We start from the raw sequence: 56,701 nt of genomic DNA on the forward strand, positions 1-56,701 counted from the left end.
CCGCGGAGGTCGCCGCGCACGATCGAGTCGCCCGAGTGCGCCGGGTCGCCGTCGTCGGGCTCGGCCGACACGTCGACCAGCGGGTACTCCCCCAGGTCGATGCCGGCGGGCACCGTGAAGCGCCCGGTGGCGCCATCGAGCAGGCCGATGCTCACCAGGCCCGAGGCGTCGCCGCGGATGAGCCACACCTCGAGCAGGTCGTCCGGGTCCTCGACGCCGGCCAGGTCGACCACGACCTCGCGCGTGCCGTCGGGCAGTTCCTCGACCACCGCGACGCCGCTCGCGCCGGGCCAGTCCGGGAAGCCCTCGAGGTCGGCCTCGGCGAGCACGGTCGGATCGGGCTCGCGCGAGTTCCACCAGATGCCACCGCCGATGCCCGCCACGAGCCCCAGCACCGCGGCCGCGGCCAGCAGCGGGGCCCAGAAGCGCGCACCGCGGGCGCGGCGGCGCTCGGCGAGATCGACCGGCGCGGGCGGCACGTCGGCGGGCGGCGCGACCGTGGCAGGCGCAGCGGGTGCGGCGTCGGCCTCGGAGGCATCCGCCGGTGTCGCCCTGAGCTCCTCGGCGAGGCCGAGCTCGGCGTGGATGCCGGCCCAGACCGATGCGGGCGGAGTCTCGAGCGGAGCGCCCGCGGCCTCTCGTGCGAGGTCGGATGCCGCGCGGAGCGCATCGAGTTCCCCGGTGCAGCGCAGGCACCCGTCGAGGTGGTCGCGCTCCTCGAGCGTCGGCTCGCGGTCGCCCAGGGCGATCACGGCGAGTTCGTCGTCGTCACAGTGCAGCATCATCCACCTCCAATCGGGCTCGCATGCGGGTGAGACTTCGTCTGACGTGGCTCTTCACGGTGCCGAGCGGCATGCCGGTGCGTTCGGCGATCTGCCCGTGCGTGAGCCCCTCGTAGTAGGCCAGATGCATGATCCGGCGCGGTTCGGGCGGCAGGTGCGAGAGCTCGTCGGCGACGAGCACGCGCTCCTCCATGCGGGGATCGACCGTCTGGGTGACCGCGAGCTCGCCCGCGGCCGCCTCGGCAAGGCGCCGCTCGCGCGACCTCGCCTCGTGCATGTCGGCGACTGCGTAGCGGGTGATGCCCGTGAGCCACGCCGACAGCGACCGCTCGGGGTCGAACCGCTCGCGCGAGCGCCACGCCTTCACGAAGACCTGCTGGGTCACGTCCTCGGCGTCCTGGCTGTTGCCGAGCGAGCGCACGGCGATCGTGAACACGAGTCTCGACCACCTTCCGTACGCGGCCGCCACGGCCCATTCCTCGCCGTTCCGGAACGCCTCGGCGAGCCGTCGGTCGTCGTTCGCGGGATCCTCCACGTGCCTCCGCTGCCTCCTCGCGGTCGTCGTGTCCTCGACCACGAGCGGTTCCGGCGCACCGGGCGCCGTCGCCGCGATCGTGTCCACCAGCATAGTGATCGCCGCCTCACCCGACGGGCTCCGTGAGCACCACGACCGAGTCGAGATACGTGCGGCGCTCCCAGTCGAACTCGCCGCCGCAGGTGATGATCGCCAGCCGGCGCGGGCCGGACCGGTCGAACACCGCGTCCCAGTCGACCGAGCCCTTCCGGGCCGCGTCGCGCGCGGTGATCGTGAAGCGTTCCGTCGTGCCCTCGGCCGAGGTCAGCACGACCTCGGTGCCGGCAGGCGCATCCGCGAACGCGGCGAACGGTCCCAGGCCGTAGTCGAGCGAGTCGACGTGCGCGGCGACGACCACGGTGCCCGCCTCATCGCCGATGCCCGGACCGTAGCGGTACCAGCCCGCCACGTTCGGGTTCTCGGGCAGCTCCATGACGTCGCCGTCGACCACGCCGACGCGCACGACCTCCACGTCGACCCCGATGCCCGGGGCGCGCAGCCGCACGGGCGCCTCGGTCGGATCGGCGGGCTGGTCCTCGAGCGCGGCGCTGCGGACGGGCACGGATGGCACGCTCGCGGTCGCGGCATCGGAGGGCTCGACGGATGCCACGGAGGGCACCGGCACGGATGCGTCGATCACCGGGATCGGCGCCGGCTCCGCGGCATCCGTCGAACCCACCGCTCCCCACGCCACGGCGCCCGCGGCCAGCAGCGCCGCGAGAGCGGCCCCCGCGCAGCACGCCGCTGCGACGGAGGCCGCCCTCGTCCGGTTCATGGCGCTCAGCGCCGGCTCCGGACCGGGCTGCGACGGTCGGCCACGCCGATCGCCACGGCCGCACCCAGCAGCAGCACGGCGGCGGAGGCACCGAGCCACCACACCGCTGCATCGACGGGCGCGTTCGTCGCGGCGAGACCCGCCTCACCCGCGGGCACGTCGCCCGGGGAGGAGTGGAGTCCGCCGACGGTCTGGACGGCGAGGGCGAGGTTCTCGTCCTCGAGGCTGCCCCAGGCGTAGGCGATCGTGAGCTCGCCCTCGGCGACGGTCACGTCGGCCGGCCCGAGCACCGGGTCGGTCGTGCCCGCGGCGGCGACCGATGCGGAGATCGTGCCCGCCGGCAGGTCGAGCGATGCCTCGTCGGGGTTGGCGAGGTCGGTGATCACGGCGTCGCCGCCCGCGAGCACGTCGACCGCGGGAGCCGCGGCGATGTGGCGCACGGTCAGCCGGCCCTCGCCCGCAGCCGACGACGACGTGTCGTTCGTGAACAGCGACGCGGTCGGCGAACCGTCGGCGTCGAGGTGCGCGGCCGCGGTGTAGTTCATGCCGGCCTCGAGCGGGAGGTCGACCGGGCCGATCGCGGCGTCCTCGGAGTCGGCCGCGTTGATCTGCACCGTGTAGGTGCCGGCGGGCAGTTCGAGCGGTCCGGCCAGGTCGCCGGGCTCGAAGTCCTCGAGCGTGAGGTCGTCGTTGACGTACACATCGACCGTCAGGCCGGGCACGCCGTGGAGCACGCTCAGCATCGCGCTGTCGCCCTCCTCCGCGGATGCGGGTGCGACGGCGCCGAGCGCGAGTGCCGCGCCCGCGACGATGCCGGCTGCTGCGCCGGCGGCGGTTCTGGTGCGCATGGGATCTTCCTCCTCATCTGGCCCCGATCGGCGGGGCGGAGAACTGCTGTCACCCATGTCTTCCGGTCGACACGGGCGAACGGATGCAGCGGAGTACGATCCATTCCATGGACGTCACCGTGTCGCGCAGCGGCGGGTTCGCGGGGCTGTCCCTGCGCTGGCGAGTGCACGTCGAGGACCAGCCCGACGCGGAGCAGTGGTACCTGCTCATCGCGTCCATCCCATGGGACGACGTGCCCGAGGCCGAGCCGCGGCCCGACCGGTTCACCTACCGCATCGAGTGCCGCCCGCACGAGGCGGAGCTGGCCGACCGGCAGCTCGACGGCCCGTGGCGCGAGCTGGTCGATCGCGTGCAGGAGCGCGGCGAGCGCGAGCGGGCCTGAGACGGCGAACGGCCCGGCGCGATGCGCCGGGCCGTTCGGTACCTGCGATGCTCAGCTCACGCCGAGCAGGTCGATCACGAAGATGAGCGTCTTGCCCGAGAGCTGGTGTCCGCCGCCCGCGGGGCCGTAGGCCTGGTGAGGCGGGACGGTCAGCTTGCGGCGACCGCCGACCTTCATGCCGGGGATGCCCTCCTGCCAGCCGGTGATGAGGGCGGCGAGCGGGAAGTTGATGGACTGGCCACGGCTCCACGAGGAGTCGAACTCCGCACCGGAGTCGTACTCGACGCCGAGGTAGTGCACGTCGACGGTCGACCCGGGCGTCGCCTCGGGGCCGTCGCCGACGACGATGTCCTCGATCACGAGCTCGACGGGCGCGGGGCCCTCCGGTGCGTCGACCTCGGGCTTGCTGTTGGTGTCTGTCATGCCCTCCATCCAATCGGATGCCCCCGGCTCCGGCAATGCGCACGCGGGACACGTGTCCCTCTTCTGCTTGCGCGAGGTGGGGCTCGGATGCATCCTGAAATCCACGAACTCGTCGCCCGAGAAGCGTTGTCGGCAGTGCCACACCACCGGGCGACGAGTTTCTGCGTGGGGCCGTTCCCCTGGGCCCTCCGCAGGCAGGCGACTCGTCGCCCGGTGGGGTGTCTCGGGTGCCGGTCAGGCCTCCATCAACCGCGATCGGATGAGGAAGCGGACGCCCTCCGGGGCCTCGAGCGAGAACCCGCTCCCCCGACCCGGGACGACGTCGACCGACAGGTACGTGTGCCGCCAGAGCGCGAACTGCTCCGCCGACATCCAGAACGGCACGGAGCGGTCCTCGTCGAGCACGAGGTCGCCGAGCAGCATGTCGGCCTCCCCCGTGACGAAGTCCCCGGCCGGGTAGCACATGGGCGCGCTGCCGTCGCAGCATCCGCCCGACTGGTGGAACATGAGCGGACCGTGGGCCGACCACAGCCGGTCGATGAGCTCCGCCGCCTTCGGGGTGAGTTCCACCCGCGGCGACGCGTCACCGGCGACCGTGATCGACCCGACGATCGTGCGCGTGAGCGATTCGAGCGACATCGGCCTAGAAGAACCCCAGCGGGCTCTCGTTGTAGCTCACCAGCAGGTTCTTGGTCTGCTGGTAGTGGTCGAGCGCCTGGACGTTGTTCTCGCGGCCGATGCCCGACGACTTGTAGCCGCCGAACGCCGCTCCCGCCGGGTAGGCGTGGTAGTTGTTCACCCACACCCGGCCGGCCTGGATGTCGCGGCCGGCCCGGTACGCCTCGTTGCCGTTGCGCGACCAGACGCCCGCGCCGAGCCCGTAGAGGGTGTCGTTCGCGATCGAGATGGCGTCCTCGTAGTCGGTGAAGCTCGTGACCGCGACCACCGGCCCGAAGATCTCCTCCTGGAACAGCCGCATGCGGTTCTGCCCCTCGAAGATCGTCGGCGCGACGTAGTAGCCGTCGCTCAGGTCGCCGCCGAGGTCGACCCGCTCGCCGCCGAGCAGCAGCTTCGCGCCCTCCTGCTGGCCGATGTCGATGTAGCTCAGGATCTTCTCGAGCTGGTCGTTCGACGCCTGCGCGCCGACCTGGGTCTCGGTGTCGAGCGGGTTGCCCTGCTTGGCCTGCTTCGTGCGCTCGATCGCGTCGTTCAGGAACGAGTCGTAGATCGACTTCTGGATGAGCGAACGGCTCGGGCAGGTGCACACCTCGCCCTGGTTGAACGCGAACAGGCTGAAGCCCTCGAGCGCCTTCGAGTAGAAGTCGTCGTCGCGGTCGGCGACCGACTCGAACACGATGTTGGGGCTCTTGCCGCCCAGCTCGACCGTGGTCGGGATGATGTTGTTCGCCGCGTACTGCAGGATGAGCCGGCCCGTGGTCGTCTCGCCGGTGAAGGCGATCTTGCGGATGCGGCTGGACGACGCGAGCGGCTTGCCGGCCTCCACCCCGAACCCGTTGACCACGTTCACCACGCCCGCGGGCAGCACGTCGGCGATGAGGCTCATCAGCACGAGGATCGACGACGGCGTCTGCTCGGCGGGCTTCAGCACGATGCAGTTGCCCGCGGCGAGCGCCGGTGCGAGCTTCCAGACCGCCATCAGCAGCGGGAAGTTCCACGGGATGATCTGGCCGACCACGCCGAGCGGCTCGTGGAAGTGGTACGCGACCGTGTCGTTGTCGAGCTGCGTGAAGCTGCCCTCCTGCGCGCGGATGAGCGCCGCGTAGTAGCGGAAGTGGTCGCTCGCGAGCGGCAGGTCGGCGTTCAGCGGCTCGCGGATGGACTTGCCGTTGTCCCACGTCTCCGCGACGGCGAGCAGCTCGAGGTTGGCGTCGATGATGTCGGCGATGCGGTTCAGCACCGCGGCGCGCTCGGCCGCGCTCGTGCGACCCCACGCGGGGGCCGCCTTGTGCGCCGCGTCGAGCGCGAGCTCGATGTCCTCGGCCGTGCCGCGCGCGACCTCGGTGAACGGCTTGCCGTTCACCGGCGAGATGTTCTCGAAGTAGCCGCCCTTGACCGGCTTGACCCATTCCCCGCCGATGAAGTGCTCGTACCGGGGTGCGAAATCGATGAGTGCGCCCTGGGTGCCGGGCGCTGCGTAGACCGTCATCGGTCCTCCTGTTTCCTGACTCCGTTGTCAGTGCCCTCGCTGGGCACGTGACTGCACGGTAGGGCGCGGGAGGTTGCAGCAACGTTGCAGGGCCGTTGCAGGGCCGGGCGGATGCCGCGGGCTCAGCCGAGCTCGGACTCGATGGCCTCGATGCGGGCGACGACGCGGGCGCGCTTCGGCGAGCGCGACGGCAGCAGCTGCAGGCATGCGCGCTGCACCTCGAGGTCGTCGCGCGCGGCCTCGGTGTCGGCGTAGCGGGCGAGGTGCTCCACGGCGGCGTCGGCGAGCATCGCCTCGCGCAGGCGCGAGGCGACCTCGGTGCGGATGCGCACGATGCCCGGCGCCGTGGACTCGGGCAGCACGGCGCCCGTGCAGCGCTCGAGCGCCTGCAGGTGCGAGCCGCGGTCGAGCAGGTCGAGCACGGCGCGCGCGTCGGTCTCGAGCGGCTCGGCGAGGCGGTACGGGCGGGAGGCCGGCACCGGGAGCCCGGCGCCCTCGAGCACGCGGCGCAGGCGCACGAGCTCGGCGCGGAGCGTCACCGACGAGGCGTCCGTCTCGTAGAGCAGGCCCGCGAGGCGCTCGGCCGACAGGCCTTCGGGGTGCCAGGCGAGCAGCAGCAGGATCTCTGCGTGCCGGAGGCTGAGGCGCAGCCCGCCGATGCGGGGCGGGTCGCCGCCGAGCACGTGCAGCGACCGGTCGGGCAGGGCGCGACGCATGCGCGAGCGGCGGATCGTGGCCTGCACGTCGGTCTGGAGCCGCTGGATGCGCAGCTCCGACTCGACCGCGGCGACCGTCGCCGAGACGAGGGCGAGCGTGTGCGGGGCGACCGCCTGGTCGTCGCCGGTGATGTCGATGACGCCGAGGATCGCGCCCGAGACGGGGTCGTGCACCGGGGCCGCCGTGCAGCTCCACGGGTGCACGATGGAGTGGAAGTGCTCGGCGCCGCGGATCTGCACGGCACGGTCGAGCGCGAGCGAGGTACCGGGCGCGCTGGTGCCGATGCGCTCCTCCGACCAGTCGGCGCCCTCCACGAAGCGCATGTCCTCGGCGCGACGGCGGAGCGCCCGGTCGCCCTCGACCCAGAGCAGCCGGCCGCGCGCGTCGCCGACCGCGACCAGCAGGCCGTTCTCGTCGGCGTCGTCGGCGAGCAGGCGACGGATGACCGGCAGCGCGCCCGTCAGCTCGTGCTGCGCGCGGTACTCGCGGAACTCGGCGTCGGACGCCGTGATGCCCGGCAGCGAGCGCTCGGGGTCGACGGCGTGCGACAGGGCGCGCCGCCACGCCTCGTGCACGAGCGGGCGGAGGCTGAGCCCGGGCCCCGGCTCGTCACCCGCGGCGACGCGCTCGCGCGCGGCGAGCAGCGCGTCGCGCCACGCGATGGGAGTCTCCTCGCGCATCGCGTCGTCGGCTGCGTGCATGCGTGGGCTCCGATCGGCGTCGTCCGGGTGGGGCCAGCATAGCGGCGCGCCGGTGTCACCCGGCCCGAATCGCGAGTCAGGCGAGGAGCGCCGCGCGCCGGGCGACGATCGAGGCGAGCAGCTCGCGCTCATCGGCGGCCGCGTGCGCCGCTCCGTCGCGGCCGATGCCGGCGCGCCCGGTCGCGATGCGCTCGCGGGTGAACGCGAGGTGCGTGGTGTCGCGGATGAGGGCGTCCATGGTGCGCCGCGCGGCGGCTCCGCGTGCCGCCGCGTTCACCCGCGCACGCCTGCGGCCCTCGGGGGTCGTGAACATCTCGAGCTCGCCCGCGCTGAACCAGCCGACCGCCGCGTACTCCGCCAGGCGCCGCCGGAGGACGCGCCGCTCGAGCTGCCGCAGCCAGACCGTGACGACGATCGCGAACACGAACAGCGGCACCTGCACGAGCAGGTAGTACCCGAAGAAGTCGTCGACCACGAAGAGCGCGCCGTTCCAGAGGGCGTGCAGGCCGATCGCGGGCACCAGGCCGACGAGGGCGCCGAACAGGGCGCTGCGGCCGCGCGCGACGGCGAGCCCGATGCCGATGCCCGTGCACGCGGTGAACATGACGTGCGCGAACGGCGACATGACGCCCCGCACGAAGAACACCGCGCCGAGCCCGTCGGGGCCGTCCTCGAGCAGCGCGACGCCGAAGTAGAGCACGTTCTCGGTGAAGGCGAAGCCCGCCGCGATCGTCGCGGCGTAGACCAGTCCGTCGACCGGGCCGTCGAGGTGGGCGCGAGCGGCCGCGGCGAGGAGGAGCAGGCCCGCCGCCTTCGCGAGCTCCTCGACGATCGGCGCCTGCACGACCGCGCCGGCGACGTCGTCGTCGATGCCGCCGAGCACGCCGAGCGCCAGGTCGACGATGAGCGCGAGGGCGACCGAGACGGTCGCGCCCCAGAGGAACGCGAACCACAGCGCACCGCGCGGCTCGGGCTCCCAGCGGTCGATCCAGCGCACGGCCCAGAGCACGGCCGCGAGCGGCACGAGCGCGAGCACGGCGCCCGCAGCGGCGGCCCCCGTGCCGAGCGCCGAGACGAGGTAGGCGGCCACGCCCAGCCCCACGAGGGAGGCGAGCACGATGCCGACGGCGGCCAGGCCGACGCCGCGCGAGCGCGAGGTGCGCGGCTCGGGAACGCGCAGGTGCGGCTGGGGGCCGGCGGGGCCGGCCGGCGACGGCCCGGTCACGCGACCGGCTCGAACATCGCGGCGGGGTTGAGGATCCCCGCGGGGTCGAACGCGGCCTTGATGCGGCGCTGGAGCGCCTCCTGCGCGTCGCCGAGCTCGTCGCGGAGCCAGCGGCGCTTGAGCACGCCGACGCCGTGCTCGCCGGTGAGCGTGCCGCCGAGCGCGACGGCCGTGCGGAACAGCTCGTCGGCGGCGGCCCAGACCCGCTCGGGCACCTCGTCTCCCGAGTACACGAAGTTCGGGTGCAGGTTGCCGTCGCCCGCGTGCGCCACGGTGGGGATCTCGAGGTCGTGCGCGTCGGCGATGCGCGCGATCTCGCGGAACATGGCCGGCATCTGCGAGCGCGGCACCGAGACGTCCTCGATGAGCACCTCGCCCGAGGCCGCGAGCGCGCCGTGGAAGGAGCGCCGGATCGCGAGCAGCCGCTCCCCCTCCGCCGCGTCGGCCGCCAGCGCCACGCTGCCGCCCGCGCTCGCGAGCGCGGCGGCGACCTCGGCGGCCTCGGCGGCGGCCTCCGGCCCGTCGGACTGGGCGATGAGGAAGGCCGCCCCGTCGGGCGCGGCACCGGCGGCCAGCGGCGTGCCGGCGAGCGCCGCGTCGCCGAGGAAGGAGCGGATGCGGGCGAGCCCGCCGGGTTCGAGCAGCTCGAGCATCGCGGGGCGCAGGTGGGCGCGCACGACCGCGGCGGCGCCCTCCGCGGCCGATTCCACGTCGGGGTACGCGGCGGCGATCGTCACCGGCTCGTGGCGCGGTGCGGGCCGCAGCCGCAGCGTCGCCTCGACGATCACGCCGAGGGTGCCCTCCGAGCCGGTGAGCAGCGCGGTGAGGTCGTAGCCCGTGACGCCCTTGACCGTGCGGTGCCCGGTGCGCAGCAGCGAGCCGTCGGCGAGCACGACGACGAGGCCGAGCACGGCCTCGCGCGTCACCCCGTACTTCGCGCAGAGCAGGCCGCCCGCGCCCGTGGCGATGTTGCCGCCGATCGTCGAGATCGCCTTGCTCGCCGGGTCGGGCGAGTACCAGAGCCCGTGCGGCGCGAGCGCGCGGTTGAGGTCGTCGTTGATCACGCCCGGCTCGACGACCGCGAGCTCGTTCGCCTGGTCGATCTCGAGCACCCGGTCCATGCGGGTCGTGTCGAGCACGATCTGCCCGCGGCATCCGTTCGCCCCGCCCGCCAGGCCCGTGCCCGCGCCCCGCGTCACGACGGGCGTTCCGCTGGCCGAGGCGATCCGCAGCACGGCCTGCACGTCGGCGACGGATGCCGCGTGCACGACCGCGTCGGGCGGGCTGTCGGTGCGCCACCCGGAGGCGTCGCCGCGTGCGGCCTCGCGCACGCCGTCGTCGGTGGAGACCGCATCCCCCAGTGCGCGGCGCAGTTCGTCGATGAGGTCGGATCCCATGCGATCACCCTATGGCGGCGCGGTGGCGCGGGTCGCCCGGCGTCGGTCGAGCGATGTCCGATTTCCGCTACCGATCCCGCCGGCCGGGTGCGAGGCTGGAGGCATGCAGGCCTCCGATCGCATGCTCGACCCCGACTTCCGGGAGCGCTACCGCGCCATGAGCTCGCGCGACGCGCGCTTCGACGGGCAGTTCATCACGGGCGTGCACTCGACCGGCATCTACTGCCGGCCGAGCTGCCCCGCGACCACGCCGAAGCCCGAGCACGTGCGCTTCTACCTCACCGCGGCGGCCGCGCACGAGGCCGGCCTGCGCGCCTGCAAGCGCTGCCTGCCCGACGCCGTGCCCGGGTCGCCGCGCTGGGATCTCGACGACGACCTCGCCTCGCGCGCGATGCGCCTCATCGGCGACGGCGTCGTCGAGCGCGAGGGCGTGCCGGGCCTGGCAGGCCGGCTCGGCTACACGCCGCGGCACCTCGGGCGCATCCTCACGGCCGAGCTCGGCGCCGGCCCGCTCGCCCTCGCCCGCGCGCACCGGGCGCAGACGGCGCGCGCGCTGCTCGTCGGCAGCGACCTCCCCGTGGCCGACATCGCGTTCGCGGCCGGGTTCGGCAGCGTGCGCCAGTGCAACGACACGGTGCGCGCGGTCTACGAGCGCACGCCCAGCGAGCTGCGCGAGATCGCACGGAGCCGACGCGGCGCGCCCGAGCACGGCGACGCAGGGCAGCTGGTGCTGCGCCTGCCCGCCCGCGCCCCGTTCGACGCCGCGGGCGTGCTCGACTGGCTCGACGCCCGCGCCGTGGACGGCATGGAGCGCGCCGACGACGGCACCTTCACGCGCGCGCTCCGCCTGCCGGGCGGCCCCGCGCTCGTGCGGCTCGAGGCCGACCCCGACGACCCCGGGGTGCGGGTGACCGCGCACCTCGCGTCGCTCGCCGACCTGCCGCCGCTCGTGGCGCGCGTGCGCCGGCTGTTCGACCTCGACGCCGACGCGGAAGCCATCTCCGCGGCCCTCGGCGCGGACCCCGCGCTGGCCGCGTCGGTCGCGGCCGAGCCGGGAATGCGGGTGCCCGGGTGCCTCGACCCGCACGAGCTGCTGTTCCGCGCGATGCTCGGCCAGCAGGTGTCGGTCGCGTCGGCACGCACCGCGCTCGGCCGGCTGGTCGCCGCGCTCGGCGACGAGGCGGAGCTCGCCGGAGCGACGTGGCGGCTCTTCCCCGACGCGGCGACGATCGCCGAGCGGGGTGGCGAGGTGCTGCGCGGGCCCGCCGCGCGCGTCGCCGCGATCGTGGGCGCGGCCGAGGCACTCGCGGCCGGGGACCTCCGGGTCGACGTCGACGTGCCGCGCGACGAGCTGCGGGCGGCGCTGCTGGCGATGCCGGGAATCGGGCCCTGGACCGCCGGCTACGTCGCCATGCGCGTCACCGGCGACCCCGACGTGCTGCTGACGGGCGACGCCGCTCTGCGCGCCGGCGCCGCGGCGCTCGGCCTGCCCTCGGTCGCGCGCGAGCTCGAGCGGCGCGGCGCGACGTGGGCACCGTGGCGCAGCTACGCGTCGATGCACCTGTGGCGCGCAGCATCCGCTCACACTGCCGGTCCCGTCTCGTCCACCGGAACGACGGTGGAATCCATTGCAGGACCTGCACGATCTGTTGTCTCCGGTCGACAAGTCGCGTCCGCTGCCGCTCGATAGCCTGTAGAGGTGAGATTCGCGCACCTGAGAGTCGACGGCCAACGGACCCCCCGACTCGCGGTGGTGGAGGGCGACCGTGCACTCTTCCTCGACGAGGTGGTCGACGACCCGCCGCGCGACCTGCAGGACCTCATCGAGCGCGGCCCCGAGGGCCTCGCGCACGTGCGCGGGCTCGCCGACGCGGCGATCGCCGCCGATGCGCCGACGCACGCCGTCGCCGACCTGCGGCACGCCTCCGCCGTGCTGCGCCCGCCGCACATCCTCGCGATCGGCGCGAACTACGCGGCCCACGCCTCGGAGCTCAAGCTGCGCTCCGAGACCGCCATGACGGTCTTCTCGCTCTGGCCGAACTCGCTCGCGGGGCACGGCGGCACCACGACGTGGCCCGACGAGCTCTCGCAGGAGGTCGACTACGAGGCCGAGCTCGGCGTCATCATCGGCCGGCCCGCCCGCGGCGTGCGCGTGCAGGACGCGCTCGACTACGTCTGGGGTTACACCGTCGTGAACGACATCACGGCCCGGAACATCCAGTTCTCCGAGGCGCAGTGGTCCAGGTGCAAGTCGTTCGACGGGTTCACGCCGACCGGCCCGGTGGTCGTCACCGCCGACGAGGTGCCCGACCCGCAGGACGTCTGGCTCACGACGAACGTCGACGGCCGCATCCTGCAGGACGCGTCGAGCGCCGAGATGGTGCGCTCGGTCGCGGAGATCATCTCGTACCTGTCGCGCTCGGCGACCATCCCGCCGGGCACGCTCATCTCGACGGGCAGCCCCGGCGGCGCGGGCTACTCGCGCAAGCCCCCGGTGTTCCTCGCCGACGGGGCGACCGTCACGGTGTCGATCGACCGCATCGGCGCGCTCACGACGCACTGCCGCGTGGTCTGACGGCGGGCGCCGCCCCGGGCGGTCAGTCCGACGGCTCCGCCTTCAGCTGCACCACGGGGATCGCGCTCGTGATCGGCTCCATGCCCGACAGCCGGTTCGGCGAGAGCTGGTGGGTCACGGCCTCGCGGGTCATGAGCCCGGCCTCGACGACCAGGTCGGCGACGGGCCGGCCCGTGCGCAGCGCCTCCTTGGCGAGCTCGGCCGCCTGCTGGTAGCCGATGAACGGGATGAGCGCGGTGATGACGCCGACGCTCGAGGCGACCATGTCGCCGAGGCGCTCGGTGTTCGCGGTGATGCCGTCGATGCAGTTGACGCGCAGCGTCCAGCAGGCCTGGCGCATCCACGTGATCGACTGCAGCAGCGAGTGCGCGATGACCGGCTCGAACGCGTTGAGCTGCAGCTGGCCGGCCTCGGCCGCCATGGTGACGGTGACGTCGGTGCCGGCGACCTGGAACGCGACCTGGCTGACGGCCTCCGGGATGACCGGGTTCACCTTGCCCGGCATGATGGACGAGCCCGCCTGCTTGGGCGGGAGGTTGATCTCGCCGAGGCCGGTCTGCGGGCCCGACGAGAGCAGTCGCAGGTCGTTGCAGATCTTCGAGAGCTTGATCGCGCTGCGCTTGAGCGACCCCGAGAACGACATGAACACGCCCGTGTCACTCGTCGACTCGATCAGGTCGGGCGCGGTCTCGAGGCCCAGGCCGGTGATCTCGTTGAGGTGCCGCACGGCCGCGGAGGCGTAGCCCGGGTCGGCCGTGATGCCGGTGCCGATCGCCGTCGCGCCGAGGTTGATCTCGGCGAGCAGCCAGCAGGTCTCCTCGAGCCGGGCCTTGTCCTCGCCGAGGGTGGTGGCGTACCCGTGGAACTCCTGGCCGAGCGTCATCGGCACGGCGTCCTGCAGCTGCGTGCGGCCGACCTTGAGGATCTCGCGGAACTCCATCGCCTTGCGGTGGAACGACAGCCGCAGCTCCTCGAGCTCGTCGAGCAGCGTGCGCAGCGAGAGCGACAGGGCGATCTTCAGCGCCGTCGGGTAGGTGTCGTTGGTCGACTGGCTGCGGTTGACGTCGTCGATCGGGTGGATGACGTCGTAGCGGCCCTTCTCGTAACCGGCGAGCTCGAGCGCGACGTTCGCGATCACCTCGTTGGCGTTCATGTTCGTCGACGTGCCGGCGCCGCCCTGGATCACGCCGACCACGAACTGCTCGTGGAAGTCGCCGTCGATGATCCGCTGGCAGGCGGCGTCGATGCGGTCGGCGGTCTCGGGCCGGAGCGCGCCGACCTGCTTGTTGGCGCGCGCCGCGGCCTGCTTGACGGAAGCGAGCGCGACGATCAGCTCGGGGTAGACCGAGATCGGGCGCTTGGAGATGGGGAAGTTGTCGAGTGCGCGACGCGTGTGCACGCCCCAGTAGGCGTCGGCCGGAACCTCGACCCGGCCGAGCGAGTCCGACTCGGTGCGCGTCGGCTCGTCGTGTGTTCGTCCCTCCCCTTCGATGTCGGAATGGTGCTCGAGGGGGTGCAGGATCATGGGTTCTCCATCGCCATCGGTGGTGATGCGCCGGTGGGTCGCCGGCACCCTCCGAGCCTACCGCCGCGGGCCGCCCGGCGACACCGGGACGGCCCGCGATCCGCGCGACGGCGGGTGGCTCAGAGGATGGCGAACGGCAGCGCGAACAGCGCGACGGCGATGGTGCCGAGCGCGGCCAGCGCGGCGATGCCGAGCACGACGGCGTTCAGCACGATTCCCCAGATCGCCATGGTGCGGTTGCCCGGCTCGCGCGAGAGCGAGACGATGCCGAGCGCGAGGCCGGCGATGGGCCCGACGACGGCCCCGCCGCCGGTGAGGATCGAGACGATGCCGAGCACGAGGCTCGCGATGCCGAGCCCGCGGGGCTCGGCGCGGACGGCGCTCGGGCCGTAGTCGACGGTCGGAGCGGTGCTGGTGGGTGCGGTGGTGGTCATGGCATCCACGCTACGGATGCGGCCGGCAGCGCGACATCCGGCGAACCCCCGCATTCCGGCGGTGGCGCTCCGTCACGCGGCGGGCGGTTCCTCCTCGGCGTCGACGCTCGCGAGGTCCTCGGCGAACCGGAACGCCCGGCGCACGCGGCCGCCCGCGAGCACGCCGGGCAGCCAGAACCGGGCGTCGTCCCACATCTCGTCGAGCGGCAGCCGGTCGACCCGGTACCACGCGGGAACGAGCTCGTCCGACTCCGCGGGCACGCCGTCGAACCGCGTGCCGACGAACACGTCCGACTCCTGGCTCCACGCGCTGCGGGTCGGGAAGCGGTAGGTGAGCCGGCCGCGATGGTCGAGGTCGGATGCCGCCACGACGACGCCCGACTCCTCGTGCACCTCCCGCACGGCGGCCGCGAGCGCGGTCTCCCCGGGCTCGAGCTTGCCGCCGAGCCCGACCAGGCGGCCCGCGCCCAGCCCCTCCTTCTTGCGCCCGAGCAGCACCTCCCGCCCGCCCGCGCTCTCGCGCAGCAGGTAGCAGACGCACACCCGGGGCAGCATGGCTCAGCCGAAGAGGATCTTCGCCTCGTCGTACCGGGACGCGGGCACGTGGTTGAGCGCGCCCGTGGCCTCCTGGAGGCTCACCACCTCGATGTCGGTGCCGCGCAGCGACACCATCTGGCCCCACGCCTGGTCGTGCACGGCCGAGACGGCGGCCATGCCCAGACGGGTGGCGAGCACGCGGTCGAACGCCGACGGCGCCCCGCCGCGCTGGATGTGGCCGAGCACCGTCTCGCGCGACTCGATGCCCGTGCGCTCCTCGATCATGGGTGCGAGCAGCTCGCCGATGCCGCCCAGGCGCGGGCGGCCGAACGCGTCGAGCCCCTTGTGCGAGTGCGCCTCCGACATGCCCTCCAGCGTGAAGCCCTCGGCGACGACCACGAGCGGCGCGCGACCGCGGTCGACGACCGACTCGACCCACTCGCAGATCTCGTCGATGGTCTTCGGCTGCTCGGGGATGAGGATGGCGTGCGCGCCGCCCGCCATGCCCGAGTGCAGCGCGATCCAGCCGACGTGGCGGCCCATGACCTCGACGACCATGCAGCGGCCGTGCGAGTCGGCGGTCGTGCGCAGGCGGTCGATGGCCTCGGTCGCGATCTGCACCGCGGTGTCGAAGCCGAACGAGTAGTCGGTCGCGGCCAGGTCGTTGTCGATCGTCTTCGGCACGCCGACGACGTTGATGCCGCCCTCGTCGACGAGCCGGCGGGCCGCGGTGAGCGTGCCCTCGCCGCCGATGGCGATGATCGCGTCGATGCCGTTGTCGTCGAGCATGCGCTGGATGTTCTCGGGACCGCCGCCCTCGCCCTCGAACGGGTTGGTGCGGCTCGAGCCGAGGATCGTGCCGCCCTGCTTCGAGAGACCGCGCACGTCGTGACGGACGATCTCCTCGAAGTCGGCCTCGACGACGCCGCGCCAGCCGTTCCTGAACCCGACGAACTCGTCGTCGTGGGAGATGATGCCGTTCAGCACGGCACCGCGGATGACCGCGTTCAGTCCTGGGCAGTCGCCGCCGCTGGTGAGCAGACCGATCTTCATGGGATGCACGACTCCTTGTCGATCATCGAGTGCGGGTGGTGGTGCCGGCCCGGTCCCCCGGGACGGGTCTGCCGCAGTCTATCGACAGCCGGTGTTCAGAGCGTGCCGTCGAGCGCCTGCCGCAGCAGGTGCTGCAGCGCGTCGAGCTGCACCGAGTCGGCCGAGCCCGGGTCGACGTCGCTGCCGTCGAGGGCGCGCGCCGCGAGCCCCTGCTTGGCGTCGATCAGCTCCGCGATGCGCGTGTCGATGGTGTGCGCGGCGATGATGCGCCACGCCGTGACCGGCTCGTCCTGCCCGATGCGGTGCACGCGGTCGATCGCCTGCGTCTGCTCGGCCGACGTCCAGCTGAGTTCGGCGAGCACGACGTTCGACGCCGACTGGAGGTTCACGCCCACGCCCGCCGCGGTCAGCGAGCAGACCGCGACGTGCACCTCGGGGTCGGAGTTGAACGCGTCGATCGCGGCCTGGCGCGCGAGCGCCGACTGGTCGCCCCGGATCGAGACCGAGCGCAGCTCGCGCGAGGCGAAGGCGGCCTCGGCCTGGTCCATGACGTCGATGTGCTTGGCGAAGAACACGACCTTGCCGGCCGAGCGTGCGAGCTGCGCGGCGTAGTCGGCCGCGAGGCCCGCCTTGGCCTGGCCGATGCGGCGCACCATGGTGAACACGTTGTCGCCCGACTTCGCGCTGCGCGACTCCTCGAGCTCGGCGCTCGCGACGGCGCGGATGAACGCATCGCGCTGGTCGTCGTCGAGGTCGCCGACGCGCAGGTCGCGGCTGGCGACGAGCGAGCGGAACCGGTCGGCGAGGCGCTGCGCGAGCTCGCGCTCGGCCTGGCGGATCGAGCGGCCGAGTTCGTCGTCGAGCTCGACCGGCAGGTCGGCGACGCGCTTGTCGGGCAGGTCGGCGGCGACGTCGACCTTCCGGCGACGCACGATGCCGAGGTCGACCACGGCCTGGCGCGCCTCGGGGTAGAAGCCCTGGTCGGCCGGCGTGAGGCCCGTCTCCTCGAGCCGCGCGAGCAGCTCGGGGGCGGGCTTGTCGCCGTCGATCCAGCCGAGGAAGCGCCAGATGGCGCGGAAGTCGTCGACGTCGTTGATGAGCGGCGTGCCCGTGAGCGCGAGCAGCAGCGGGTCGCCGCCGGGGGTGCGCTCGCGGATGCGCTCGGCGAGCTGCAGCACGTTGCGCGAGCGCTGCGACTGGAGGTTCTTGATGAAGTGCGCCTCGTCGACCACCATGCCGCGGAAGCCGAGGGTCGACAGCCACGACATGTGGCGGTCGAGCACGTCGTAGTTGACGATCACCACGTCGGCGAACGCGTCGAGGGAGTCGCCGTCGCCGTGGATGACGGTGGCCCGGCGGTGCGGGGTCCAGCGCTCGACCTCGCGCGCCCAGTTCATCTTCACGACGTTCGGCACGACGGCGAGCAGCGGGTAGGCGTCGGCGACCGAGGCGGCGAGCACGCTCTGGGCGGTCTTGCCGAGGCCGGGCTCGTCGGCCAGGAGGAAGGTGCGGTGGCCCTCGCGTGCGGCCTCGATGAAGCGCGCCTGGTGGTGCATGAGCTCGAGGTGGCGCGGCGACAGGCGGTCGATCGCGGGAACCTCGGGCAGGTCCATGGACGCGGCACGGCCGCCCGAGCCCTGCTCGAACGCCTTGAACAGGGGCTGCAGCAGCTCCCAGTTCGCGAGCCGCCGCACGGGCACCTGCGCCTTGCGCGGCGCGGAGAGGTCCGGGGCGAGGAAGGGGTTGGCGAGCTGCCTGGCCCGCACCGAGGCCGGCACGACCTGGTTCTCGCTGAGGGCCTCGACCACCGGCTCCGGCTCGCGCGAGATGATCAGCTCGTCGGGGCTGAGCTCGGCGCCCGACTCGAGCAGCCAGTCGCGGCGGAACCGCTGCGCGACCGTCGAGATCGAGGCATCCGGCTCGAGCAGCGAGATGAGGCTCGTGTCGCGCGCGGCGGTCTTCGCGAGGATCTGCGCGATGCCGTCGAGGCGCTTCAGGAGCTCGGCGCGAGGGGTGTCGTCGATGTCCGCGTCGGTCTTGACCCGGGCGCGCTCCTCGCGCATGAGCAGCGCGATGACCTGGAACTTCGTGCGGTTGGTCGGCCCGACCTTGCCCTTCTGGGCCTTCGCCTCGACCTCGCGCACCTTGCGCGCCAGGATCGGGATGATGGGCGCGTCATCGTCGCGGGAGCGCGTGCGCTGCCTCGTGCTGGCCATGGTCCTCCAAAAAACTTCGTCCCCCGGTGCGTGCGCACGCGGGCGGATCGCCCCGTCCCCGTCCCCTCGGCGGTGGCATCCCGGAGATGCGCCCGTCGTGACGGGTGCGCCGAGACCGGTGCCCGAGCGAGATGCGAGCGCCCTCGCGGACGTGAACTCGCACCATCGGAACGAACGAGCAGGCTCGACCGGCGCGGCCCCCATTCTAGCCGCACGGCGCCGTCCGGTGCCACGACGCGCGGTGGGACTACCCTGAGAGCGTGATCGAGGACATCAAGAAGCGCGCGCTGCACCGCACGCGCATCATCGAGGGCCAGCTGCGCGGCATCGAGAAGATGATCGAGAACGAGGAGTACTGCGTCGACATCGTGACGCTGTCGCTCGCCGTGCAGAAGTCGCTCGCGTCGCTGAACAAGCTCCTCGTCGAGAACCACCTGCGCACGCACGTCAGCCACCAGTACGAGGCCGGCGGCGAGGAACGCGATGCCGCCGTCGCCGAGCTCGTGCGGCTGTTCGAGCTCTCCAACAACCGGAGCTGACGATGCCCCGGCTGCAGCTCGTGACCGGGGATCTCACGCGCGAGCGGGTCGACGCCATCGTCAACGCCGCCAACTCGACGCTGCTCGGGGGCGGCGGCGTCGACGGGGCGATCCACCGCGCCGGCGGGCCAGCGATCCTCGAGGAGTGCCGCGCGCTGCGCGAGACCGTGCTCGTCGACGGGCTCGGCACCGGCGAGGCCGTGGCGACCACGGCCGGCCTGCTCGACGCGCAGTGGGTCATCCACACCGTCGGCCCGGTGTGGCCCGGGCACGGCGCCGAGGCCGACGCACGACGCGAGCTGCTGACGAGCGCCTACCGCTCGTCGCTGTTCCTCGCCGCCGAGCTCGGCGCGGAGTCGATCGCCTTCCCGGCCATCTCCGCGGGCGTGTACGGGTGGCCGCTCGCCGACGCGGCGCGGGTCGCGATCGACGCCGTTTCCGGCGCATCCGACACCCCCGGCCTGGTGCGGTTCGTGCTGTTGAGCGCGTCGACCCACGCCGTGTTCGCTCAGGCGGCGGCGGATGCGGGCGTCGACGCGGAGTCCTGAGCCTCGGCCTGCGCACGCGCCGTGATGCGGTTGGCCATGCCCGAGAAGATCACGCCGTGGAACGGCAGGATCGCGAACCAGTAGAGGCGGCCGAGCAGTCCCTTCGGGAAGAACACCGCGCGCTGGCGGTAGACGGATGCCTCCCCGTCGGGCTCGGCGCGCATCTCGAGCCACGCCTTGCCGGGTAGTCGCATCTCCGCGCGCAGGCGCAGCAGCTTCCCGCGCTCGAGGCGCTCGACCCGCCAGAAGTCGACCGCGTCGCCGGGGTGCAGCTCGTCGGGGTCGCGCCGGCCGCGCCGGAGGCCGACGCCGCCGACGAGCTTGTCGATCCAGCCGCGGAGCGCCCAGGCGAGCGGGAACGAGTACCAGCCGTTCTCGCCGCCCACGCCCTCGATCACCGACCAGAGTCCCGCGACCGGGGCGGGCGATCTCCGCTCGCGCTCGTCGACGTACACGGTCGAGCCCGCCCAGTCGGGGTCGCTCGGCAGCGGGTCGCTCGGCGCGCCCAGCACCCGCGCGTTGCGCCAGCTCGTCTCGACCTCGCCCTCGCGCTCGCGCTCGAGCGCGAGCCGCACCGCGCGACGGTACGGCGTGAGGCCACCCTCGGGCGGCGGGATGACCGCGTCGATGTCGTGCTCGCGCGCGACGCACTCGAACTGGAGCGACTCGATGATCGGCACGGCGAGGCGGCGCGGGATGGGGGTGACGAGGTTCACCCACTGGCTCGCGAGGTACGGGGTGAGCACCGGCAGCGCGGCGATCGGGCGCTGTCGCAGGCCCGCCTCGACCGCGTACCCGTTCATGAGCTGGCCGTAGCGGTGCACGTCGGGCCCGCCGATGTCGAACGTGCGGTTCACGTCGTGCTCGAGCGACGCGGCCTCGACGAGGTAGTGCAGCACGTCCCGCACCGCGATGGGCTGGATGCGGTTGCGCACCCAGCGCGGCGCGGGCATGTACGGGAGCACCTCGGTGAGGTGGCGGATCATCTCGAACGACGTCGAACCCGAGCCGATGATCACCCCGGCCTGGAGCACCATCGTGGGCACGCCGGAGTGCAGCAGGATCTCGCCCACCTCGACCCGCGACGCGAGGTGCCGCGACAGGTCGTCGGCGTCGGGGTGCAGCCCGCCGAGGTAGACGATCTGCTGCACGCCCGCCGCCCGGGCGGCACGGGCGACGTTGCGCGCGATGGCCCGCTCGTCGGCGGCGAAGTCGCCGCGCGACCCCATCGAGTGCACGAGGTAGTACAGCACCTCGATGCCCTCGCAGGCGCGGGCGACGGATGCCTCGTCGCGGAGGTCTCCCTCGACGACGTCGACGTCGGCGGCCCACGGCACGTCGCGCAGGCGCTGCGGCGAGCGCACCAGCACCCGCACGTCGTGCCCCGCCGCCGCGAGCCGCGGCGCGAGGCGCCCGCCGATGTAGCCGGTCGCGCCGGTCACGAGCACTCGTCGTCCCATGCGTGACCCCCCTCGCGCCGAGCCTAGATCATGCTCTTGGTGTGCCAGACCGTCTTCGTCTCGGTGAACGCGGTGATGCGGTCGAGCGACGGCGCAGCGGCATCCGCCCCCTGCTCGGGACGGAGCACGCGCTTCAGCGTCTGCGCGGCGGCGATCTCGAGGTCGACCCAGTCGAGCGCGCCGGCGCCGACCAGGTCGAGCGCGTTGACGTCCTCGTGGCTCGCGAGCCACGGGGCGATCTCGGCGGGCGAGCCGGTGAGCGTGTTGACCACGCCGCCCGGCACGTCGCTCGTCGCGAGCACCTCGGCGAGGCTGATCGCCGGCAGCGGGTGGGCCTCGCTCGCGACGACCACGACCGCGTTGCCCGCGACCAGCGCGGGAGCGACCGCGGAGACCAGGCCGACGAGCGACGAGTCCTGCGGGGCGATGATCGCGACGACGCCGGTGGGCTCGGGCACCGAGATGTTGAAGAACGGGCCGGCGACCGGGTTCGCGTTGCCCGCCACCTGGGCGAACTTGTCGGACCAGCCGGCGTACCAGACCCAGCGGTCGATGGCCTCGTCGACCTGCGCGGTCGCCGCGGCGCGCGTGACGCCCTCGAGCGCGACGATCTCGTCGGCGAACTGCGCCCGCCGGCCCTCGAGGAGCTCGGCGATGCGGTACAGCACCTGGCCGCGGTTGTACGCGGTGGCGCCCGACCAGCCCTTCACCGCGGCGCGCGCGGCGACGACCGCGTCCCGGGCGTCCTTGCGGGAGGCCTTCGCGGCGTTCGCGAGGAACGACCCGTCGGCGGTGCGCACCTCGTAGGTGCGGCCCGACTCGCTGCGCGGGAACTTCCCGCCGATCGCGAGCTTGTACGTCTTCGGCACGGCGAGCCGGCTCATCGCTTCGTTCCCTTCGCCTGGCGCTTGGGCGTTCGCGCCGACTTCTTCGCGGGTGCCGCCTCCACGGCGGCGGGCTCCGATGCGGCCACCTGCTTCCGCGCGGTGCCGCCGACGGTGGCGGGTGCGAGGTACGCGGCGAGGCCGTGCCGGCCGCCCTCGCGGCCGTAGCCCGACTCCTTGTAGCCGCCGAACGGGCTCGCCGGGTCGAACCGGTTGAACGTGTTCGCCCAGATGACGCCCGCGCGCAGCCGGTCGGCGACCGCGAGGATGCGGCTGCCCTTGTCGGTCCAGATGCCCGCGGAGAGCCCGTACGGCGTGTTGTTCGCCTTCGCGACGGCCTCGGCCGGGGTGCGGAACGTGAGCACCGACAGCACCGGCCCGAAGATCTCCTCGCGCGCGATGCGGTGGCTCGTCGAGACGTTGGTGAAGATCGTGGGCGCGTACCAGAACCCGTCGTCGGGGATCTCGCAGTCCGCGCTCCAGCGCTCGGCGCCCTCGTCGACGCCCGCGTCGCTCAGCTCGCGGATGCGCTCGAGCTGCTCGCGCGAGTTGATCGCGCCGATGTCGGTGTTCTTGTCGAGCGGGTCGCCCAGGCGCAGCGTCGAGAGCCGGTCCTTCAGCCGGTCGACCACCTCGTCGTGCACGTTCTCCTGCACGAGCAGTCGGCTGCCCGCGCAGCAGACGTGGCCCTGGTTGAAGAAGATGCCGTTCACGATGCCCTCGATCGCCTGGTCGATCGGCGCGTCGTCGAACACGATGTTCGCGGCCTTGCCGCCGAGCTCGAGGGTCACCTTCTTGTGCGTGCCGGCGACCTGCTTCGCGATCGCGCGCCCCACGCCCGTCGAGCCCGTGAACGCGACCTTGTCGACGTCGTCGTGCGCGACGAGCGCGGCGCCCGTGTCGCCCGCGCCGGTGATGATGTTCACCACGCCCGGCGGCAGGTCGGCCTGCTGCACGATCTCGGCGAACAGCAGCGCGGTGAGCGGCGTCGTCTCGGCGGGCTTCAGCACGACCGTGTTGCCCGCGGCGAGCGCCGGGGCGATCTTCCACGCGAGCATCAGCAGCGGGAAGTTCCACGGGATGACCTGCGCCGCCACGCCCAGCGACCTGGGGTCGGCGCCGAGGCCCGCATGGTCGAGCTTGTCGGCCCAGCCGGCGTAGTAGAAGAACCACGCGGCGACGAGCGGCACGTCGACGTCGCGGCTCTCCTTGATGGGCTTGCCGTTGTCGAGGCTCTCGGCGACGGCGAGCTCGCGGGCGCGCTCCTGCAGCAGGCGCGCGATGCGGAACAGGTACTTGCCGCGGTCGCGGCCCGACATGCGCGACCAGGTGCGCTGGTACGCCCGGCGGGCGGCCGCGACCGCCGCGTCGACGTCGGCGGCGTCGGCGGTCGAGATCGTCGCGATCTTCTCCTCGGTCGCCGGCGAGATGGTCTGGAACGGCGTGCCACGGCCGGCGACGAACTCGCCGTCGATGAACAGGCCGTACTCGTCGCGGAGGTTCAGGATGGCGCGCGACTCGGGGGCCGGCGCGTACTCGAGGAAGCTCATGGTTCGTGTGTCCTCAGTCGATCGTCAGGTAGTCGGGTCCGGAGTAGTGCCCGCTGGCCATCTTGCGGCGCTGCATGAGCACGTCGTTCAGGAGGCTGGAGGCGCCGTAGCGGAACAGGTGCGGCTGCAGCCACTCCTCCCCCACGGTCTCGGCGACGGTCACGAGGTACTTGATCGCGTCCTTCGACGAGCGGATGCCGCCGGCGGGCTTCACGCCGATGCGCTGGCCGGTCAGGCGGTGCCAGTCGCGCACGACCTCGAGCATGAGCAGCGTCACGGGCAGGGTCGCGGCGGGCTGCACCTTGCCGGTCGACGTCTTGATGAAGTCGCCGCCGGCCAGGATCGCGAGCCACGAGGCGCGGCGCACGTTGTCGTACGTGTTGAGCTCGCCGGTCTCGAGGATCACCTTGAGCGAGGCGGACGTGCCGTCGGGCCGGGCGCACGCCTCCTTGACCTGGGCGATCTCGTCGAACACCTGGCCGTACCGGCCCGCGAGGAAGGCCCCGCGGTCGATCACCATGTCGATCTCGTCGGCCCCGGCGGCCACGGCGTCGGCCGTGTCCTGCAGCTTGATCGCGAGCGACGAGCGCCCGCTGGGGAACGCGGTGGCCACCGCGGCGACCGAGACGAGGCCGTCGTCGGGGTCGCCGTGCGCGGCGCCGAGCGCCTCGACGGCGTGGGGCACCATGTCGCCGTAGACGCAGACGGCCGCGACGCGCGGGGTCGTCGGGTCCGACGCGTCGGGGCGGAGCGCCTTCGCCACGAGCGAGCGCACCTTGCCCGGGGTGTCGGCGCCCTCGAGCGTGGTCAGGTCGATGAGCTCGATGATCTTGTCGAGCGCCCACCGCTTCGACGAGGTCTTGATCGACCTGGTGCCGAGGCCGGCCGCGCGTTGCTCGAGGCCGACGGCGTCGACCCCGGGGATGCCGTGGAGGTACCTGCGGAGCGTGGCGTCGTCGGGGTCGCCGCCGAGGATGGCGACTGCGCGCTCACGTGCGGGATGCACGAGCTGGGATCCGGACATTGCGTGACTTCCTTCGTGCGGACGGCTCAGCCGTCGAGGATGTGGAGTGCCGTCTCCTCGTCGGTGACGAGGACGGTGCAGAGGCCGCTGCGCACGACGGCGTCGGCGACCGCGTGCTTGCTGCGGCCGGCGATCACCGCGATCGCGTGGTCGGCGGCGCGCAGCTCGTCGAGCGTGAGGCCGACGGTGCGCGCGTCGAGGGCGGGGTCGACGATGTTGCCGTCGGGGTCGATGTAGCGGCCCACGACGTCGCCGACGGCGCCCTTGCGCACGAGCTCGTCGACGTCGGATGCCGCGAGGTACCCGCTCTCGACGTGCACGGACCCGTGGTCGGCCGCGCCCGCGCTGAACAGGTAGGCGCTCGCCGAGCGGGCCTCGTCGATCACGCCGGCGACGACGCGGTCGGACTCGATGGCGCGCTTGGTCTCGATGCGCTCGAGGATGGCGGGGCTCGGCAGCAGCGTGGCGTGGCCCGCGCCCTTCTGGGCGATCGCGACGGCGGTCGCGGCCGCGGTGCCCGCGCGCCGGTTGAGGCTCACGCCGCCGTTGATCTGCACGACGCCGACGCCCGACGCCCAGCCCTGGCGGAGGTGCTGGGCGACCAGGTGCAGCGTGCGGCCCCAGCTCACCCCGAGGGTGCGCGGCACCGGGCGCAGTGCGGTGAGGTAGTCGGCCGCGGCCTGCGCGGTGCGCGCCTGCACCTCGTCGGCCGAGTCGACGCCCGCGGAGGACACGACGATCGCGTCCGCGAGGCCGCGCTCCTCGCGCAGCCGCCGCTCGATCGGCAGGCGCCTCGCCCGCGGGTGCACGATCTCGATCCGGATGTACCCCTTGGCCTTCGCCTGCGAGAGGAGCCGGCCGACCTTCCAGCGGGTCAGGTGCAGTGCCTGGCCGATCTCGTCCTGGGTCTTGTTCTCCTCGTAGTAGAGCTCCGCCGCCCGGATCGAGAGGAGTTCGTCGGTCTCGACCATCACGTTCCCTCCCACATGTGCCCACGGTACGCCTGCCCGGACGGGGCGGCAACACCTGTTGGCATTCATGCTCAGATGAGCACTGCGGATGCCCCCGCGAGCGCGATCGCGCCCCGCCGATGCTCACTAGGCTTGCCCCATGCGCCCCCTCGCACTCGCCGTCGACATCGGCGGCACCAAGGTCGAGGGCGCCCTCGTCGACGACGCCGGCACGGTACTGCCCGGCACGCGGCACCGGCGCCCGACCGGCCCCTCAGCGACCTCGGACGAACTCGCGGCGAACGTCGCGGAGGTCGTCACCGCCACCGCCGCGGCACTGCCGGACGGCGACGCCCTCCTCGGCGTCGGCATCGGCTCGGCGGGCCCCGTCGACCTCGTCGGCGGCCTCGTGTCGCCGCTGAACCTGCCGGTCTGGCGCGACTACCCGCTGGTCGGCCTGGTCGAGCGCACGCTGCCGGGCGTGCCCGTGACGCTCCGCATCGACGGGCTCTGCATCACGCTCGCCGAGCACTGGCTCGGCGCGGGGCGGGGCGTCGGCGCGATGATGGGCATGGTCGTCTCCACGGGCGTCGGGGGCGGCTTCATCCTCGACGGGCGCGCCGTCGCGAGTCCCACCGGCAACGGCGGGCACGTCGGCCACATCGAGGTGGGCGGCTTCGACGACCCGTGCCCGTGCGGCGGCACGGGATGCCTCGAGGCCGTGGCATCCGGCCCCCGCACCGTGGCCTGGGCCCGCTCGCAGGGGTTCACCGGCAGCACCGGCGAGGACCTCGCCGCGGCGCACGCGGCGGGCGACGCGATCGCGATCGCCGCGGTGCGGCGCGCGGGCACGGCGGTCGGCCGCGCGGCCGCGTCGGCCACGAACCTGCTCGACCTCGACCTCGTGGCGATCGGCGGCGGGTTCTCGCACGTCGCCCCGGCGTTCTTCGACCACGCCCGCGCGGCGCTCGCCGAGCGCACCGGGTTCGGGTTCGTCACGCGCCTGAAGATCGTGCCGTCGGCGCTGTCGGGCGACGGCCCGCTCATCGGCGCGGCGTCGCTCGTGCACCGCGCCGGCGAGCTCGCCTGAGCGGTCGGCTCAGCCCAGGGTGCGGCGCACGTCCTCGACGTCCTGGCGCATCTGCGCCATGAGCGGCTCCATCCCGGCGAACGCGACCATGCCGCGCATCCGCTCGGCGAACTCGATGTCCACCACGTGGTCGTAGAGGTCGATGTCGCGGTCGAGCACGTACGCCTCGACCTGCTGCTGGCGCACGCCCTGGAACGTCGGGTTGTTGCCGACCGAGATCGCGGCGGGGAGCCGGTCGTCCCCGTCGACCAGCCAGCCCGCGTACACGCCGTCGGCAGGGATGAGCCCCTCCGACTCCTCCGCGAGGTTCGCGGTCGGGAACCCGAGCTCGCGCCCGCGGGCGGCCCCGTGCACGACGATGCCGCGCACCGTCGGCGGGTGGCCGAGCAGGCCGCCGGCCGCGGCGACGTCGCCGGCGTCGAGCAGCTCGCGGATCCAGGTCGAGGACACCTTGCGGTCGGCCTCCGGCACCACGTCGCCGACCACGCGCACGGCGAACCCGTGTCGCTCGCCGGCCTCGGCGAGGCTCGCCACGTCGCCCGCGCCGCGGTGACCGTAGCGGAAGTCCGCGCCGACCAGCACCTCGCGGGCGCCCAGCGCGTCGACCAGCACGTGGCCGACGAAGTCCTCGGGCTCGATCGACGCGAGCCGCGCGTCGAAGTGCAGCAGCAGGGTCTCGTCGACGCCGGTCCCGGCGAGCAGGTCGAGCTTCTGGCGCACGCTCACGAGCGGCTCGGGGCACTTCTCGGGCGCGAGGTAGGCGAGCGGATGCCGGTCGAAGGTGACGACCGCCGAGGCGACGCCGAGCGCCTCGGCGCGTGCGCGCAGCTCGTCGATCACGGCGCGGTGCCCGGTGTGCACCCCGTCGAACTTGCCGATCGTGACGACCGAGGGCCCGGCGTCGCCCGGCACGTCGGCCAGGCCGTCGAAGACCCTCACTCGACGACCTCCGCGCGGCGCACCGGGTGGCGCGCGAGCCACCACATGCCGAGCACCGGCAGCACGGCCGGGATGAACAGGTAGCCGCGACCGAACGCCGACCACACGGTGTCGTGCGGGAACAGCGCGGGATCGACCAGCGACAGCGTGCCGACGACGAGCACGCCCGTGAACTCGAAGACGATCGTGACCCAGGCGACCACGTACCAGGCCCGTCCGCGCCGGATCAGCGCGACGGTCGCGAGCACGTACACGACCGCGGCGAGCGCCGAGAGCAGGTACGCGAGCGGCGCCTCGTCGAACTTCGTCGCGATCTGCACGAAGGAGCGCCCGGTCGCCGCGAGGGCGAGCACGGCGTACACGGCCACGAGCACGCGCCCGATCCCGCTCATGCGGGGGCGGGTCGCGGGGGCATCCACGGTTCGGTCGACTTCGGTCATCGTTCCTCGATTATCGCTGGCGGCAGGTCAGGCCTGCTGCACGGTCCAGATCTGCAGCATGCGGTAGACCATCACGGCGACCGCCAGCGCGGCCACGCCCAGCACGACGGTGCTCCACCTGCTGCGCTCGAGCAGCGCCCAGAAGCCCGCGCCGACCGGCAGCAGCACCGCGGACACCAGGTAGGTCCAGAACTCGAGCGGGTCGCCGGTCGGCGCGTTGCCGAACGCCGGGGCCGCGATCGCGACCACCACCTGCGCCACCAGCAGCACCTCCACGAGCGCGAGCGCGCCCATGGTGAGGTCGCTCGGCGCACGGCCGACGAGACCGAGCACCACGCAGAGCAGCCCGGCCGCCGTGGCGACGCCGACCTGCAGGTACGCGAACCAGTCGATCACGATGCCTCCTCGGCGGGGAATCCGGTGACCACGGCGAGGGTGCCGCCGCGGCGCTCGACGATGGCGACCAGCCGGCCGGACGGATCGACGGCGGCGAACGGGCCGCGCGAGCCGGGGTCGATCGCGACGCGCTTGCCGTGCCCGAGATCGGTCGCCTGCTCGGCGTCGACGTCGACGCGGGGCAGCACTCGGGAGGCCGCCTCGGCCGGTGCGAGCAGCGCGCCGGCGACATCGGTGTCGTCGGCGAGCTCGACCGCGTCGGCCACGTCGAACGGGCCGACGCGCGTGCGGCGGAGCATCGTGAGGTGGCCGCCGACCCCGAGGGCCGCGCCGAGGTCGCGCGCGAGTGCGCGGATGTACGTGCCCGACGAGCAGTCGACGGTCACGTCGAGGTCGATCACGCCGTCGCCGCGCCGCCAGGCGTCGACCGCGAAGCCGTGCACGGTGACAGCGCGGGCGGCGAGTTCCACGTCCTCCCCCGCGCGCACCCGGTCGTAGGCGCGGCGGCCGTCGACCTTGATGGCGCTGACGGCGCTCGGCACCTGCTCGATGGCGCCGGTGAGGGCGCGGATGCCGGCGTCGACCGCGTCCCGGGTGACCGCGTCCACCGCTGCGGCGTCCGCGACCTCGACGACCTCGCCCTCGGCGTCGTCGGACACGGTCGTGGCGCCGAGCCGGATCGTCGCCTCGTACCGCTTGTCGAGGCCGACCATGTGGTGCAGCAGGCGGGTCGATGCGCCGATGCCGATCACGAGCAGGCCGGTGGCCATCGGGTCGAGGGTGCCGGCGTGGCCGACCTTCCGGGTGCCGGCGAGGCGCCGCACCCGGCCGACCACGCCGTGGCTGGTGATCTGCTGCGGCTTGTCGACGAGGAGGATGCCGCTGGTCACGGGGGTCAAGGCTACCAGCGGTGCGGCTCCGGCCCCGCCCGCCACGTAGGCTGTCGCGGGTGAGGATCGGGATCGTCGGCGCCGGTGCACTCGGCGGCGCGTTCGCCGCGCTGCTCGCCCGCGCGGGCCACGACGTCGAGGTGACGGCCCGCGGTGCGGGGCTCGAGGCGATCCGGCGGGACGGCCTCAGGCTGAGCGGCGGCTACGGCGAGGCGCACGTGCGCGTCGAGGCATCCGACCGTCTCTCGCAGCGACCCGACCTCGCGCTCGTCTGCACCAAGGCGCAGGACGCCCGGCAGGCGATCGCCGACAACCGCGACGCGCTCGAGGGCACGACCGTGGTCGTCGTGCAGAACGGCCTCGAGGGCGTCCGGGTCGCGCGCGAGCTGCTGCCGGGGGCCGACTGCTTCGGCGTGCTCTCGATCATCGCCGCGAACTACACCGAGCCGGGGCACGTGCGCATCACGACCACCGCCGCGAGCTACCTCGGCCGCGGCGCCGGCCCCGCCGACGACGGCTCGCGGCGCGTGGCCGCGCTGCTCTCCGAGGCCGTGCCGGTCGTGGCCGTCGACGGCTTCGAGGGCGCGCAGTGGACCAAGCTCGTGGTGAACATGCTGAACGCGCTGCCCGCGATCACCGGGCTGAGCGTGCAGGAGGTCATCGCCGACCGCCGGCTGCGGCGCGTGCTCACGGCGTCAATGCGCGAGACCGTGCGCGTCGGCGTCGCCTGCGGGGTGCGCTTCGGCGCACTGCAGGGGCTCGGCGACCGGCGGTTGCGGCTCTTCGCGCGCCTCCCGCTCGCGCTCGACCAGGTGCTGCCGCTCGTGATGGGCGCGCGGATGGGGCGCGTGCCGAACCTCGGGTCGACGCTGCAGAGCATCCGGCGCGGCCAGCGCACCGAGATCGACTTCCTGAACGGCGCGGTGGCGCAGCGGGCGGATGCCGCGGGCGTCCCGGCGCCCGTGAATCGCACGCTCACCGGGCTGGTGCACCGGGTCGAGGAGACGGGCGCGCACGTGCCGGTGGACGAGGTGCTCGGGGCCGTCGCCGGGTGACGGGCGCTCTTGTGTTTCGCGCCGGTGTCGCACTCGTGAAGCCCATCGTTCGGGAAGGGCGTCGCACGTAACGGCGAGGTGAAATCTCGCTGGGTGCCGGGACGCGTTCGGGTGAGCGCCGAAGGCCCGCGCGACCTCCGCGAGCGCGACGGCCCGAGCGCGTGCAATCGCGTGCGCCTGGCACGGAAACAGCCGGTCAAAGGCATTTTCAGAGTCGAGCCTAGCTCATGTTATGTGTCCCCGATGCGCCTCCCATGCGACGTGCCAGGGCCGGGCCCCGGAGCGCGCACGACCCCCGATCGCTCCCCCGTTCGGGGGACTGTGATACCGGCGGCGGCCGCCACTACCTTCGGCAGCAATTCCCCCGCCAGACGTTCGGTACCCGCAGGGCTCCACCGCACGACCACCACTGCGGCCCGCACGGATCGATCCCCTCGCACCCGGGATCGACGCCCACCCGGCACTCCCCACCCGACGCAGTTGGCAACCCATGGGAAACCTCCCCTCACCCGTGTTCCGCGCGCTCGCCGCGCTGGCCGCGATCGCCGTGCTCGCGACGATCCCCGCGGCGACCGTCGCCGCGCCCGCGAACCTCGTGCAGAACCCCTCGCTCGAGGACGGCGAGGCGTGGCCGACGTGCTTCGCCGCGAGCGGATGGGGCACCGAGGCGGACTGGTCGTTCGTCGAGCGCGCCGACGGCGGGCGCGCCGTGCGCATCGACCTCGCCGGCCACGAGGCCGGCGACCGCAAGCTCCTGCAGGCCGAGACCGACGCGTGCGCTCCGGCCGTCGAGCCGGGCAACGCCTACGACCTCGAGGTCGCCTACCGCTCCGACGTCGCGACCGGCATCACGCTGTTCCGCCGCACCGCCGAGGGGTGGACGTACTGGGGCGACCTCGGCCAGGCACCCGCATCCGCCGACTGGACCACCGCGACGGCCACCACCCCGATCGTGCCCGAGGGCACCGACCGCATCGTGTTCGGGCTCTCGCTCGCGACCGACGGGTTCCTGGAGACCGACGACTACGCGCTGCTCGACCTCGCCGGCAGCGAGGAGCCCGACCCGGAGCCCGAGCAGCTGGTGGTCAACCCGTGGCTCGTCGACGGCGACGACCCGGGCGCCTGCATGCAGCTCGGGGGCTGGGGCGAGCACGACTCGGTCGCCGGCCTCGCCGACGCGGTCCCCGCGGACGCGCCCGAGGGCGCGCGCTCCTACCGGATCGAGATGGCCGACCGCGTCTCGGGCGACCTCAAGCTGATCCAGTCCGAGGCGGCGGGGTGCGCCCCCGACGTCGCGCCGGGCGACGAGCTCGTCGCGTCGGTCCGGTACCGCTCCGACGCCGCGGCGGTCTCGGTCACCGCGTTCATCCACGGCACCGCGGGGTGGTCGTACTGGACCGAGCTCGCCGCCCTCCCGCCCGCGGCCGAGTGGACGACGGCGACGGTGCCGCTGCCGACGATCCCCGACGGCGCCGACCGCGTGAGCTTCGGCGTCTCGATCTCGTCCGACGGCGTGCTGGAGACGACCGGGTACGGCCTCACCGCGCTGATCGAGCCCCCCGAGCAGACCGCCACGCCCACGCCGACGCCCACTGCGGACCCCGGCGAGGAGCCCACCGGCGACCCGGCGCTCGACGGCTCGTGGGAGGTCCGCACGACCGAGATGCCGATCCGCACGATCCACAGCACGCTGCTGCACGACGGGCGGATCCTGCTCATCGCCGGCTCCGGCAACGACGGCGCGCAGTTCGCCGCGGGCACGTTCCGGGCCGTGGTCTGGGACCCCGACGCCGACACCTTCGACGAGGTGCCCGTGCCGTACGACATGTTCTGCGCCGGGCACGTGACGCTGCCCGACGGCAAGGTGCTCATCGCCGGGGGCACGGAGGCCTTCCCCGAGGAGGACCAGGGCCCGAACACGTTCAAGGGCTCCGCGCACAGCTACTACTTCGACCCCGAGGACGACGCCTTCCACGTGCTCGCCGACATGGCGGGCGCGCACTGGTACCCCACGCTCACCAAGCTCGGCAACGGCGACGTGTGGGCGGCCGGCGGCCTGGACGAGAAGGCCTCGGGCACGGTGCTCACCGAGATGTTCGACGTCTCGGAGATGGCATGGCTCCCCGCGGGGCAGGTGCCGCAGACCTGGAGCTTCTGGGGCACGTACCCGCACATGTACCTGCTCGAGGACGGGCTGCTCTTCTACGCCGGCGCCCACACGTTCGGCAACGGGCTCCCCGGCACCGGTGCCTCGCTCTACGACTGGACCCAGGCGCAGATCTGGGACGTGCCCGGCCTGCGCGAGAAGGACATGCGCGACCAGGCCGGCTCCGTGCTGCTTCCGCCGGCGCAGGACCAGCGCGTGATGATCGTCGGCGGCGGCAACACCGACGGCGCCGCGCCCGGCATCGACCTCGTCGACATCATCGACCTCTCCGAGCCGTCGCCGGCGTACGAGCCCGCCGCGGACCTCCCCGGTCCCGGCAAGGGCTACGTGAACGTGATCAACCTGCCCGACCGCACGGTGCTGGCGACGAGCGGCGCGCGGTACAACCGCGCCGACGACGTGCTCACCTCGGCGATCTACGACCCGCAGGGCGACGTCTGGCGCGCCGTCGAGCCCGACCCCATCGGGCGCAACTACCACTCGAGCGCCATCCTGATGCCCGACGGGCGCGTGGCGGTGATCGGATCGAACCCGCTCGACAACTCGTACGAGCACCGCCTCTCGGTCTACAGCCCGCCCTACCTGCACGCGGGCACCCGGCCGACGGTCGCGGGGGTTCCGGATGCCGCGAGCCACGGCGACGTGCTCGAGCTCGACGTCACCGGCGAGGTCGTCTCCGCCTCGCTGCTCGCGCCGATGTCGTCCACCCACCAGACCGACACCAACGCGCGCCTGGTCGACCTGCCGATGGCGGGCGCCGACGGCACGCGCACCGTGCAGGTGCCCGACAACCCGAACCTCCTCCCCCCGGGCCCGTACATGCTCACCGTGCTCGACGCCGCCGGCGTGCCGAGCGTCGCCGAATGGATCTGGATCTCATGAGCGCGCCCGAGCGACGTGCCCGCCTCGCGCCGGTCCCCGCCGCGATCGCCCTCGGCGTGATCGCCGTCGTCGGCGCTGCGCTGCTCCTGCCGGGCCTCGCGGGCGAGCGCACGGAGGCAGGCGCACCGACCGGCGCGCACGCGAACCACGGCATCCCCTCCGACGCCGGGGCCGCGTCCGTCGGCCCGGCCCCGTCGACGGCGGCGACCGCGACGCCCTCCGAGGAGGCCACCGACGACGAGCCCGGGCGCACGAGCATCGAGCCGCCCGTCGATCAGGCGCCCGGCACCACCGCGCAGACCAGCCTCGCGCAGGCGGCCTCCGCCCCGATCACCCAGCGCGACGGCACCGCCGGGCTCGGCGAGGCTCGCCCGGCGATCGCACCCGAGGACACGACCGCGGGCGACACCGGCTACGGCGGGTGCCTCGTCGAGTACGGCGAGAACGGGCAGTGCCTGCCGACCATCCCGCCGAGCCTCACCGGGCACGTGTCGGAGATGCTCGAGGCGGGCCTCGACCCGTCCGACATGTACCACCCGTGGACCTGCACCGAGGTGCGCGAGTACTTCCCGGACGGCATCGCCGTCCGGCAGGGCGTCGATCCGCAGGGGCTCGACCCCGACGGCGACGGCACCGCATGCACCGCCCGAGACCTGGAGGAGACCCGATGATCGTCGCATCCGCCCTGCTGGTCCTGTTCGCGCTCGCGCTCCTCGCGATCTCGCTCTCGACGCTCTTCCTGGCGACCTACGCCTGGTGGGACCCGGGACAGCGCAACCGGACCGGCTTCCCCGAGCTCGACGACGGCGAGGACGCGCTCCACTTCTCGCTCATCGTGCCCTGCCGGCACGAGACCGAGGAGGTCATGCGCACGACGATCGGGCGCCTGCTCGGGCAGTCGCACCAGCGACTCGACGTCGTGATCTCGGTGGGGCACGACGACCCCGAGACCGTGGCGACCGCGCAGCGCATCGCCGCGGAGACCCCGGACCGCGTCGCCGTCAGCATCGACTACAGCGAGTCGAAGAACAAGCCGCGCCAGATGAACACCGCGCTCGCGATGTGCCACGGCGACGTGGTGGGCGTCTTCGACGCCGAGTCGGTCGCCGCACACGACCTGCTCCGCAAGATCGAGGCGGCCTTCCGCTCGACGGGGGCCGACGCGGTGCAGGGCGCCGTGCAGCTCGTCAACTACCGCGACAGCTGGTACGCGCTGCGCAACTGCCTCGAGTACTTCATCTGGTTCCGGTCGCGCCTGCACGCCCACGCCCGCATGGGGTTCATCCCGCTCGGCGGGAACACCGTCTTCGTGCGTCGCGCGCTGCTCGCGGACGTCGGCGGGTGGGACGCCGACTGCCTCGCCGAGGACTGCGAACTCGGCGTGCGGCTCTCGACCCTGAAGCACCGCATCGTCGTCGCGTACTCCCCCGAGCTCGTCACCCGCGAGGAGACCCCCGACTCGGTCAGGGCCCTGGTCAAGCAGCGCACCCGCTGGTCGCTCGGCTTCATGCAGGTCTACGCGAAGGGCCAGTGGCGCACGCTGCCGCGCCTCTCGGAGCGCATCACCGCGTGGTGGACGCTCACCCAGCAGCACCTCATGGCGCTCACCGGCATCGCGGTGCCGGCGTCGATCGCGCTGGCGATCTTCGGCAAGTTCCCGCTCGGGGTCACGATGATCACGTTCCTCCCGCTCATCGCGACGCTCGCGACCGTGGCCCTCGAGGTGTGCATGCTCCGCGAGTTCGGTCGCGACCACGCCTTCCGCATACGGCTCCGCGACTACGTCACGCTCGTGGTCAGCACCCCGGCGTACCACCTCCTGCTCGCGGTCGCCGCGGTGCGCGCGTTCTGGAAGTTCCAGGGCGGCGACTTCCGCTGGGAGAAGACGGCCCACAAGGGATCGCACCTCACCTACCTCGGGGCGGAGACGCGATGAGCACGGCACTCGAACCCGAGATCGTCGAGGTCGTCGACCCGCGCACGAGGCGCGCCGAACGGCTGCGCCGCCTGCTGACCCGCGACCGCATCACGGCGCTCGCGATCGGGCTCTGCGCCTACGTCCTCGGCCTCTGGAACATCGCGGGCAGCCCGACCTTCCAGGACGACGAGGGCACCTACGCCGCGCAGGCGGCGGCGGTGCTCGAGGGCGACCTCGCCCCGTACACGTACTGGTACGACCACCCGCCGCTCGGCTGGATCCAGCTCGCGATCGGCGGATGGCTGCCGTACCTGCTCGGGATCGGCGGCTCGGACCTCGCCGCGTTCCGCACGGTCATGCCGATCGCGTTCGCCGCGAGCGCCGCGCTGGTCTACCTCATCCTGCGCCGCGTGCGGGTGCGGACGGCGTTCGCGGTCCTCGCATCCGTCGTGTTCGCCCTGTCGCCGCTCTCGCTGGAGCTCGGCCGCCAGGTGTTCCTCGACAACGTCGCGACGCCCTGGGTGCTGCTCGCGGTCTACGCCGCGCTCTCCCCGCGCACGGCGCTGTGGCACCACGTCGGCTCGGGCCTGTTCTTCGCCGTCGCCGTGCTCACCAAGCTCACGTCCGCGATCTTCGGCCCCGCCATCATGCTCGCGATGCTGGGCCGCGACGGCTGGCGCGGGCGCTCGTTCTCGATCGTCGGGTTCCTCACCGTCGGCGGTCTCGTGCTCGCCCTGTTCCCGGTGATGGCGATCCTGCGCGGGGAGCTCCTCTCCGACCCGAACCGGGTGTCGCTGCAGGACGCGCTCGCGTACCAGTTCCTCTCCCGCTCGGGCTCCGGGTGGCTGTGGGAGGAGGGCTCGCATCGTGGCGGCCTCGTCGCCTCCTGGGTCGCGCAGGACCCGCTGCTCCTCCTCGCCGGCGTCGCCGCCGCGCTCGCCTGCGCCTTCGCCCAGCGCACGCGCTGGATCACGGTCGCCATCGCCGGCTTCGCCCTCCCGATCGTCGCCAGCCAGGGGTACCTGCCGGCGATGTACGTGATCGGCGTGCTGCCGTTCCTCGCGCTCGCGATGGGCGCCGGGCTCGACCTGGCCTGGCGCGCGGGCGAGAAGGCGCTCGATGCCCGCGCCCCCGCGATCCGCGAGGGCTTCGGGACCGTGATCGCCACCGCGGTGGCCGTGGCACTGATCGCGGTGCCGGCGGTCCGGTTCGTCGAGCGGGCGCCAGAGGTGCTCGCGGGCGACGCGAACGGCGACTGGAAGCGCACCCTCGCGTGGGTGACCGAGCACGTGCCGCGAGACGAGGTCGTCCTGGTGCCGTACTCGATGTGGCTCGACCTCGACACCGCCGGATGGAACGACCCCTGGACCCTGATCGTGCTCGAGAAGGTCGACCTCGACTCGCAGTTCGACGTGGAGCATCCGGACGGCTGGACCGAGATCCGGTGGATCGTCGAGGGGCCGACCGTACGGCCGAACATCGAGCACCTCGGACTCGAGACCGCGGGACGGGCGCTGGATGCCGCCGAGCCCGTCGTGACCTTCGGCGAGTGGACCGTCCACGCCGTCGTCCCGCCCACGCCGCCCCAGCCCGGGGCCACGTCGCCAGCTCCCTGACGACCGCGACCCGCTCGCGCCACGCGCCCCCGCAGCAGTGCCCGCTCCATCACCCGAAGGAGACGCAGTGACCACCACCACCACCATCATCGTCCCCACCTTCAACGAGGCGCCCAACGTGGGCGAGCTCGTCCGGCGCCTCGACGCGGTCGCCGACCCGCGCGACACCGAGATCCTCTTCGTGGACGACTCCTCCGACGACACCCCCGACCGGGTGCGCGCCGCGGCGGAGACGAGCCGCGTCCCCGTGCGGCTCATCCATCGCGACGAGCCGGACGGCGGACTGAGCGGCGCGGTCGTCCGCGGCATCCGCGAGTCCGACTCGGAGTGGTTCGTCGTCATGGACGGCGACCTCCAGCACCCGCCCGAGCTGGTGCCGATCCTGCTCGAGACCGGCCGCGCGACCGGTGCCGACGTCGTCGTGGCCTCGCGGCACGCGCAGGGCGGCAGCAGCGAGGGCCTCTCGAACTGGGTGCGGCGCGCGGTGTCGTCCGGCTCGATCCTGCTGACCCGCTCGATGTTCCCCTCCCGGCTGCGCAACTGCTCCGATCCGATGACCGGGTACTTCGCCGTGCGCCGCGCGAGCGTCGACACGGCCGAGCTGCAGCCGCGGGGCTTCAAGATCCTGCTGGAGATCCTCGCCCGGAAGCGCATGTCCGTGGTCGAGGAGCCCTTCGTCTTCGCCGAGCGCATCGCGGGCGAGTCCAAGGCCGACCTCCGGCAGGGCCTGCGATTCCTGCACCAGCTCGCGTCGCTGCGGTTCGGCCGGATGTCGCGCTTCGCCGTCATCGGCGGGTTCGGCGCGGTGCTGAACCTCGCGATCATGGCCGCGCTGGTCGCGGTGAGCGTGAACTACGTGATCGCCGCGATCGTCGCGGCGGCGGTGACCATCGTGATGAACTTCTTCCTGCAGGAGCGCTTCGTGTTCCGCGACCTCCGGCACGAGCGCCATGCGTTCTGGACGAGGTTCAGCGCGTCGGTCGGATTCAACTCGCTCGAGGCCGCGGTGCGCCTGCCGTTCCTCGCGCTCCTGGTCGCGTTCACGCCGATCCCCAGCGTGGTCGCGCAGGCGGTCACGCTCGCAGCCGCGTTCGTGCTGCGCTTCCTGTTCCACTCGAGTTTCATATACCGGCCGCGTCGCACCACCCCGGTCAGTCCACTCATCGCAGAAGCCGCACCGCTGCCCACGCAGTCGGGTCGCGAGGCAGCGATCGGCGGCTCGATGAACTGACCCTGGGAACTGTGCGCGCCGGGGCGAGCTCGTCGACAAGCCCGCCGAGCGCACCGCGGGACCTCCCTCCCGCGGTGCGCTCACTCGTGTGCGGGGTGCATCCGGCGGCCAGTACGATGACCCGGTGCACTCCGATCTCGTCGCGACGCTCGTGCGCTGGTACGAGGAGGAGGCGCGCGAGCTGCCCTGGCGCCGCGCCGACCGGACGCCCTGGTCGGTGCTCGTGAGCGAGTTCATGCTGCAGCAGACGCAGGTCTCGCGCGTCGCGCCGGCCTTCGAGGAGTGGATGCGACGGTGGCCGACGCCGGCTGCGCTGGCCGCCGAGCCGGCCTCCGAGGCGGTGCGCGCCTGGGGCGGGCTCGGGTACCCCCGCCGGGCGAGGTGGCTGCACGGCGCGGCCGCGCGGATCGTCGAGGAGCACGGCGGCGAGGTGCCCTCCGACGTCGATGCATTGCTCGCCCTCCCCGGCGTCGGCCCGTACACCGCGCGCGCGGTCGCCGCGTTCGCGTTCGGGTCGCGGGTGCCGGTCGTCGACACGAACACCCGGCGCGTGATCGCACGGGCCGTCGACGGGAACGGGGACGCGGCGCCGCCGTCCACCCGGCGCGACCTGGCCGCGATGGAGCGCCTGCTGCCCGCCGACACGCGCGTCGCGCAACTCGTCAACGCGGCGACGATGGAGCTCGGCGCGGTCGTCTGCACCGCGCGCGCGCCCCGCTGCGAAGCCTGCCCGGTCGCCGTGCACTGCGCGTGGCGCAGCGCCGGGTACCCGGCCTACGAGGGGCCGCGCCGGCGCGTGCAGGCGACGTTCGCCGGGTCCGACCGGCAGGTGCGCGGCATCGTCATGCGCGAACTGCGCGCGGCGCATCGACCGGTGACGCGAGGCGAGCTGGCACCGGCGTGGGCGGATGCGGCGCAACTCGAACGTGCGATCGACACGCTGGTCGCCGACGGCCTCGCCGCCGAGGGTGCCGAGGGGCTGGCGCTCGCGGAGTGACCCGCGATGCCCGAGCCGCGGCTACTCCTCGTCGGCCTCGCGCGGCGTGACGTACGGGTCGGCCTCGCCGGCGTACTGGGCGGTGCTGGCGGTCTTCGTGGTCTCCGCGTCGCGCTCGCGCGCCTCGCGGAGCAGCTCCTCGATGTGCTGCGCGTTCTCGGGGATCGCGTCGAGGATGAACTCGAGGCTCGGCGTGAGGCGAGCCGTGATGTTCCGGCCGACCTCGCTGCGGAGCATGCCCGTGGCAGCCTTCAGCGCGGCGGCGGAGTCGGCGCGCTCCTCGTCGGTGCCGTAGACCGTGTAGAACACGCTCGCGTGCTGCAGGTCGCCCGTCACCTTGACGTCGGTGATCGTCACGAACCCGAGGCGCGGGTCGCGCAGGCCCTTGTCGAGGCGCCGCGCGACGATCTCCTTGATGCGGTCGGCCATCTTCCTGGCCCGTGCCGGATCAGCCATGCTCTCCCCTTCCGAGAACGTCCGGGGCGGCTCGCGCCGCCCCGGACGGGATAACTAGACCCGCGGCTTCTCGCGCATCTCGGTCGTCTCGATCTCGTCGCCGACCTGGATGTCGTTGAACTTGCCGAGGCCGATACCGCACTCGAAGTCCGTGCGGACCTCGGTCACGTCGTCCTTGAACCGACGCAGCGACTCGATCGCCAGGCCGTCCGCCACGACCACGCCGTCGCGGATGACCCGCGCCTTCGCGTTGCGCGTGATGGTGCCCGAGCGCACGATCGAACCGGCGATGTTGCCGAACTTCGACGAGCGGAACACCTCGCGGATCTCCGCGACGCCCGACTGGACCTCCTCGAACTCGGGCTTGAGCATGCCCTTGAGCGAGTTCTCGATGTCGTCGATCGCGTTGTAGATGACGTTGTAGAAGCGCACGTCGACGCCCTCGCGGGCGGCGCGCTCGCGCGCCTTCACGTCGGGCCGGACGTTGAACCCGATCACGATCGCGTTGTCGATCGTGGCCAGGTCGATGTCCGACTCGGTGACGGCGCCCACGCCGCGGTGGAGGATGCGCAGCTGGACCGAGTCGTCGACCTCGATCTTCATCAGGGACTCCTCGAGCGCCTCCACGGCACCCGAGACGTCGCCCTTGATGATGAGGTTGAGCGCCTCGACCTTGCCCTCCTCCAGCGCACGCGTGAAGTCCTCGAGCGAGATGCGCTTGCGGGCCTTCGCCAGCTGCGCGTTGCGCTCGGCGGCCTCGCGCTTCTCGGCGATCTGGCGCGCGGTGCGGTCGTCGCCGGTCACGAGGAACGTGTCGCCGGCGCGCGGCACGGTCGACAGTCCCTGCACCTGCACGGGACGCGACGGCGTGGCCTCGTCGACCGCGTCGCCGTTCTCGTCGACCATGGCGCGAACGCGGCCGTAGGCCGTGCCCGCGACGATCGCGTCGCCGACCCGCAGCGTGCCCGACTGGATGAGCACGGTCGCGACGGCGCCGCGTCCCTTGTCGAGCTTGGCCTCGATCGCGACGCCGCGCGCGTCCTTGTCGGGGTTCGCGCGCAGGTCGAGACCGGCGTCGGCGGTGAGCAGCACCGCGTCGAGCAGGTCGTTGATGCCGATGTCCTCGCGGGCCGACACGTCGACGAACATGACGTCGCCGCCGTACTCCTCGGCCACGAGGCCGAACTCGGTCAGCTGCTGGCGCACCTTCTGCGGGTTCGCGTCGGGCTTGTCGATCTTGTTCACCGCGACCACGATCGGCACGTCGGCCGCCTGGGCGTGGTTCAGCGCCTCCACCGTCTGCGGCATGATGCCGTCGTCGGCGGCGACCACGAGGATCGCGATGTCGGTCACCTGCGCACCGCGGGCACGCATGGCGGTGAACGCCTCGTGACCCGGGGTGTCGATGAAGGTGATCGCGCGGTCCTTGCCCTCGTGCTCGGTGTGCACCTGGTACGCACCGATGTGCTGGGTGATGCCGCCGGCCTCGCCCGCCACCACGTTGGCGTTGCGGATGGCGTCGAGCAGTCGCGTCTTACCGTGGTCGACGTGACCCATGACGGTCACGACCGGCGGACGCCACTCGAGGTCCTCGTCGGACTCGTCCTCGAGCTCCTGCTCGAGGTCGATGTCGAAGCCCTCGAGGAGCTCCTTGTCCTCGTCCTCGGGCGAGACGATCTGGATCTTGTAGCCGAGCTCCTCGCCGAGCACCTCGAAGGTGGCCTCGTCGAGCGACTCGGTCGCCGTGGCCATCTCACCGAGGTGGAACAGCACGGTCACCAGGTTGCCGGGGCTCGCGTCGATCTTGTCGGCGAAGTCCGAGATGGACGCGCCGCGGCGCAGCCGGACGACGGTGCTGCCGTCGCCGCGCGGGACCTGCACGCCGCCGATCGACGGCGCCTCCCGCATCTCGAATTCCTGCCGCTTCGTCCGCTTCGACTTGCGCGAGCGGCTCTTGCCGCCACCGCGTCCGAACGCACCAGCGGTGCCGCCGCCGGGGCCACGGCCACGGCCGCCGCCTCCGCCGGGACGCGGGCCGAACCCGCCGGGACGCCCGGGCGCACCGGTGAAGCCGCCGGGACGCTGGCCGCCGCCGGGACCGCCCTGGCGACCGCCGCCGCCACCACCGGGACGACCGCCGCCACCGGGACGCTGGCCCGCCGGACGGGGCGCGCCGGGACGCGGGATCGAGGGCCGCGGGATGTTGCCCGGGGTCGGGCGCTGGCCCATGCCCTGCGAGCTCGAGTACGGGTTGTTGCCCGGACGCGGCTGGGCCGGGCGCTTGCCCATGCCCTGCGACGACGCGAAGGGGTTGTTGCCGGGGCGCGGCGCACCGCCGGGCTTGGGGGCTCCGGGCTTGGTGGCACCGGGCTTCGGCGCACCACCGGGCTTGGGACCGCTGCCGGGCTTCGCGGCGTCGGAAGCGGGCTTCGCGGCCTCGGCCGGCTTGGGCGTGGCGGGCTTCGCCGCCTCGGCACGGGCCTGGCGCTCGGCGACGCTCATCGGCTGGTCGGCGGGCGCGGGGGCCTCGGCCTTCGGCTCGGCCTTGGGCGCCGGCTTGGGGCCGGGCTTCGAAGCACCGGGCTTCGCGGCACCCGGCTTCGCGGCGCCGGGCTTGGCGGCACCGGGCTTGGCGGCACCGGGCTTCGGCGCGGCCGTGCCGGACGCGGCGGAACCGTTGCCGGCGGAGCCGGCGTCGGCGAGCGCGGCCCTCAGGCGGCGCGCGACCGGGGGCTCGACGCTGGACGACGGTCCCTTGACGTACTCGCCCATCTCCTTGAGCTTCTCGAGCGCGACCTTGCTGTCGACGCCGAGCTCACTCGCGATCTCGTGTACACGGGGCTTGGCAGCCACATTTCTCCTGTTCCGGGTCTGCGCCCGGACAGGGGCAGACCATACCTAGCGGACGGGTCTCATTTCGAGCCGTTCATCGGTTGTCCATCAGCCGTTCAGCCTGTTCTCTAAGTCGTTCGTGTCCAGTTCGCCGGTCACGCGCAACGCCCGCCCGAAGGCACGGCGGCGCAGTGCGAGCCGGAGGCACTCACGGTCCGGATGCAGCCACGCACCACGCCCGGGCAGGCTCGCAGCGGTATCCACCACGACCTGGGATTCTCGGACGACGACCCTCAGAAGCGAGGAACGTGCGGTGCGCGAACGGCATCCGATGCACGTTCTGACCGGATCCATCCTACACCTCGGCGCGCGGGCCCCGACTCACTCGCCGGACCCGGCCTGCGAGTCCGGCTGGATGTCGATCTTCGCCCCGGTGAGCTTCGCGGCCAGGCGGGCGTTCTGGCCCTCCTTGCCGATCGCGAGCGAGAGCTGGTAGTCGGGCACCAGCGCGCGCACGGCGCGGAGCTCGGGGTCGATCACGACGGTCTTCGACACCTTCGCGGGCGACAGCGCGCTCGCGACGAAGGAGGCGAGGTCGTCGGAGTAGTCGACGATGTCGATCTTCTCGTTGTTGAGCTCGGCGGTCACCGAGCGCACGCGCTGACCGAGCTCGCCGATGCACGCGCCCTTGGCGTTCACGCCCGGCTGGGTCGCACGCACCGCGATCTTGGTGCGGTGACCCGCCTCGCGGGCGAGCGACACGATCTCGACCACGCCCGAGGCGATCTCGGGCACCTCGAGCGCGAACAGCTTGCGCACCAGGGCGGGGTGCGTGCGGGACACCGTGATCGACGGCCCCTTGAGGCCCTTCGTGACGCTGGTCACGTAGACGCGGATGCGCGCGCCGTGGCGGTACTCCTCACCCGGCACCTGCTCCTCGGGGGGCAGGATCGCCTCGACGGTGCCGAGGTCGATGTGGATCATCCGCGGGTTCGGGCCCTGCTGGATGATGCCGGCGACGATGTCGCCCTCGCGGCCGCGGAACTCGCCGAGCACCGCGTCGTCGGCGATGTCGCGCAGGCGCTGGTTGATCGTCTGCTTGGCGGCGAACGCGGCGATGCGGCCGAAGTCGCTCGGGCTGTCGACGACCTCGCCGATGACGTTGCCGTCCTCGTCGTGCTCGGGCACGTAGACCGTCACATGGCCGGTCTTGCGGTCCAGCTCGACGCGCGCACCGAGCGGGTTGGCGTGCCCGTGCTGGCCCGGGTTGGTGTGCTTGAGGTACGCCATGAGGATCGCCTGCTCGATGATCGTGACGAGCTCATCGAAGGGGATCTCCTTCTCGCGCTCCATCATTCTCAGGACGCTGAGGTCGATGTCCACAGCCGGCCTCCTCTATTCAACTCTCTCGCCGTCGTCCCACCACTCGACGGGCCAGAAGACTACGGTACCGGATGCCGCGGCCACGGCGAACGTGACACCGGTGTTGCGGCGCCGCTACGAGCACGATTCGCCTCTGGCGGGCGACGACGCGGCGACGCCATACTGTGGCGATGGACGCGATCAACGAATTCGTCCTCTTCTCGGGGGACCTGCTCTGGACCTGGATCGTGCTGCCGCTGGTGGTGCTCCTGGGCCTCTACTTCACGGTGCGCAGCGGGGTGGTGCAGTTCCGGCTCATCCCGGAGATGTTCCGCACGCTCACCGACAAGACGCCGCGCGACGCGAACGGCGAGCCGCAGTCCGTGTCGGCCTTCCAGGCCTTCACCGTCTCGGCCGCCTCGCGCGTCGGCGTCGGCAACATCGCCGGCGTCGGCACGGCCATCGCCATCGGCGGGCCGGGCGCGGTGTTCTGGATGTGGCTCATGGCGTTCGTGGGCGGGGCGAGCGCGTTCATCGAGTCGACGCTCGGCCAGCTCTACAAGGTGCGCGACGCCGACGGGTTCCGCGGTGGGCCCGCGTACTACATGGAGCGGGGCCTGAAGGCCAGGTGGATGGGCATCGTCTTCGCGATCACGCTCATCATCTGCTTCCCGTTCGTCTTCTCCGCGCTTCAGGCGAACACGATCAGCGCGACCGTGGCGACCACCGTCGCCGGCGACGAGGCGCCGTGGTGGATCGCGTGGATCGTCGGCGGGGTCGTGGCGCTGCTCACGGCGCTCGTCGTCTTCGGCGGCATCCGCCGCATCGCCCACGTCACCCAGGCGGTCGTGCCGCTCATGGCGCTCGTCTACCTGCTCGTCGGCCTCGTCGTCGTCGCGATGAACATCGGCGAGCTGCCGGCCGTGTTCGCGTCGATCTTCACCGAGGCGTTCGGGTTCAACGAGGTGGTCGGCGCCACGCTCGGCATGATCATCCTCACGGGCGTGCGGCGCGGCATGTTCTCGAACGAGGCCGGCCTCGGCTCGGCGCCGAACGCGGGTGCGAGCGCGGCGGTGACGCACCCGGTGAAGCAGGGGCTCGTGCAGACGCTCGGCGTGTACTTCGACACCTTCCTCATCTGCTCGATCACCGCGTTCATCATCCTGGTGTCGAGCCCGGACCTCGCGAACGCCGAGCGCGGCATCGGCCTCACCCAGGGCGCGATCACCGGCAGCCTCGGCACCTGGGCGGGCGTGCTGCTGAGCGTGGTGATCTTCCTGCTGGCGTTCAGCTCGATCCTCGGCAACTACTACTACGGCGAGGCGAACATCGACTTCATCACGACGCACCGCGGCGTGCTCACCGGGTTCCGGCTCGTGGTGGTCGCCGCGATCTTCGTCGGGTCGGTCGCGTCCTCCGACGTGGTGTGGAACACCGCAGACTCGGTCATGGGGCTGATGGCGCTCGTGAACCTCATCGCGATCGGCCTGCTCTCGGGCGTGGCGTTCCGGCTGCTGCGCGACTACACGAGACAGCGACGCGAGGGGCGGAACCCGGTCTTCACGCGTGCGCTCATGCCCGACCTCGACGGCATCGAGTGCTGGGAGGACGAGCTCTCCGTCACCGGCCCGATCGACGTCGACACGAAGCGGCACGAGGCGGAGAAGCACCGCGACCACCTGCACCACCAGGAGGACTGAGCGGAGCGGATGCGACGCCGGCTCAGCGCTCGTAGACCATGACCGCGACCATCGGCGGCGGGTGCGGGCCCGGCTGCATCTGGAGGTTCACGGCGTACGTGTCATCCAGGAACTGCCAGAAGTAGCCGTCCCCGCCGCCGGGTGTCCCCTCGTCGTCGAGCGGGACGACCTCGCCGTAGGCCTCCGCGAGCTGTTCGGCCTGCTCGGGCTCGTCGGTCTCGATGATCAGGTCCCAGACGCCGTCCCCGGCGAGCGAGGACACGACCTCGCCCTCCGGGAGCGGGAACTCGTCGGGGAAGTCCGGAGCGACGCCGTCGATCTCCTCGACGCCGTCGCCCAGTTCCCCGTCGTCGAACCCGTACAGCGCGATGAACGCCTCGTCCCACACCGTCGCCTCGGTGCCGGCATCCGCGACCTCGGCGGTGTCGTCGGCCGCGACCTCGGCGGCGTCGTCCGTCGCGCCTCCTGCGGTGCACGCGGCGCCGACCAGTACGACGACCGCAGCGACTCCCGCGATGCCCACGCGACGCGCGGATCGGTGATGCCTGTCCATGGTGAACATGACTGCCCCCATCCCTCGGATATCTGGATGCACCGAGGCTCCCGCGTGCCGATATCCGTCCGGTATCCGCCGCGGCGGCGCCTGCTCGTCGCGCCCGTGATCGCACGTCGCAGGGGCTGCGTCAAGCCCCGGTGCAGGGCACCTGTCGTCGCTACTGTGACGTGATGGACATCGATTCCCCCAAGGACGCCGCCCGCACCGCGGAGCGCTCGCAGACGTTCCGGATCCTCGCCCGATCGGGCTACGTCGTGCTCGGCATCATCCACGTCATCATCGGCGCGATCGCGATCTCGGTGGCGACGGGCAACGGCGGCGGGGAGGCCGAGGAGTCCGGGGCGCTCGAGCAGATCGCGAAGACGCCGTTCGGCGGCGTCCTGCTGTGGGGTATCGCGGTCGGCCTGTTCGCGCTCGCGATCTGGTCCGTGGCCGAGGCGCTCCTCGCGCAGGGGTCGGACGAGAAGGAGAAGTGGGGCGAACGGCTGAAGGAGGGCGGCAAGGCCGTCACGTACCTCGCGGTGGGCTACACGGCGGTCGTGTTCGCCCTCGGCGGCAGCAGCGACTCGTCGGAGTCGAGCCAGGGACTCGCGGCGACCCTCATCCGGATGCCGGGCGGCGTCTTCGTGCTCGCGCTGATCGGCCTGGTCGTGCTCGGCATCGGCGTCGGCTTCGTCTGGCGGGGCGTGCGGGTCTCGTTCACCGACGGCCTGAACGTGCCGTCGGGAGCCGTCGGGTCGGCGCTCGTCGCGCTCGGCGTCGCCGGCTACGTCGCAAAGGGCATCGGCGTCGGGATCGTCGGCGTGCTGTTCGTCGTCGCGGCGTTCACGCTCGACCCCGAGCAGGCGGGCGGGCTCGACGCGGCACTGAAGAGCCTGCTCGAACTGCCGTTCGGCGTCGTGCTGCTGTGGGCGATCGGCCTCGGGATCATCGCGTACGGCGCCTACTCGGTCGCACGCGCGAAGTACGCCCGGCTCTGAGCCGGGCACCGCCGGGTCGCGCTAGCCGCGCACCGCCGGGACGACTTCCGCCAGCGGCACCGTCGTGCGCTCCCCCGAGGCGCGGTCCCACACCTCGACGACGCCGTCGGCCACACCGCGGCCCACGATGACGATCTTCGGCACGCCGATCAGCTCGGCGTCGGCGAACTTCACCCCGGGCGACAGCTTCGGGCGGTCGTCGAACAGCACGTCGCATCCGCTCGCCTCGAGGTCTGCGACGACCCCCTCGGCGGCCTCGAAGACCGCAGGGTCCTTGCCGGTGGCGACCACGTGCACGTCGAACGGCGCGATCGATGCGGGCCAGGCCAGGCCCTTCTCGTCGTTGTGCTCCTCGGCGATGATCGCGAGGATGCGGGTCACGCCGATGCCGTAGGAGCCCATCGTGACGGTCACGAGCTTGCCGTTCTCGTCGAGCACCTTGAGGCCGAGCGCGTCGGCGTACTTGCGGCCGAGCTGGAAGACGTGGCCGATCTCCATGCCGCGCGCGAGGTGCACGGGGCCGGAGCCGTCGGGTGCGGGGTCGCCCTCGCGCACGGAGGCGGCCTCGATGGTGCCGTCGGCGGTGAAGTCACGACCGGCGACGAGGCCGAACACGTGCTTCTGGTCGAGGTTCGCGCCGGTGATCCACTCGGTGCCGTCGACCACGCGGGGGTCGAGCAGGTAGCGGATGCCGGTGGCCGACTCCGCGCCGAGCACGGCGCCGTCCGGCGACCAGGGGCCGATGTAGCCCTTCACGAGGCCGGGGTGCGCCGCGAAGTCGGCCTCGGTGGCAGGCTCGACCTCGGCCGGCGCGAACGCCACCTCGACGCGCTTGTCGTCGACCTCGCGGTCGCCGGGGAGGCCGACGATCACGAGCTCGCGCGAGCCGTCGGGCTGCACGAGCGCGAGCACGACGTTCTTGAGCGTGTCGGCCGCGGTCCAGTCGCGGCCGTCGGGCCGCGGGTACTCGGCGTTCGCGAGGTCGACGAGCGTCGCGATGGTCGGCGTGTTCGGCGAGTCGAGCACGACCGCGTCGGGCAGGCCCTCGGTCGGCAGCGCGTCGGGCACCACGGTGGTGAACGCCTCGACGTTGGCGGCGTAGCCGCCCTCGGAGCGCACGAAGGTGTCCTCGCCGACGGGCGTCGGGTGCAGGAACTCCTCGCTGCGGGAGCCGCCCATCGCACCGGCATCCGCCTGCACGATCACGTACTCGAGTCCGAGGCGCGCGAAGATGCGCTCGTAGGCGTCGCGCTGCGCCTGGTAGCTCGCGTCGAGACCCGCATCCGTGTGGTCGAACGAGTACGCGTCCTTCATGGTGAACTCGCGGCCGCGCAGGAGGCCTGCGCGCGGACGCGCCTCGTCGCGGTACTTGTCCTGGATCTGGTAGATCGACAGCGGCAGGTCCTTGTACGACGAGTAGAGGTCCTTCACCGTGAGCGTGAAGACCTCCTCGTGCGTGGGCGCGAGCAGGTAGTCGGCCCCCTTGCGGTCCTGCAGGCGGAAGATGCCGTCGCCGTACTCCTCCCAGCGACCGGTCGCCTCGTAGGGCTCCTTCGGCAGCAGCGCCGGGAAGTGCACCTCGTGCGCGCCGGCGGCGGCCATCTCCTCGCGGATGATGCGCTCGACCTTCTCCTTGACCCGGAGGCCGAGCGGGAGCCAGGCGAACACGCCCGGCGCCTGGCGTCGGATGTAGCCGGCGCGCACGAGCAGCTTGTGGCTCGTGACCTCGGCGTCGGAGGGGTCTTCGCGGAGCGTGCGGAGGAAGTAGTTCGTCAGGCGTACGGGCACCCGAACAGTCTAGAGGCGGCGGGCGGATGCCTCCGGGCGCCCGATCCCCCTCGCGCTGTGTATACACAGATACCCGCATTCTTCCGTATGCTCGCGATTCGTCGGGCTGGATGCTACGTTCTGTATACACAGGAGGCGACGATGACCACGACAGGGCGCGCAAGCGACCGGGCGTACGACACGCTCCGCGACGAGATCATCGCGTGGGAGCTCCCGCCCGGCAGCGTGCTCGGCGAGGTCGAGCAGGCCGCGCGGCTCGGCGTCTCGCGCACGCCGCTGCGCGAGGCCCTCTCGCGCCTCGCCGCCGACGGTCTCGTCGCCCCGCACGGCGGGCGCGGCGTCGTCGTCACCGACCTCTCCGCCGACGACGTGCGCGAGCTGTTCGAGGTGCGCCGCGCGCTCGAGGAGCAGGCCGCGCGCCTGGCCGCCCGCCGCGCCGATCCCGAGCCGTTCCGCGCGCTCGCCGCCGAGTTCGCGGAGGTCCGCGACCTGCTCGAGCACGACGACCCGCTGCGGCACCGCTACTTCGACCTCGTGGGCCGGTTCGACGCGGCGCTCGACGCGGCCATGGCCAACGGCTACCTCGCCGCCGCGCTCCGCCCGGTGCGCACCCACCTCGCCCGCGTGCGACGCATGGCCCGCTTCGACGCGGCGCGCCTGCTCGAGGCCGCACGCGAGCACCAGGCCATCGCCCTCGCCATCGCCGACGGCGAGCCCGAGCTCGCGGCGCACGCGACCCACCTGCACCTGCACCACGCGCTGCAGGGCATCCTCGACCACCTCGCCGGCGATGCCGCCGGCACGCACGACCACCCGCAACGAACGGAGCACATCGCATGATCGACCTCGAGGTCCGCACCTACCGCAGCGACGAGCTGCTGCCGCGCGAGGAGCAGCTCGCCTGGCGCATCGCCGAGATCGCCGCGGACCCCGTGGCCGTCGACGACGACGTCACCGAGATGATCATCAACCGCGTGATCGACAACGCGTCGGTCGCCGTCGCCTCGCTCGGTCGCGCGCCGGTCGTCGCCGCGCGCGGGCAGGCGCAGGTGCACCCCTACTCCCCCGGGTCGACCGTGTTCGGCGTCGCGGGTCGCTACAGCCCCGAGTGGGCCGCGTACGCGAACGGCGTCGCCGTGCGCGAGCTCGACTACCACGACACCTTCCTCGCCGCCGAGTACTCGCACCCGGGCGACAACATCCCGCCGATCCTCGCGGTCGCCCAGCACGCCGGGCGCGACGGCGCGGCCCTCGTGCGCGGCATCGCCACCGGCTACGAGGTGCAGGTCGACCTCGTGAAGGCCATCTCGCTGCACAAGCACAAGATCGACCACGTCGCCCACCTCGGGCCGAGCGCCGCAGCCGGCATCGGCACGCTGCTCGGGCTCGACCCGACCGTGATCTACCAGGCCATCGGCCAGGCGCTGCACACGACCACCGCGACCCGCCAGTCGCGCAAGGGCGAGATCTCCACCTGGAAGGCCTCCGCCCCGGCGTTCGCGGGCAAGATGGCCGTCGAGGCGGTCGACCGCGCCATCCGCGGCCAGACCAGCCCCTCCCCCATCTGGGAGGGCGAGGACGGCGTGATCGCGTGGCTGCTCGACGGGCCGGAGGGTCGCTACACGGTGCCGCTGCCCGGTCCGGGCGAGTCCAAGCGGGCCATCCTCGACTCGTACACGAAGGAGCACTCGGCGGAGTACCAGGCGCAGGCGCTCATCGACCTCGGCCGGCGCCTCGGCACCGAGCACCCCGAACTGCGCGACCCGGCCGCCGTCGAGTCGATCCTCATCGCGACCAGCCACCACACCCACTACGTGATCGGCTCGGGTGCGAACGACCCGCAGAAGTACGACCCGACCGCCTCGCGCGAGACGCTCGACCACTCCATCCCCTACATCTTCACCGTGGCGCTGCAGGACGGCGCCTGGCACCACGTCGACTCGTACGCGCCCGAGCGCGCGCAGCGGCCCGACACCGTCGAGCTGTGGCGCAAGGTCACGACCGTCGAGGACCCGGAGTGGACCCGCCGCTACCACTCGATCGACATCGCCGAGAAGGCGTTCGGCGGCCGGGTGGAGATCACCCTCGCCGACGGCAGCCGCATCGTCGAGGAGATCGCGGTCGCCGACGCCCACCCGCTGGGCGCCCGGCCGTTCGGTCGCGACGACTACGTGCAGAAGTTCCGCACCCTCGCCTACGGCGTGCTGTCGGCCGCCGAGGTCGACCGCTTCCTCGACCTCGCCGTGCGCCTGCCCGAGCTCACGCCCGGCGAGCTGGGCGAGCTGAACCCGATCGCCGACCGGGTGCCCGAGGCGCCGAAGGGGCTCTTCTGATGGTGCTGCACTCGAAGGTCACGCCGACCGAGAAGCGGCGACGGTTCCGCGAGGCGCTCGCGGCCCCGGAGATCGTGCGCATGCCCGGCGCGTTCAACCCGCTGAGCGCCCGGCTCATCCAGGACGTCGGGTTCGAGGGCGTCTACATCTCGGGCGCCGTGCTCTCGGCCGACCTGGGCCTGCCCGACATCGGGCTGACCACCCTCACCGAGGTCGCCGGCCGCGGTGCCCAGATCGCCCGCGTGACCGACCTGCCGACCCTCATAGACGCCGACACCGGATTCGGCGAGCCCATGAACGTGGCGCGCACGGTGCAGGTGATGGAGGACGCCGGCATCTCGGCGCTGCACATCGAGGACCAGGTCAACCCGAAGCGGTGCGGGCACCTCGACGGCAAGGACGTGGTCGACGAGGCCACGGCGCTCCGCCGCATCCGTGCCGCCGTCGACGCCCGCCGCGACCCCGAGCTCGTGATCATGGCCCGCACCGACGTGCGCGGAGTCGCCGGGCTGCGGGCGGCGACCGACCGCGCCAGGGCCCTGGTCGACGCGGGCGCGGACGCGATCTTCCCCGAGGCGATGGCCGACCTCGACGAGTTCGCGGCCATGCGCGCCGCGGTCGACGTGCCGATCCTCGCGAACATGACCGAGTTCGGCAAGAGCCCGCTGTTCACGGCCGCCGAGCTCGAGTCGGTGGGCGTGAACCTCGTGATCCACCCCGTCTCGCTGCTGCGCCTGGCAATGGGCGAGGCCGAGCGGAGCCTCCGGCAGCTCGCCGCCGAGGGCAGCCTCACCAACGCGGTGCCGCGCATGCAGACCCGCGCGCGCCTGTACGAGCTCAACGAGTACGCCGACTACGCCCGGTTCGACGAGGAGGTCTTCGCCTTCGACGTGCCGGGCGCAGCGGACCGAACGCCCCGCGAGGACGCGGAGCCCCGACGAAGGGAACACGCATGACCGACACCACACCCGAGATCCGCAAGGGCCTCGCCGGAGTCGTCGTCGACACGACGGCGATCTCGAAGGTGAACCCCGCCACCAACTCGCTGCTCTACCGTGGCTACCCCGTGCAGGAGCTCGCCGAGCACTGCTCGGTCGAGGAGGTCGCGCTGCTGCTGTGGACCGGCGAGCTGCCCACCCCCGACGAGCTCGCCGCGTTCGAGGCCGAGGAGCGCGCCGGCCGCGCCCTCGCCCCGCAGGTGCGCGACGCGATCACCCGTGCGCCGCTCACCGCCCACCCGATGGACGTCGTGCGCACCGCGATCAGCGTGCACGGCGAGATCGACCCCGACACGGCGGATGCCTCGCCCGAGGCCGACCTGCGCAAGGCCAAGCGCCTGTTCGCGGCGGTGCCCGCCATGGTCGCGCTCGACCAGCGCCGCCGGCACGGCCTCGACGAGATCGCGCCGCGCGAGGACCTCGACTACTCGGCGAACCTGCTCTGGATGACGTTCGGCACCGAGCTCACGGAGGCCGAGATCGACGTGTTCCGCGTCTCGATGGTGCTCTACGCCGAGCACTCGTTCAACGCGTCGACCTTCACCGCGCGGGTCGTGACCTCGACCATGAGCGACCTGCACTCGGCGGTCGTGGCGGCCGTCGGCGCGCTCAAGGGCCCGCTGCACGGCGGCGCGAACGAGGCCGTCATGCACATGTTCGACGAGATCGGCGACGCCTCGGCGGCCGTGGCCTGGCTCGACGAGGCCCTCGCGAGCAAGCGCAAGATCATGGGCTTCGGCCACCGCGTCTACAAGAACGGCGACTCGCGCGTGCCGACCATGAAGGCCGCGCTCGACCGCCTCATCGCCGAGCGCGGGCGCGACGACCTGCTCGCGCTGTACGACACGCTGGGCGACGCGATGGCCGAGCGCAAGGGCATCCTGCCGAACCTCGACTACCCGAGCGGCCCCGCGTACCACCTGCTCGGCTTCGACACCCCGACGTTCACGCCGCTGTTCGTCGCCAGCCGGGTCATGGGCTGGACCGCGCACATCATGGAGCAGGCGGCGGCCAACGCGCTCATCCGCCCGCTCTCGGCGTACGACGGGCCGGAGCAGCGGCACGTGCCGCAGGCCGTCTCGGTCTGACCCGACTCCCGCGCGACGCCCGGGCCGGACACGAGTTCCGGCCCGGGCGTCGCGCTGTCCTCGGGCGCGGCGGAGTCGACCGCGCGGTGCCGGATATTGAATCGCGATTCGGCCGGATTGTCGCGACGCCCCTGTGCGTCCGGTCTCGGCCCGCGAATCTCTGCGAACTTTTTTGAATCTATTGTAGAAAATCGGGATCGGTGCCACACTGGCGGGACAGGGCCGACCGGCCAGGGCAGATCAGTGAGGATCGATCGGATGTTCAAGGACCTCGGAACGTCGCGCACCGTCTACGACACGGAGCACCGCGAGTTCGGCGCGCTCGTCGCCGACTTCGTCGAAGCGGAGGCCGCACCGAACGCGGAGCGGTGGGAGCGCGAGGGGAAGGTGGACCGATCCCTGTTCACCGCCGCAGCGGAAGCCGGCATCCTCGGCTTCGGCGTGCCGGAGGAGTACGGCGGCATGGGCATCGACGACTTCCGCTACAACGCGATCATGGGCGAGGAGCTCGCGCGCAACCCGGTCAGCGACGGCATGGCCGGGATCGCGCTCTCGAACGACATCGTCTACCCGTACTTCCTCGACCTGACGAACGACGACCAGAAGGCGCGCTGGCTCCCCGGGCTCGCCGAGGGCACGCTCATCACGGCCATCGCGATGACCGAGCCGGGCACGGGCTCCGACCTCGCGGGCATCCGCACCACCGCCGTCCGCGACGGCGACGAGTACGTGGTCAACGGCGCGAAGACCTTCATCTCGAACGGCCAGAACGCCGACCTGGTGGTCACCGCGGTGCGCACCTCGGACGACCGTCACAAGGGACTCAGCCTCATCGTGATCCCGTCCGACTCCCCCGGCTTCTCGCGCGGACGCAACCTCGACAAGATCGGCCTGCACGCGCAGGACACCAGCGAGCTCGCGTTCACCGACGTGCGGGTGCCGGCCGAGAACCTGCTCGGCCCGGAGGGCGCCGGGTTCCTCGGGCTGATGAAGAACCTGCCCCAGGAGCGCATCTCCATCGCGGCCGCGGCGGTCGCCGCCTGCGAGGGCGTGCTCGAGCGCACCCTGTCGTACGTGAAGGAGCGGAAGGCCTTCGGGCAGCCGATCGGCAGCTTCCAGAACACGCGCTTCGTGCTCGCCGAGCTGACCACCGAGGTGCGCGTGACCCGTGCGTACATCGACGACTGCCTGCGCCAGCACGTCGCCGGCCGCCTCTCCGCCGAGGACGCCGCCGCCGCGAAGTTCTGGTGCACCGAGCTGCAGCAGAAGGTCGTCGGCAAGTGCCTGCAGCTCTACGGCGGCTACGGCTACATGCGCGAGTACCGCATCGCGCGCGACTACGAGGACGCGCGCATCACGACCATCTACGGCGGCACCACCGAGATCATGAAGGAGATCGTCGGCCGCAGCCTCGGGCTGTGACCTGCGATCGGAAGGACGACACCACGATGACCGACGCATTCATCTACGACACGTTCCGCACCCCGCGCGGCAGGAACCGCGGCGGCGCGCTGCACGGGACCAAGCCGGTGGACCTCGCGAGCGGCCTGCTCGCCGAGCTCGGCCCGCGCAACCCGTCTCTCGACCTCGACCGCATCGACGACGTCGTGCTCGGCGTCGTCTCGCCCGTCGGCGAGCAGGGCGGCGACATCGCGCGCACCGCGATCCTGAACGCGGGGCTCCCCGAGCACGTGCCCGGCGTGCAGGTCAATCGCTTCTGCGCCTCGGGCCTCGAGGCCGTGAACCTCGCCGCCCAGAAGGTCGCCTCCGGCTGGGAGGACCTCGTGGTCGCCGGCGGCGTCGAGGCCATGTCGCGCGTGCCGATCGGCTCCGACGGCGGCGCCTACGCGCAGGACCCGACCACCGCCTACGACGCCTACTTCGTGCCCCAGGGCATCTCGGCCGACCTCATCGCGACCATCGAGGGCTTCGACCGCGAGGACGTCGACGCGTTCGCGGTCTGGAGCCAGGACAAGGCGGATGCCGCCTGGGCGAACGGGTACTTCGAGAAGTCCATCGTGCCCGTGCGCGACATGAACGGCGTGCTCGTGCTCGACCACGACGAGCACCGCCGGCCCGGATCGACCGTCGACGGGCTCGGGAAGCTCCCGTCGGCATTCGCCACCATGGGCGACCTGGGCGGCTTCGACGCCGTGGCGCTGCAGAAGTACCACTCGGTCGAGAAGATCTCGCACGTGCACACGGCGGCGAACTCGTCGGGCATCGTCGACGGCGCCGCGCTCGTGGTGCTCGGCAGCGAGGCCGCGGGCGACGCCATGGGCCTGACGCCCCGCGCGCGCATCGTCGGTACGGCCGTGCTCGGCAGCGAGCCGACCATCATGCTCACCGGGCCGACCAGCGTCACCCAGCGCGTACTCGACAAGACCGGACTCACCGTCGACGACATCGACCTGTTCGAGCTCAACGAGGCCTTCGCGTCGGTGGTCCTCAAGTGGATGAAGGACCTGGACATCCCGCGCGACAAGGTCAACGTCAACGGCGGCGCGATCGCCATGGGGCATCCGCTCGGCGCCACCGGCGCGATGATCCTCGGCACCATGCTCGACGAGCTCGAGCGCCGCGACCTCCGACGGGGCCTCGCGACGCTCTGCGTCGGTGCCGGCATGGGCATCGCCACCGTGATCGAACGACTCTGAGCTCGAACGACTCCGAGATCGAACGACTCCGAGATCGAACGACTCCGACCCGAACGAACCGACAGGACTGGACCCACTCATGACCATCGAAGCCATCGTGACCGAGGCGCCCGCGATCCACTGGGACCGCGACGAGGACGGCGTCGTCACCCTCACGCTCGACGACCCCGACTCGAGCGTCAACACCATGAACGACGCCTACACGCTCTCCATGGGCATCGTCGTCGACCGCCTGGAGGCCGAACTCGATGACGTGACCGGCGTCATCCTCGCCAGCGCGAAGTCGAGCTTCTTCGCAGGCGGCGACCTGAACCAGCTCATGCAGGGCTCGCCGGAGACCGCGGCCGAGCAGACCGCGCACGTCGAGCGGGTGAAGGCCGACCTGCGCCGGCTCGAGCGGCTGGGCAAGCCGGTCGTCGCGGCGATCAACGGCACCGCACTCGGCGGCGGCCTCGAGGTCGCACTCGCCGCCCACCGCCGCATCGTCGCCGACGTGAAGGGCACCCGCCTCGGGCTGCCCGAGGTCACGCTCGGCCTCCTCCCGGGCGGCGGCGGCATCACCCGCACGGTCCGCATGCTCGGCCTGCAGCCGGCGCTCACCAAGGTGATCATGACGGGGACGAAGTTCGCCCCGGCGGGTGCGCTCGAGGTGGGCATCATCGACGAGGTCGTGCCGACCGTCGACGACCTGATCCCCGCCGCGAAGGCCTGGATCGCGGCGAACCCGGTCGCGGTGAAGCCGTGGGACGAGAAGGGCTTCCGCATTCCCGGCGGCGGCCCGAACAGCCCGTCGATCGCCTCCGTGCTGCCGGCGATGGCGGCCAACGTGCGCAAGCAGGTGAAGGGCGCCCCGATGCCCGCGCCGCGCGCGGCGCTCGCTGCGGCGGTCGAGGGCGCGCTCGTCGACTTCGACACGGCCAGCACGATCGAGACCCGGTACCTCACCTCGCTCACGGTCGGGCAGGTCGCGAAGAACATGATCAACGCGTTCTTCTTCGACCTGCAGAAGATCAACGCGGGCGCCAGCCGGCCCGACGGCTACC

52 protein-coding genes (2 of these 52 running past the window's edge) are annotated in these 56,701 nt (G+C 72.6%); 22 read left to right on the forward strand and 30 right to left on the reverse strand.

What is annotated here, in order from left to right; genetic code table 11:
- The 4 genes in view from QMG39_RS00560 to QMG39_RS00575 are tightly spaced (at most 19 nt apart) and all read right to left on the reverse strand, a layout consistent with a single transcriptional unit that may run on beyond the window.
- A protein-coding gene (locus QMG39_RS00560; protein WP_281881861.1) for an anti-sigma factor crosses the window boundary here: on the reverse strand, window positions 1–785 show its 5' portion. 7 nt of this gene lie to the left of the window's left edge; 785 of the gene's 792 nt are visible here — the first part of the coding sequence; the start codon lies at window positions 783–785; its stop codon lies beyond the left edge, outside the window.
- Window positions 769–1,404, reverse strand: coding sequence for an RNA polymerase sigma factor (locus QMG39_RS00565; RefSeq protein WP_373878282.1), 636 nt, complete (start codon window positions 1,402–1,404; stop codon window positions 769–771). Before QMG39_RS00565 ends, QMG39_RS00560 begins: the two co-directional genes overlap by 17 nt.
- Window positions 1,405–1,423: 19 nt before the next feature.
- Window positions 1,424–2,131 carry a class F sortase gene (locus tag QMG39_RS00570; RefSeq protein ID WP_281881864.1) on the reverse strand — a complete coding sequence of 236 codons (708 nt, stop codon included), beginning with the start codon at window positions 2,129–2,131 and terminating at the stop codon, window positions 1,424–1,426.
- A gap of 5 nt (window positions 2,132–2,136) precedes the next feature.
- Window positions 2,137–2,979, reverse strand: coding sequence for a DUF4397 domain-containing protein (locus tag QMG39_RS00575; RefSeq protein WP_281881865.1), 843 nt, complete (start codon window positions 2,977–2,979; stop codon window positions 2,137–2,139).
- 107 nt (window positions 2,980–3,086) lie between these two features.
- On the opposite strand from QMG39_RS00575, the gene QMG39_RS00580 reads away from it, so the two are divergent.
- Entirely contained in the window at window positions 3,087–3,362 is a 276-nt protein-coding gene (locus tag QMG39_RS00580; RefSeq protein ID WP_281881866.1) for a protealysin inhibitor emfourin, read from the forward strand.
- Between the two features lie 51 nt (window positions 3,363–3,413).
- Here QMG39_RS00580 and QMG39_RS00585 read toward each other — a convergent pair whose 3' ends face one another.
- The 6 genes from QMG39_RS00585 to QMG39_RS00610 form a co-directional block, all read right to left on the reverse strand.
- Window positions 3,414–3,785 carry an FKBP-type peptidyl-prolyl cis-trans isomerase gene (locus tag QMG39_RS00585; protein WP_281881867.1) on the reverse strand — a complete coding sequence of 124 codons (372 nt, stop codon included), beginning with the start codon at window positions 3,783–3,785 and terminating at the stop codon, window positions 3,414–3,416.
- A gap of 234 nt (window positions 3,786–4,019) precedes the next feature.
- Window positions 4,020–4,424, reverse strand: a complete 405-nt coding sequence (locus QMG39_RS00590) for a DUF779 domain-containing protein (RefSeq protein WP_281881868.1) — start codon at window positions 4,422–4,424, stop codon at window positions 4,020–4,022.
- Window positions 4,425–4,428: 4 nt separating this feature from the next.
- Window positions 4,429–5,952: an acetaldehyde dehydrogenase ExaC gene (gene exaC, locus QMG39_RS00595; protein WP_281881870.1), complete on the reverse strand. Its 1,524-nt coding sequence runs from the start codon at window positions 5,950–5,952 to the stop codon at window positions 4,429–4,431.
- Between the two features lie 122 nt (window positions 5,953–6,074).
- Complete coding sequence (locus tag QMG39_RS00600; RefSeq protein ID WP_281881871.1) at window positions 6,075–7,370, reverse strand: GAF domain-containing protein; 1,296 nt, start codon at window positions 7,368–7,370, stop codon at window positions 6,075–6,077.
- Between the two features lie 76 nt (window positions 7,371–7,446).
- Window positions 7,447–8,595: a PrsW family intramembrane metalloprotease gene (locus QMG39_RS00605; protein WP_281881872.1), complete on the reverse strand. Its 1,149-nt coding sequence runs from the start codon at window positions 8,593–8,595 to the stop codon at window positions 7,447–7,449.
- Window positions 8,592–9,992 (reverse strand): FAD-binding oxidoreductase, encoded by a 1,401-nt coding sequence (locus QMG39_RS00610; RefSeq protein WP_281881873.1) that lies wholly within the window; start codon window positions 9,990–9,992, stop codon window positions 8,592–8,594. Before QMG39_RS00610 ends, QMG39_RS00605 begins: the two co-directional genes overlap by 4 nt.
- Before the next feature lie 103 nt (window positions 9,993–10,095).
- Here QMG39_RS00610 and QMG39_RS00615 point away from each other — a divergent pair, with 103 nt between their 5' ends.
- Window positions 10,096–11,682, forward strand: coding sequence for an AlkA N-terminal domain-containing protein (locus QMG39_RS00615; protein WP_281881874.1), 1,587 nt, complete (start codon window positions 10,096–10,098; stop codon window positions 11,680–11,682).
- A 9-nt stretch (window positions 11,683–11,691) separates the two neighbouring features.
- Window positions 11,692–12,567, forward strand: a complete 876-nt coding sequence (locus QMG39_RS00620; protein WP_281881875.1) for a fumarylacetoacetate hydrolase family protein — start codon at window positions 11,692–11,694, stop codon at window positions 12,565–12,567.
- A gap of 22 nt (window positions 12,568–12,589) precedes the next feature.
- Here QMG39_RS00620 and QMG39_RS00625 read toward each other — a convergent pair whose 3' ends face one another.
- The 5 genes from QMG39_RS00625 to QMG39_RS00645 all read right to left on the reverse strand — a co-directional run bounded on the left by QMG39_RS00625 (window position 12,590) and on the right by QMG39_RS00645 (window position 18,332).
- The gene (locus QMG39_RS00625; protein ID WP_281881877.1) at window positions 12,590–14,092 is read right to left on the reverse strand and encodes an aspartate ammonia-lyase; all 1,503 of its coding nucleotides are present in this window, start codon (window positions 14,090–14,092) and stop codon (window positions 12,590–12,592) included.
- 119 nt (window positions 14,093–14,211) lie between these two features.
- The gene (locus QMG39_RS00630; protein ID WP_281881878.1) at window positions 14,212–14,526 is read right to left on the reverse strand and encodes a hypothetical protein; all 315 of its coding nucleotides are present in this window, start codon (window positions 14,524–14,526) and stop codon (window positions 14,212–14,214) included.
- 72 nt (window positions 14,527–14,598) lie between these two features.
- Window positions 14,599–15,081 carry an 8-oxo-dGTP diphosphatase gene (locus QMG39_RS00635; protein ID WP_281881879.1) on the reverse strand — a complete coding sequence of 161 codons (483 nt, stop codon included), beginning with the start codon at window positions 15,079–15,081 and terminating at the stop codon, window positions 14,599–14,601.
- A gap of 3 nt (window positions 15,082–15,084) precedes the next feature.
- Window positions 15,085–16,116 carry a 6-phosphofructokinase gene (locus tag QMG39_RS00640; RefSeq protein ID WP_281881880.1) on the reverse strand — a complete coding sequence of 344 codons (1,032 nt, stop codon included), beginning with the start codon at window positions 16,114–16,116 and terminating at the stop codon, window positions 15,085–15,087.
- Between the two features lie 95 nt (window positions 16,117–16,211).
- Window positions 16,212–18,332 carry a DEAD/DEAH box helicase gene (locus QMG39_RS00645; RefSeq protein WP_281881882.1) on the reverse strand — a complete coding sequence of 707 codons (2,121 nt, stop codon included), beginning with the start codon at window positions 18,330–18,332 and terminating at the stop codon, window positions 16,212–16,214.
- 260 nt (window positions 18,333–18,592) lie between these two features.
- Between QMG39_RS00645 and QMG39_RS00650 the strand changes: the two genes are divergently transcribed.
- Both QMG39_RS00650 and QMG39_RS00655 read left to right on the forward strand, forming a co-directional pair.
- Window positions 18,593–18,871: a metal-sensitive transcriptional regulator gene (locus QMG39_RS00650; RefSeq protein WP_281881883.1), complete on the forward strand. Its 279-nt coding sequence runs from the start codon at window positions 18,593–18,595 to the stop codon at window positions 18,869–18,871.
- A gap of 2 nt (window positions 18,872–18,873) precedes the next feature.
- A complete protein-coding gene (locus tag QMG39_RS00655; RefSeq protein WP_281881885.1) occupies window positions 18,874–19,419 on the forward strand; it encodes an O-acetyl-ADP-ribose deacetylase in 546 nt (181 codons plus the stop codon).
- On the opposite strand, the gene QMG39_RS00660 is transcribed toward QMG39_RS00655, so the two are convergent.
- From QMG39_RS00660 to QMG39_RS00680, 5 genes are read right to left on the reverse strand one after another with little or no spacing between them, the layout of a single operon-like run.
- Window positions 19,380–20,879: an SDR family oxidoreductase gene (locus QMG39_RS00660; protein WP_281881886.1), complete on the reverse strand. Its 1,500-nt coding sequence runs from the start codon at window positions 20,877–20,879 to the stop codon at window positions 19,380–19,382. The genes QMG39_RS00655 and QMG39_RS00660 overlap by 40 nt on opposite strands.
- A gap of 23 nt (window positions 20,880–20,902) precedes the next feature.
- On the reverse strand, window positions 20,903–21,763 hold the full coding sequence (locus tag QMG39_RS00665) for an aldehyde dehydrogenase family protein (RefSeq protein WP_281881887.1): 861 nt from the start codon (window positions 21,761–21,763) through the stop codon (window positions 20,903–20,905).
- On the reverse strand, window positions 21,760–23,313 hold the full coding sequence (locus QMG39_RS00670; protein ID WP_281881888.1) for an aldehyde dehydrogenase family protein: 1,554 nt from the start codon (window positions 23,311–23,313) through the stop codon (window positions 21,760–21,762). Before QMG39_RS00670 ends, QMG39_RS00665 begins: the two co-directional genes overlap by 4 nt.
- Window positions 23,314–23,326: 13 nt before the next feature.
- Window positions 23,327–24,337: a deoxyribose-phosphate aldolase gene (gene deoC / locus QMG39_RS00675; RefSeq protein ID WP_281881890.1), complete on the reverse strand. Its 1,011-nt coding sequence runs from the start codon at window positions 24,335–24,337 to the stop codon at window positions 23,327–23,329.
- 26 nt (window positions 24,338–24,363) lie between these two features.
- Complete coding sequence (locus QMG39_RS00680) at window positions 24,364–25,308, reverse strand: sugar-binding transcriptional regulator (RefSeq protein WP_281881891.1); 945 nt, start codon at window positions 25,306–25,308, stop codon at window positions 24,364–24,366.
- Window positions 25,309–25,447: 139 nt separating this feature from the next.
- Between QMG39_RS00680 and QMG39_RS00685 the strand changes: the two genes are divergently transcribed.
- Window positions 25,448–26,377, forward strand: coding sequence for an ROK family protein (locus QMG39_RS00685; protein ID WP_281881892.1), 930 nt, complete (start codon window positions 25,448–25,450; stop codon window positions 26,375–26,377).
- Between the two features lie 9 nt (window positions 26,378–26,386).
- Here the strand turns inward: QMG39_RS00685 and QMG39_RS00690 are convergent, their stop codons facing one another.
- Genes QMG39_RS00690 through truB form a run of 4 tightly spaced genes read right to left on the reverse strand, consistent with a single transcriptional unit; the run spans window position 26,387 to window position 29,051 of the window.
- Window positions 26,387–27,316, reverse strand: a complete 930-nt coding sequence (locus QMG39_RS00690; RefSeq protein WP_281881893.1) for a bifunctional riboflavin kinase/FAD synthetase — start codon at window positions 27,314–27,316, stop codon at window positions 26,387–26,389.
- Window positions 27,313–27,756 (reverse strand): hypothetical protein, encoded by a 444-nt coding sequence (locus QMG39_RS00695; RefSeq protein WP_281881894.1) that lies wholly within the window; start codon window positions 27,754–27,756, stop codon window positions 27,313–27,315. Before QMG39_RS00695 ends, QMG39_RS00690 begins: the two co-directional genes overlap by 4 nt.
- Window positions 27,757–27,783: 27 nt before the next feature.
- The gene (locus tag QMG39_RS00700) at window positions 27,784–28,152 is read right to left on the reverse strand and encodes a hypothetical protein (RefSeq protein ID WP_281881895.1); all 369 of its coding nucleotides are present in this window, start codon (window positions 28,150–28,152) and stop codon (window positions 27,784–27,786) included.
- Window positions 28,149–29,051, reverse strand: a complete 903-nt coding sequence (gene truB, locus QMG39_RS00705; RefSeq protein ID WP_281881896.1) for a tRNA pseudouridine(55) synthase TruB — start codon at window positions 29,049–29,051, stop codon at window positions 28,149–28,151. Before truB ends, QMG39_RS00700 begins: the two co-directional genes overlap by 4 nt.
- A gap of 50 nt (window positions 29,052–29,101) precedes the next feature.
- Between truB and QMG39_RS00710 the strand changes: the two genes are divergently transcribed.
- From QMG39_RS00710 to QMG39_RS00740, 7 genes are all read left to right on the forward strand, one after another.
- On the forward strand, window positions 29,102–30,097 hold the full coding sequence (locus QMG39_RS00710; RefSeq protein ID WP_281881898.1) for a ketopantoate reductase family protein: 996 nt from the start codon (window positions 29,102–29,104) through the stop codon (window positions 30,095–30,097).
- A gap of 490 nt (window positions 30,098–30,587) precedes the next feature.
- On the forward strand, window positions 30,588–33,146 hold the full coding sequence (locus QMG39_RS00715; protein WP_281881900.1) for a galactose oxidase early set domain-containing protein: 2,559 nt from the start codon (window positions 30,588–30,590) through the stop codon (window positions 33,144–33,146).
- Window positions 33,128–33,817 (forward strand): hypothetical protein, encoded by a 690-nt coding sequence (locus QMG39_RS00720; RefSeq protein WP_281881901.1) that lies wholly within the window; start codon window positions 33,128–33,130, stop codon window positions 33,815–33,817. The genes QMG39_RS00715 and QMG39_RS00720 overlap by 19 nt, the downstream gene beginning before the upstream one ends.
- The gene (locus QMG39_RS00725; protein ID WP_281881902.1) at window positions 33,814–35,082 is read left to right on the forward strand and encodes a glycosyltransferase; all 1,269 of its coding nucleotides are present in this window, start codon (window positions 33,814–33,816) and stop codon (window positions 35,080–35,082) included. Before QMG39_RS00720 ends, QMG39_RS00725 begins: the two co-directional genes overlap by 4 nt.
- Window positions 35,079–36,680, forward strand: a complete 1,602-nt coding sequence (locus tag QMG39_RS00730) for an ArnT family glycosyltransferase (protein ID WP_281881903.1) — start codon at window positions 35,079–35,081, stop codon at window positions 36,678–36,680. The genes QMG39_RS00725 and QMG39_RS00730 overlap by 4 nt, the downstream gene beginning before the upstream one ends.
- Window positions 36,681–36,747: 67 nt before the next feature.
- Window positions 36,748–37,911, forward strand: a complete 1,164-nt coding sequence (locus QMG39_RS00735) for a glycosyltransferase (RefSeq protein WP_281881905.1) — start codon at window positions 36,748–36,750, stop codon at window positions 37,909–37,911.
- Window positions 37,912–38,035: 124 nt separating this feature from the next.
- Complete coding sequence (locus QMG39_RS00740; protein WP_281881906.1) at window positions 38,036–38,908, forward strand: iron-sulfur binding domain-containing protein; 873 nt, start codon at window positions 38,036–38,038, stop codon at window positions 38,906–38,908.
- A gap of 21 nt (window positions 38,909–38,929) precedes the next feature.
- Here the strand turns inward: QMG39_RS00740 and rbfA are convergent, their stop codons facing one another.
- The 4 genes from rbfA to nusA all read right to left on the reverse strand — a co-directional run bounded on the left by rbfA (window position 38,930) and on the right by nusA (window position 43,579).
- On the reverse strand, window positions 38,930–39,364 hold the full coding sequence (rbfA, locus tag QMG39_RS00745) for a 30S ribosome-binding factor RbfA (protein WP_281881907.1): 435 nt from the start codon (window positions 39,362–39,364) through the stop codon (window positions 38,930–38,932).
- 54 nt (window positions 39,365–39,418) lie between these two features.
- Complete coding sequence (infB, locus tag QMG39_RS00750) at window positions 39,419–42,217, reverse strand: translation initiation factor IF-2 (RefSeq protein WP_281881909.1); 2,799 nt, start codon at window positions 42,215–42,217, stop codon at window positions 39,419–39,421.
- An 87-nt stretch (window positions 42,218–42,304) separates the two neighbouring features.
- Window positions 42,305–42,550: a YlxR family protein gene (locus tag QMG39_RS00755; RefSeq protein WP_281881911.1), complete on the reverse strand. Its 246-nt coding sequence runs from the start codon at window positions 42,548–42,550 to the stop codon at window positions 42,305–42,307.
- 27 nt (window positions 42,551–42,577) lie between these two features.
- Complete coding sequence (gene nusA / locus QMG39_RS00760; RefSeq protein ID WP_281881912.1) at window positions 42,578–43,579, reverse strand: transcription termination factor NusA; 1,002 nt, start codon at window positions 43,577–43,579, stop codon at window positions 42,578–42,580.
- Window positions 43,580–43,749: 170 nt separating this feature from the next.
- Between nusA and QMG39_RS00765 the strand changes: the two genes are divergently transcribed.
- On the forward strand, window positions 43,750–45,258 hold the full coding sequence (locus QMG39_RS00765) for an alanine/glycine:cation symporter family protein (RefSeq protein WP_281881914.1): 1,509 nt from the start codon (window positions 43,750–43,752) through the stop codon (window positions 45,256–45,258).
- Window positions 45,259–45,280: 22 nt separating this feature from the next.
- Here QMG39_RS00765 and QMG39_RS00770 read toward each other — a convergent pair whose 3' ends face one another.
- Complete coding sequence (locus QMG39_RS00770; protein WP_281881915.1) at window positions 45,281–45,820, reverse strand: hypothetical protein; 540 nt, start codon at window positions 45,818–45,820, stop codon at window positions 45,281–45,283.
- 164 nt (window positions 45,821–45,984) lie between these two features.
- Here QMG39_RS00770 and QMG39_RS00775 point away from each other — a divergent pair, with 164 nt between their 5' ends.
- The gene (locus tag QMG39_RS00775; RefSeq protein ID WP_281881916.1) at window positions 45,985–46,794 is read left to right on the forward strand and encodes a DUF1206 domain-containing protein; all 810 of its coding nucleotides are present in this window, start codon (window positions 45,985–45,987) and stop codon (window positions 46,792–46,794) included.
- A 21-nt stretch (window positions 46,795–46,815) separates the two neighbouring features.
- Here QMG39_RS00775 and QMG39_RS00780 read toward each other — a convergent pair whose 3' ends face one another.
- The gene (locus QMG39_RS00780) at window positions 46,816–48,582 is read right to left on the reverse strand and encodes a proline--tRNA ligase (RefSeq protein WP_281881917.1); all 1,767 of its coding nucleotides are present in this window, start codon (window positions 48,580–48,582) and stop codon (window positions 46,816–46,818) included.
- 141 nt (window positions 48,583–48,723) lie between these two features.
- Between QMG39_RS00780 and QMG39_RS00785 the strand changes: the two genes are divergently transcribed.
- From QMG39_RS00785 to QMG39_RS00815, 7 genes are all read left to right on the forward strand, one after another.
- Complete coding sequence (locus QMG39_RS00785) at window positions 48,724–49,422, forward strand: GntR family transcriptional regulator (protein ID WP_281881918.1); 699 nt, start codon at window positions 48,724–48,726, stop codon at window positions 49,420–49,422.
- Entirely contained in the window at window positions 49,419–50,915 is a 1,497-nt protein-coding gene (locus tag QMG39_RS00790; protein ID WP_281881920.1) for an MmgE/PrpD family protein, read from the forward strand. Before QMG39_RS00785 ends, QMG39_RS00790 begins: the two co-directional genes overlap by 4 nt.
- 2 nt (window positions 50,916–50,917) lie before the next feature.
- Window positions 50,918–51,871: a methylisocitrate lyase gene (gene prpB / locus QMG39_RS00795; protein WP_281887103.1), complete on the forward strand. Its 954-nt coding sequence runs from the start codon at window positions 50,918–50,920 to the stop codon at window positions 51,869–51,871.
- On the forward strand, window positions 51,868–53,001 hold the full coding sequence (locus QMG39_RS00800; RefSeq protein WP_281881921.1) for a bifunctional 2-methylcitrate synthase/citrate synthase: 1,134 nt from the start codon (window positions 51,868–51,870) through the stop codon (window positions 52,999–53,001). Before prpB ends, QMG39_RS00800 begins: the two co-directional genes overlap by 4 nt.
- Before the next feature lie 258 nt (window positions 53,002–53,259).
- A complete protein-coding gene (locus QMG39_RS00805; protein ID WP_281881922.1) occupies window positions 53,260–54,423 on the forward strand; it encodes an acyl-CoA dehydrogenase family protein in 1,164 nt (387 codons plus the stop codon).
- 26 nt (window positions 54,424–54,449) lie between these two features.
- Window positions 54,450–55,658, forward strand: a complete 1,209-nt coding sequence (locus QMG39_RS00810) for an acetyl-CoA C-acetyltransferase (protein ID WP_281881924.1) — start codon at window positions 54,450–54,452, stop codon at window positions 55,656–55,658.
- Window positions 55,659–55,737: 79 nt separating this feature from the next.
- A protein-coding gene (locus tag QMG39_RS00815; protein WP_281881925.1) for a 3-hydroxyacyl-CoA dehydrogenase NAD-binding domain-containing protein crosses the window boundary here: on the forward strand, window positions 55,738–56,701 show its 5' end (the start). Its footprint extends 1,220 nt past the window's final position; only the first 964 of its 2,184 coding nucleotides appear in the window; it begins with the start codon at window positions 55,738–55,740; its stop codon lies beyond the right edge, outside the window.

The organism is Agromyces rhizosphaerae, from assembly GCF_027925245.1.
GTDB classification, from domain to species: Bacteria; Actinomycetota; Actinomycetes; order Actinomycetales; family Microbacteriaceae; genus Agromyces; species Agromyces rhizosphaerae.

Excerpts from the sequence above, each read along its gene's own strand:
- QMG39_RS00765 (WP_281881914.1), top strand. The coding sequence starts at position 43,750 with ATGGACGCGATCAACGAATTCGTCCTCTTCTCGGGGGACCTGCTCTGG.
- QMG39_RS00800 (WP_281881921.1), top strand. The coding sequence starts at position 51,868 with ATGACCGACACCACACCCGAGATCCGCAAGGGCCTCGCCGGAGTCGTC.
- QMG39_RS00685 (WP_281881892.1), top strand. The coding sequence starts at position 25,448 with ATGCGCCCCCTCGCACTCGCCGTCGACATCGGCGGCACCAAGGTCGAG.
- QMG39_RS00645 (WP_281881882.1), bottom strand. The coding sequence starts at position 18,332 with ATGGCCAGCACGAGGCAGCGCACGCGCTCCCGCGACGATGACGCGCCC.
- QMG39_RS00695 (WP_281881894.1), bottom strand. The coding sequence starts at position 27,756 with ATGACCGAAGTCGACCGAACCGTGGATGCCCCCGCGACCCGCCCCCGC.
- deoC (WP_281881890.1), bottom strand. The coding sequence starts at position 24,337 with ATGTCCGGATCCCAGCTCGTGCATCCCGCACGTGAGCGCGCAGTCGCC.
- QMG39_RS00610 (WP_281881873.1), bottom strand. The coding sequence starts at position 9,992 with ATGGGATCCGACCTCATCGACGAACTGCGCCGCGCACTGGGGGATGCG.
- exaC (WP_281881870.1), bottom strand. The coding sequence starts at position 5,952 with ATGACGGTCTACGCAGCGCCCGGCACCCAGGGCGCACTCATCGATTTC.
- rbfA (WP_281881907.1), bottom strand. The coding sequence starts at position 39,364 with ATGGCTGATCCGGCACGGGCCAGGAAGATGGCCGACCGCATCAAGGAG.
- QMG39_RS00580 (WP_281881866.1), top strand. The coding sequence starts at position 3,087 with ATGGACGTCACCGTGTCGCGCAGCGGCGGGTTCGCGGGGCTGTCCCTG.
- QMG39_RS00625 (WP_281881877.1), bottom strand. The coding sequence starts at position 14,092 with ATGATCCTGCACCCCCTCGAGCACCATTCCGACATCGAAGGGGAGGGA.
- QMG39_RS00775 (WP_281881916.1), top strand. The coding sequence starts at position 45,985 with ATGGACATCGATTCCCCCAAGGACGCCGCCCGCACCGCGGAGCGCTCG.
- QMG39_RS00575 (WP_281881865.1), bottom strand. The coding sequence starts at position 2,979 with ATGCGCACCAGAACCGCCGCCGGCGCAGCAGCCGGCATCGTCGCGGGC.
- QMG39_RS00635 (WP_281881879.1), bottom strand. The coding sequence starts at position 15,081 with ATGCTGCCCCGGGTGTGCGTCTGCTACCTGCTGCGCGAGAGCGCGGGC.
- QMG39_RS00730 (WP_281881903.1), top strand. The coding sequence starts at position 35,079 with ATGAGCACGGCACTCGAACCCGAGATCGTCGAGGTCGTCGACCCGCGC.
- QMG39_RS00670 (WP_281881888.1), bottom strand. The coding sequence starts at position 23,313 with ATGAGCTTCCTCGAGTACGCGCCGGCCCCCGAGTCGCGCGCCATCCTG.
- QMG39_RS00755 (WP_281881911.1), bottom strand. The coding sequence starts at position 42,550 with ATGGATCCGGTCAGAACGTGCATCGGATGCCGTTCGCGCACCGCACGT.
- QMG39_RS00810 (WP_281881924.1), top strand. The coding sequence starts at position 54,450 with ATGACCGACGCATTCATCTACGACACGTTCCGCACCCCGCGCGGCAGG.
- QMG39_RS00590 (WP_281881868.1), bottom strand. The coding sequence starts at position 4,424 with ATGTCGCTCGAATCGCTCACGCGCACGATCGTCGGGTCGATCACGGTC.
- QMG39_RS00790 (WP_281881920.1), top strand. The coding sequence starts at position 49,419 with ATGATCGACCTCGAGGTCCGCACCTACCGCAGCGACGAGCTGCTGCCG.
- QMG39_RS00720 (WP_281881901.1), top strand. The coding sequence starts at position 33,128 with ATGGATCTGGATCTCATGAGCGCGCCCGAGCGACGTGCCCGCCTCGCG.
- QMG39_RS00715 (WP_281881900.1), top strand. The coding sequence starts at position 30,588 with ATGGGAAACCTCCCCTCACCCGTGTTCCGCGCGCTCGCCGCGCTGGCC.
- QMG39_RS00615 (WP_281881874.1), top strand. The coding sequence starts at position 10,096 with ATGCAGGCCTCCGATCGCATGCTCGACCCCGACTTCCGGGAGCGCTAC.
- QMG39_RS00770 (WP_281881915.1), bottom strand. The coding sequence starts at position 45,820 with ATGTTCACCATGGACAGGCATCACCGATCCGCGCGTCGCGTGGGCATC.
- QMG39_RS00680 (WP_281881891.1), bottom strand. The coding sequence starts at position 25,308 with ATGGTCGAGACCGACGAACTCCTCTCGATCCGGGCGGCGGAGCTCTAC.
- QMG39_RS00585 (WP_281881867.1), bottom strand. The coding sequence starts at position 3,785 with ATGACAGACACCAACAGCAAGCCCGAGGTCGACGCACCGGAGGGCCCC.
- QMG39_RS00600 (WP_281881871.1), bottom strand. The coding sequence starts at position 7,370 with ATGCACGCAGCCGACGACGCGATGCGCGAGGAGACTCCCATCGCGTGG.
- QMG39_RS00785 (WP_281881918.1), top strand. The coding sequence starts at position 48,724 with ATGACCACGACAGGGCGCGCAAGCGACCGGGCGTACGACACGCTCCGC.
- QMG39_RS00570 (WP_281881864.1), bottom strand. The coding sequence starts at position 2,131 with ATGAACCGGACGAGGGCGGCCTCCGTCGCAGCGGCGTGCTGCGCGGGG.
- QMG39_RS00630 (WP_281881878.1), bottom strand. The coding sequence starts at position 14,526 with ATGACCACCACCGCACCCACCAGCACCGCTCCGACCGTCGACTACGGC.
- QMG39_RS00805 (WP_281881922.1), top strand. The coding sequence starts at position 53,260 with ATGTTCAAGGACCTCGGAACGTCGCGCACCGTCTACGACACGGAGCAC.
- QMG39_RS00655 (WP_281881885.1), top strand. The coding sequence starts at position 18,874 with ATGCCCCGGCTGCAGCTCGTGACCGGGGATCTCACGCGCGAGCGGGTC.
- QMG39_RS00640 (WP_281881880.1), bottom strand. The coding sequence starts at position 16,116 with ATGAAGATCGGTCTGCTCACCAGCGGCGGCGACTGCCCAGGACTGAAC.
- QMG39_RS00725 (WP_281881902.1), top strand. The coding sequence starts at position 33,814 with ATGATCGTCGCATCCGCCCTGCTGGTCCTGTTCGCGCTCGCGCTCCTC.
- QMG39_RS00660 (WP_281881886.1), bottom strand. The coding sequence starts at position 20,879 with ATGGGACGACGAGTGCTCGTGACCGGCGCGACCGGCTACATCGGCGGG.
- QMG39_RS00665 (WP_281881887.1), bottom strand. The coding sequence starts at position 21,763 with ATGAGCCGGCTCGCCGTGCCGAAGACGTACAAGCTCGCGATCGGCGGG.